Raw genomic sequence first — 49,153 nt, 5'->3', positions numbered from 1 at the left:
TTCGCCTTGATCAGAATTCCAAGTTAGATTGCCCTTGCGGAACGAGCCTGCGTCTTTCCGTTCTGATGAGCAAGCATATTCAAAACCGGTAAAGGGCAAGGATTATGGCCCCTCGTGGCAGTACCGAGACGATCAAGCGCAAAGAGCTTGTCGGGAAGCTCAACCCCCTTTGCCTGAAGGCGTTTTCAGCGGCGGCGCAGGCGGCCAAGGCGCGTGGCAACCCGTATGTCGAGCTGGTCCACTTCATCGAAGCGCTGCACCATTCGGCGCGGTCGGACTTCGAGATCCTGTGCGCTTCGGCCGGGGTCGACGCCTCGCGGATGGCCGTCGACATTACCCGCGCCGTCGACGCCCTGCCGCACGGGGCCGGGTCGGTCGAAGAGTTTTCCGACCACATCTTCCGGGCAATCCAGGATGGCTGGACCTTCGGCAGTCTCGAATTCGGCGACGATGTCGTGCGATCTGCCTACATCCTGCTGGGCGCGCTGAAGGTCCCGGTGCTGGAGGGGCTGCTCTTCAAGATCAGCCTTGAGTTCGACAAGATCGACCCCTCGGCGATGGCGACCCAACTGGGGGACCTTCTGGCCGAGTCGGTTGAAGGCGCAAAGGCCGAACCCGAAGCGGCGACCAAAGCCAAGCAGGCGCCGGGAGGCAAGACTGCGCTTGACCAATACGCGACAAACCTGACGGAACGGGCCCGCGCGGGGAAGATAGACCCCGTGATCGGTCGCGACCCGGAAATCCGCCAGATCATCGACATCCTGATGCGGCGGCGGCAGAACAACCCGATCCTGACGGGTGAGGCCGGGGTCGGAAAGACCGCGGTGGTCGAAGGCTTTGCCTTGCGTCTGGCGCGGGGCGATGTGCCGCCACAGTTGAAGGCGGTGGAGCTTCACATGCTGGACGTGGGCCTGATGCAGGCCGGGGCGTCGGTGAAGGGCGAATTCGAGAAACGCCTGAAGCAGGTTATCGACGAGGTCCAGTCGTCGGAAAAGCCGATCATCCTTTTCATTGACGAGGCCCATACCTTGATCGGCGCCGGGGGTGCTGCGGGGACCGGGGATGCCGCGAACCTGCTGAAGCCGGCGCTTGCCCGGGGCGAGCTTCGCACTGTCGCGGCGACCACGTGGTCCGAATACAAGGAACACATCGAGAAGGACCCCGCTCTGACCCGCCGCTTCCAGGTGGTGAAGGTCGAGGAGCCGTCGGAAGAAGCCGCCGTGCGGATGCTGCGCGGTGTGGCGGGGGTTCTGGAAAAGCACCACAAGGTCGAGATTCTGGACGAGGCGATCGAAGCGGCGGTGGCGCTGTCGCACCGCTATATCCCCTCGCGCCAGTTGCCGGACAAGGCGATCAGCCTTCTTGATACCGCCTGCGCCCGCGTGGCCGTGTCGCAGCACGCCACCCCGGCCGAGGTCGAGGATATCGAACGCCGCCTTTCGTCATTGGAGGTCGAACAGGGGATCATCGACCGCGAGGAGGCAATCGGCATCGAGGTGACCGAGCGCAAGGCCGAGGTGGAGACCGCCCTGACGAAGGCCTCCGAGGAGCTTGAGGCCGCAACCGCCCGCTGGGACGCCGAGAAAGCCCTGGTCGAGGAGGTGCTTTCCCTGCGCGCCACCCTGCGCGGGGCGGGCTCGCCAGTCGACGATACCGGCGCTACGGGCGACACACCGCCCGAGGGGTCGGAAGAAACCGCCGAGCCCGAGGCCCTGACGCCCGAGGCGCGGGCAGAGATGCTGACCACGCTGCGCGCCCGGATGGCCAGCCTGGCCGAGGCGCAGGGCGAACGGCCGCTGATCCTTCCGGCCGTGGACCGGCTGGCCGTGGGTGCCATCGTCCAGGACTGGACCGGCATCCCGATGGGCCGGATGCTCGCCAGCCAGACCGAACGCGCCTTGCAGCTGGCGGGTACGCTGTCCGGGCGGGTCGTGGGCCAGGACCACGCGATGGGCATGATCGCCAACCGCATCCAGACCTCTTACGCCGGCCTTGGCGCGCCGGAAAAGCCCATCGGCGTCTTCATGCTGTGCGGGCCCTCCGGCGTCGGCAAGACCGAAACCGCGCTGGCCCTGGCCGAGACGCTTTATGGTGGCGAGCAGAACCTCATCTCGATCAACATGAGCGAGTTCCAGGAGGCGCATACGGTCTCGACCCTGAAAGGCGCGCCGCCCGGCTATGTCGGCTACGGCAAGGGCGGCATCCTGACCGAAGCGGTGCGACGGCGGCCCTATTCGGTGATCCTGCTGGACGAGGTGGAAAAGGCCCATCCGGACGTGCACGAGATCTTCTTCCAGGTCTTCGACAAGGGGATGATGGACGACAGCGAGGGGCGGAGGATCGACTTCAAGAACACGCTGATCCTTCTGACCTCGAACGTGGGTTCGGAAGAGATCATGGCGATGACCGAGGACGGCAAGTCGGGTGCCGATCTGGAGGAGCTGACCGCATCCTTGCGCGCGCCGCTGCTGAAGGTCTTCCCGGCAGCGCTTCTGGGCCGGGTGGTCACGATCCCGTACTACCCGCTGTCCGACGCGATGATCGAAGCGATCGCTGGCCACAAGCTCCGCGGCATCGCCCGGCGGCTGGAGGCGGGGCATGGTGCAGAGCTTGTCGTGGGCGAGGGTGTGATGGAGACGATCAAGGCGCGCTGCATCGAGATCGAATCCGGTGGCCGGATGATCGACGCGATCCTGACGAACACGCTGCTGCCCGAGCTTTCCCGTCAGGTCCTGAACCGCAAGCTTGAGGGCGCCGGGCTGACCCGGGTGACGGTCACCGGCTCGGACACCGGGTTCGAGTATGCCTTTGAATAGGAGGATGCGCGATGCATGACGGAACCTTGCTGACCGGCCTGACTGGCGTCCAGAAGGTCCGGATCACCGAGATCGGCCCCGACGGCCGCGCGCGGGTGATGCTTCCGATGACCCACGGCGCCGACAGCCTCTTTGCCCGGTCGCTGGTGCCCGTCGGTCCCTCCTCCATTGGCCGGGACGCGGCGGTGGTCATGATGGAGGGCGAGCCGCTGATCCTGGGGCTGATCCAGCCCTTGGCTCCGGAGGTCGAGGCGGACGGCGAGAAGCTGGTCCTGGAGGCCCGCCGCGAGGTGACCCTGCGCTGCGGGAAGGCCTCGATCACGATGACGGCGGACGGAAGGGTGACGATCCGGGGGACCCAGGTCCTCAGCCGGTCGGACGGTCCGAACCGGGTGCAGGGGGCGTCGGTTCAGTTGAATTGAGAATGGGCACGGTGCCCAGATTTGCAAGTTATTGATAAGTGGTTGTTTGTCTGTCTTCTGTTAGCCTTATGTTAACTTCTGGACCGACCGCAAGCACACGCGTTTCCCACCTCGGAAGGTGGACAAGCAAGGGTTCGAAGGGTCGATCAGCCGTGTGGAACGGCAAGTATACATCTGACGGCGGACGGATGGGTGGCGATCCGCAGATGGGATCGTCATTGGGTCTGACGGGCCAATCGGCGTATGGGGCGGGTGCGGGAATGGCAAGCAAACTGGCTCAACCCATCTCGGTTTCGTCCAGCACAAACGGATTGCCGTCGCGGCGTTCCCTTTCGACGAAGCGTTCCAGTTGCCGTAGCGCTTGGGCCGGGTCGTACACTACGTCCTGCATCAGAGCTTCCGGGGACACTGAGTCGCCTTGCGGAAATCGGTCTGCGAAGATGTCGACGACCGGCGGCCCTTCGACTGTCCAACTGTGTGTTTGCTCTAGTCGGGCCACCATAGCCTCCCACCAAGCAGTATAAGGTACAGATGGCTTGACGACATGCATCGCAAGGTTATGCATCCACACCGCTCGGTCCGCCTGCTCCGGGTTGTCGCCGCGTCCCGACATAGCATCGTTCAGGATCGTCATTGCCGCGACCATCGGACCGCGTACTGGACCACGCCAGTCGTCGTCAGGAGGAAAAAAATACGCGCAGCGCCAGCCTGGTGCCATGTCTGCCCAGGCCGCCGCCAGATAGTCGCGCATCTGGCGGTCCGCATCAAACGGCGCGAATCGGGCGCGAATCCACTCGGCCGAACCTATCGCGAGCGCGAAGTTCGCATTCTTTGTCAGGCTCAGCAGGCGGTCATGTGTGTCAGCTGGAAGAAAATAGAAGTGGCTCAGGTAGTTTGGCTCGTCCCAGGCAAAGTCGATCGCATGCGGCGGACCAAGTGCGCCATCTGGAACGATTGGCATGGCTCACTGTCCAACCTGATAGGGCAGACCAGAGTACGGTTCGGCAAGCCCCTGTGCGACCAGTGCCTCGGGTGGCTGAAGCAGTGGATTGTCTGCTGGTACGACCTTGCGCATATCCTCAGCCGCAAGTGTAGCAAGGTCTGCTCCGGCAAGACTCTGTCGGAGGTCAAGAACACCCAGTGGCAGGGGAGTACCATGATTACGCAACGCTTCGCGCTCCCAATCGGCGCGGGTCGGAAACTCTTGCAGGACCGGTGCCGTCGGGTTCGGGTTCGGAGCGATCTCGCCGAGCCGGTCGATGAAGCCTTTGATCCAGCCGTCCACCGTTATGGCGTTCTCCTTCCCACAGACGTGCCGAGTCAAGTTGACCACAAAGGCAATGTCAGCGACTGGAGAAGTAGACAAGAAGAAGCCGTTGCTGCGCCGAATTGCTTCGAAGAAGAAGAAAGGAACTGTCCGCCGCAGCGCAAGGACCCTGTCTGGGTTCTCTTCGATATCAGCAAGGGTTATGCCGAAGGGCTTGGGGTAACGCCAATCAAATTGGTAACAGAAGATTTGCTCGCTCAGAGCGTTGTTCAGATTAATGTTCATCACCTGCACCATGCGCCGCGACATCAATCCGGTGCAGCCGATGTAAAGAAGGTAGAGCCCGCACGATGTCGTGTAGCTCAGCTCCTTCTGCAACGGCGTGAAGTCCGCGACGGGCCCGATGTGTTCAGTGGGTCCCCGCCACACCATCTTTTCGGCATCCGTTAGCGGAATGAGCTCGGGTAGAAAGCGGATTGAGTCCAGGGTCATACGGGTGAGGCCTCCGGTTTCGGCGGACAGGCACTGCGGGTTCCAGTGCCATTGCCGTTGCACAATTCGATGTCCATGCACTTGCAGGCATGGGCCAGAACCTTCTGGCAGTTCGTGCAGGCATCGTCACGCGGCTTGGGATTGCCGGCTTGATGCCATTCGATAGCCATGATCATCTTTGCCCGGGGCGTTATCGGGCCGATCGAGTCAAGGATGCAAGGCTCTGAATGAGCGTGAAAGCCGCCACGCGGATGTTCGTAGGGTTCCTCTCCGGCACAGATCGCTGACGGAATTTTTTTCTTGCCATCATCGCCGTCGATCAGGTCATCGTCTGTCGAATCAGCCGGCCCGGCCAATCCATCGCTAAAACGCCGTACAAGGCCGCTCGAAGTGCCGCCGACAACGCTTGCTGGACCAGCTCCGGTGACTAATGCATGTGAGATAGTACCGCTGCCGTTGAACCGTTTCAGCGCCGCACGTTGTTTGTCGGTAATGTCGGTCTTCGGGTCATTTGCAAAGGCCTCGACTGCCTTGAAGTCTGCGTTGTTGGCCGCCTTCAGCGCTTCACAGGGATCGTCCACGTTGATCAACGCGACGTCCAGGGCTGCCACACTGATGCTTAGCCCCCCGTTGGTCGGGTTCGAATGGTTCGTTGTTGTAAGGTCGGTAAACCGCTCCGCACCGCCGCCCTCCAAGATGACATCGAAGGAATAGGCCGCAAATTCAAGGTGACCAGTTATCTTGTGACTGACCACTCCGGCGCCGAAACTGTTCGTTGCTGGCTCGTCTCCGGTGATCTTGGAATACTTGGAGCCATTCTTCTTCCCCGCCTCCTTGCCCTTGACGAAGACGCTGGTGCAGCCATCGGTGGTGTCCGATGCCATCCCGAAGTTCGGATACGGAATCGGCAGCGGCCCAGCCGGGGGCGGGGGCGGCGACAAGCACACATCAGGCATTGCGGCGATTGTCTTGTTGGGGGTCGCCTTGCCCGAGACCTCCAGTCCGTTGGCGAAGACGCTCATCCTGTCCCCCGCATCTCGGCGGTCACGCAGACGCGGCGGCCGTCGTCTTCGCCTGCAAAACACAAGGCGCGGTTCTGGGGGAGGAGCCCGGCGCGGCCCATCTCGAAGGCCCAGGCAAGCTGGGTGGGCATCAGGGCGGCGCCGATCTCGCCTGCATACTCGATCAGGTTCCAGTGCTCGGTATAGCCGCGCGGACGGCGGGAGCGGCCTTCGGGGGGTACTCGGTCCAGGCGCATCAATGCCATCATCTGCTCCTTGAACTTGAAATGCTCGCCGTTCAGATCACCAATCAATGCGGGGAAATCATAGAACGGAATCCCCGTCACGGCCAGTGCGGAACGGATGGCGCGGGTCAGGCCTTCGCCAGTCACCGCCTGTTCGCGTGAGCCGCCGTCGCGGCCGGGCTCGACGCCGGTGCCCATGCCGGTGAGGGCAAGCTCGGGCCCGTCGATCGTGCCGGTGCGGGCGACGAGGATCGCGGCTCCGGCCTCGCCCACCGTGAAGCCCGAGGTATTGGCGCCGCAGAGGAGGCGGCTTTTGGCGATGTAGTGCTCGACGATGACCTGGCGGAGGAGGCTTTCGGCGCCTACCAGGATCTGCAGCGGATAGCGGTCGGACTGGCGGGCGGCGGTGGCCAGAAGGTGCGGCAGGCCGGAGCGGCCGCCTCCGACGACGCCCGAGCCTTCGGGGAGGGGGCGGCCGAGCTTGCGGGTGAGGTCGCGCATCACGATGGCCTCGAGGTCGGGGGGGCGGCCGGGGCGGTCGTTCGGGGCCACGGTGACGAGGATCGGGATCTCGGTCGCCGGGCGGCGCAGGTCTTTCGGCATCAGGGTGCCGATCTGGGCCAGGCATTCCTCGATGGGCGGGGTGGCAAGTTCGGCGACGAAGCCGGGGCCTTCCCACCACTGATGAGCGGCCACCCGGAAGCAGGAGAGGTTAGCGCCGATCGTCGGGTCCCAGAGGTTGCCGATTTCCGAGCCGATGATCTGGCCGCGGATACCCGCGATCGTCGAGGGGCCGTCCGGCCCCAGTGCCGACCAGATGCCGTAGCCGACAACCGAAAGCCCGGGGGCGATGCCGCGTTCCTTTTCAGCCATCGGGACCTCGCTGGATGCCGCCCGGCCAGTGGTTTGCGCCGTCGAGGAGGCGTTCGCTGATCACGGCGCGGGCGAATTCGAAGAGGTCGCGCTCGGCGGTGATCCGGGTGCGCCAGGTGAGGCACATCCGCCGCTCTTCGGGCAGGAAGAGCACGGTGTCGAGATTGGCGATGCGCTGGGTGATGCGGCCGGACTTGCGTTCGAAGACGACGATGATCTGGAGCCGGGGAATTTCGCCGCTGAGGCGGCCTTCGGGGGAGAGGTTCACAAGCTCGATGGGCTCGCCGCCCAGAGGATAGGGGATCTGCTGGTCGGGGGCGGTGGACTGGAAGTAGCGGTCGTCGAAGTCCATCGGCAGGAGGGGCACGCGGTTGTCGATCCATTCGTCGTCATAGGTGCCGCCGAAGCTGCGGCGAGGCAGCCAGCTGCGGCCGATCGGGCCGAAGGCCATGGGCTGGAAGCCGCCATTCGGCGAGACGGCGTCCATCCCGAATTCCGAGGTCTGGGCGAGGGGCAGGCCTTCGCGGTCCAGGGAGTTCGGGTAGTAGCCAAGGCCTACCGGATTCTCGCCGTAGGTCTTGGCCATGGCGGGATCGTCCGCCTCGGGATCGACTCCGCCATAGGCGTGGTCATAGCCGATGTCCTGGATGACGACGGGGCGCTTTTCCGAGGGCATGTGACCCGCGGCGCCCTTGAGCCAGATGCGGCTGCCGTGGGCGGTGAACTTCTTCGCCCATTGCCCGAGCCGGATGCCGACATCGATGGTGGTGGCCGGTTCGCCCCGGGGCGCGTGGGCGCGGGCGTGGCAGAGGACATCGCAGCGCGGTTTGAAATGGGCGAAGTCGGTCTCGAAGACGGTCGCGTCCCAGGCCGGGTCGGCGCCGAAAACGTCGGCCTCGAACAGCGGCAACTGGATCGGGGCGATCAGTGTCGGTGCGCCGCGGACGTCCGAGAGGGCAAAAGTCCCCTTTGTGACAAGCACGATCTGCTCGTGCCCCTGTTTGTCGAGGGCAAGGGTAAAGTTGGCGGCGAATGGGGTGGTGTTTTCCAACCTCATGCCGTTCCCGTCCCATACTGGAGCCTTGTCGTCACCACTCGCGCGTGAACCCCCTTGGCAACGGGATGATCCTGCCGCGCCAGTTCGGCAGCGGCGCGTCGGGGCTGCGGGTCGCAAGTTCCAGGGCGACGGCCCGCTGGTCAAGCTGGTAGATCGCGGTCGCCTCGATCGGCGGTTGGATGGTCCAGGCCGCCACGCCAAGCAGGAAGCGGGTCTGGGGTGCGAAACGGGCAGGGTTCGCGGCCAGCCAGCGGGCAAGCTTTTCAGGGTCGGGCCAGTAGAGCTTGGCCTCGATGAAGCTTTCCTGCGGGCAGGCGGCGACGACCGGGTCGTCGGGGTCATCGGGGAAGGTGTCCAGTTCCAGCGATTCCGCGCTCAGCTTGGCGCCCGTCATCAGGCAGAAGGCAGCACCTGCCACCCGGGAACGCGTGGGCTCGGCCATCTGGCGCAAAAGCCAGTCCAGCGTGTCGGCCGAGCCGAGGGCACCCGTCGCGACAATGCCCCAACGTTCGGTCTCGCGCTGCGACATGAGCCGGGCAATGGCTGCGCGGGCGGATCGGTCATCAAGAACCAGAGGCAGAAGCTCTGCGGTCATCCGGGCGATGGCGGGTGGAGTTTGCGGCGTGACGAGCTTGGACAGGACCCCTGGCGCCGCCCGCCGGTCGCCAAGCAAGGCCGCCGACCATGATGCCCAGAACCGCAGGGTTTCATCCCCGGCAGACTCGGCCAATCTTGCCAGCTCTGGCGCAAGGTCTGCACGACCGAGTTCGGCTGCAAGCCGCATTGCCCGGGCGGCGACTTTGGGGTCCCGGTGGGACAAAAGCGGCTGCAGATGACCCTTCGGGTCGACGCGGCGCGAACCGCAGACGTCAAGCGCAATCCATGTGGCCATGGGGTCGTTGCCGCCGATCCAGTCGCGCATGCGTTCGGCCAGGGTTTCGGGTGTACACCACGCAGCCGCAAACCCCAGCGCGGCGACCTGATCCCAGAGCAGCACATCCGGCGGGGCGAGCTTTGCAAGCTTGATATCGGGTCGGGCATGGAGGCACAGATGGAAGGCCGTGAAGACCTCGCCGAACTCGGCTGCGATGGCCAGGTTTTCGAGCGCGAGCTCAAGCCCCACGTCCCGCCCGATCACCAGGGCATCGAGATGGCCCCCTAAGCGGCATTCGAGGTCGAAGAGTTCGATCAGGCGGAAGTTCGGGCCATCCTGTCCAAGCCTGAGCTGCGACGCGACAAAGGCCGCGTTCTCTGCGTGAAGCCGCAGGATTCGCCGGTTGATCAAAGGCGCATTGCAATTCATGAAGAAATGTTCCCGCAAGGCCAGCGCTCTGGCAGCTTAGACCATGATGCCCCATTTCCAAGCATCGGTTTCGGTACTTGCCGCCAATGTCGAGTCATGGGGTCCCGCATGCGGACGTCTCGGCGGCGGAAAGGAGGCTAAACCCGGCGGAAAGGGCGCACGGCGTCGAAGGATCGTCACCTCGACCATGGCCTTGGTCCCTAAGTGTAGCCAAGGTCGGCTGCCAAAGGCGCGGTGATTGCACGAACGGGGTCTTCCCACGGCTGGACCCGGATCGCGGCAGCGTCCGGCCCGATGAACCCGTCCGCCCCCCGCAGAACTGGAGTGTGCCAAAGCCCGATCAGCCTTGGCCTGAGTGCGCCAGCCCCCTTTGCCAGATCTTCCGACCGCACCTCGGCATAGGCTGCGTTGCGATCGGCGGCCCATTGCCTGGCCAGGGCAATGTCGCGGGTCCAGGCAGTGGCACGGCTCCGTTCAATGCTGCGCTGGACGCCGTGGCCGTGGAGCCTTGCAGGATGCGTCACGACGTTCAGCACCGGGCGCATGCGGGTCATCTGAACGAGCGATCCGGCGCCGACCCTGCCGATACGAAGCCCCGGCAGGGCGGCAAGGATTTTCGCCTCGGCATCGGGCGCGGTTTCGGCGCCCAGAAGATAAAGGTCGGCGCTTTCCGGAAGCGGGGCCGCATCGGTTGAACGGCGGGGCGCGAAGAACGGCAGGTTTCGGACCTCGATGCCGGCGGCACCGGTGAAAAGCGACGGATCGGGTTCGACGATGTCAAACAACCGCGCTGCCATGCGATTGCTGTGCCAAAGCCGGGCGCAGTTGTCCGGCAGGAAGACGCGGGCGTAGTACTGCGACCGCAGATGGTCCAACGACAGGCCGGGATAGTGCCGCAGCATCAGGGTCTTGTCGGCGATCTTGCGGGGCTCGCGTGTCACGGTGTGGCCGGCTGTTCGCCACCACAGGCCAAGGTCGGCGTCGCTGCGAAACAGGCGTTGCTTGCGATTGTGTTCCCGCATACGGACGCGGGCGGTCATTGTCTTGGTAAACGTATCGGGGTCGTGCTGTTCGTCTTCGAAAAGCGGCACGAAAAGATCTTCGGCGCAATCGAAGGCGATCCGGCCGTCCGCATCGGCTGCAGCCAGGCATTCCGCCAGACTTTGATCTTCGGGCGGGTCGATGAATTCGTCGGCATCCGCGTGAAGTACCCAACCGGGCGGCAGGGAGGCGACGACTTCCTGCTTGAGTGCAAGCTGCCGTTGCAGGTCAAAGAAGCCGGTCCACCGTTCGTCGATGATCTTCGCCACGCAGCCAGCGCGGCGCGCTTCGGCGATGGCCCGGCTGTTGTCTGTGGAACCGTGATCGATGGCGATTATGGCGCAACCTAGGGATTCGAGATGGTCAAGGGCTGCGGCCAAAGTCGCGCCGGCATTGCGGAATGCGAGGATGGCTGTCACTTGTGCCTGAGCCTTGACCACCCGAACCGGCGCTGCGGGAATTGCGCCTGCCGTGATCGGCTTCAGCCGCGCGGCGAGATCGGCCTGCAGCTTCGGGCTGTTCGCAATGGTCAGGCCGAGCTTCTTGTAGACCCAACGTCGACGGCGCCATTTGTCGGGATCGGCCACCGCGACGACTTCTTCATGTTTGTGCAGGTTCAACCTGAGCAGCGCCGGAAGCGCCCGTATCGGAATGCGCCGGTCACGGATCAGTTGCAGGCTCATGTCGAGGATGGGAAACCCTCGCCGAATGCCGGGTCTGGTCTCGGCTGCAAAGGAATGGGCATAGCGCCACCAGGGGGTTTCTTCGCGGAAAAGCAGTGTCTGCGGCAAGGACAGCTGCGGGCCTTCCGCCAGAAGAGCCACCATCAGATACCAGTCATACGCGTGGAACGGGCGCGTTGGGCACGCCGTTTTCAGCGTGGTCGTCCGCATGAGGCCGTACATCCGCGTGCCTCCGGGCCTTACCAGATAGCGGCGGACCCGCCCGGCCGCATCGCCCTTGAGGAACCCAAGGTCGGGGACGGCCCGTTCCGGAGGTCCGACAAAGGCGGCCTGTGGCAATGCCGACAAGGCTGCCGGAGCGGCGTTCAGGGCGCGCGACGTCTCGGCCAGGAAGTCCGGATGCCAGTAGTCATCGCCGGCGAGCCAGGCGAAGTAAGGCGTTTCGGCCTGGTCGAGCGGTACGCGGAAGTTCATGAAACCCAGTTGCTTTTTCTGCCGGACAAGGCCGATCCGGTCATCCTTGGCGGCGGCGGCTTCTGCGATCCTGGCTGTACCGTCAGACGAGCAGTCGTCGCTGATGATCAGCCGCCAGCCGCCAAAGGACTGGGCGCGGACCGAGTCGATGGCCCGTTGCAGGGTGCGTTCGTTGTTGAAGACTGGCATCCCCACGGTCACTTGCGCGTCGGCAGTCGCGGTGATGGTGGAACGGGTTTCGATCATCCGGTGGCCTCGGTCGGAAGCGGTCGGAAAGGCAGGGTGCTCGCTTTGCGGGTCAGAGCCAGGCCTTCAAGGAACCAGGCCGTCGCTTCGGCGCCATTCTGCGGACGGGCTGCAGTACACGCCGCAGCCAGCCTTGCACGGGTCGACCATAGCAAAAGAGCGTCCAGCTCGCGGCGAATCGCGTGCACGTCGCTTGCACGGGCGGAAAGTGCGAGCCCCCGCAGTGCTGCGTATTCGGCCCGCAGCCACTGTTCGTCCTGTTCCGGATGATCGTTGGCGACGAAGAGCGTGGGAAGGGCCGCGGCGATGTTTTCGTGAAACGTGTTGTAGCCGGCAGCGGCAACCGCAAAGTCGAATGCGGCCAGATGGCGGGCGATGGGAAAGGTATCCAGCACCCGGACGTAAGCGGGCAGCTTCTGGTGGGCCTCGGAAATCCGCCAGCGGGCAAAGATCACTTGCAGGTCGGGGCGCGGTCCCGACGGAGCGGCCAGATCAAAGACCATCTGCGAGGCGGCGTCCAAATCGAAGTTGTTCCCGGAGCCAAGCTGCAAAAGGACCGCCGGCCGATCGGGGTCAAGGCCAAGCAAGGTACGGGCGGTTTGCCGGGACAAGGCTTCGTCATGGTCGAGGAACCGGATGGGTGGCACCAGGACGGCCGACGCACTTAGCGGGACCGTCAATCCCCGGTCGACCGGTGCGGCAAGCTCACCCGGTTCGATGACCACGTCGAATGCGTCGGTTCTGGTGAGATTGTCCGCGCCCACGTCGGGTCGCCACAGCGGGCGACGCTGCCAGACCCGCCATATCTGCGGCTTGGCGCGCAAAGCGGACAGCATGCCGTCGTAAGGGACATTGCCGTCGAAAACGAACACGTCCGGGCAATGATAGTTCAGAATTTCCGTCAGCTCGGCTTCAAGCTTGGCAGCCCAGACGCCCGGCTTGATGTCCAAGGCCCGGTGGTAGGGAAGGTAGTCCACGGCGATGCCCTCGTCACGGACGACAGCAAAGGCTTTGCTCATTGTCACAACCACGGGCACGACACTGCTGGACAGCCGTCGCGCAGACGCAAGGCAGCGGGCAAGATGCCCCATGCCGATGCCGTTCGAGGTGAGATAAAGTATGCGGGCCCCGGCGCCGCCGTCGTTGACCGTCGCCGAAGCCGGTCGGCTTGACGGGGCGCCGATCATCGCTGCGACCCGTGCAACGGCCTTTGCCGGGCCATAGCGCTGCGACACCATCTTTATCGCGCGGGACGACAGCTCTGCCCGGCCCTTGGGGTCTTTTTCCAGCCGTCGGACATGGCCGAGAACCTCGGTCGGCGCACAGTAGATGGCAGCATCCCCGAACAGGTCCTGGAAATCGGGCGGCAGCAGACAGACAAGACCCGTGGCCATCGCCTCGAGAACGGAACGCCCGAAAGCTTCGGTCCAGGCCGTTCCATGGAAATACGAGAAGTAGTCCAGCGAGCGGAGAAAGTCGCGGACCGGCATGGAGCCAAAGGGGTAAACCTCCCAATTCTCGGGCCGTGGCCCGACGACCTGGTCAAGCGCGTTGGAATAGCCAAGCAGCCTGACAGAAACGTCTGGCGCGGCGGGGTAGGCGGCAAGAAACGTCTCGCGGTCATCGGGCCACTTGTCGGGCTCGGGCCTGCTGTGACGACCTATTACCGGACGGGCGCGCGGCAGGCGACCCTGACGGGGCTCTGTCCATTCCTTGGCGTCGATGACGTTGACCCAGTCATCGGCAGTGAGCGGGGGAGGGGAGGGCAATCGTTCGAGAGTACGCCGGACCTTGGGCCCGACCGGCGCCCAGATCGTCGGGCCGAACAGGGCCGTCACAAGCGCATGTACCGTGTCGGTGTCATATTGCACTGTGCCAGCGGCATCGACCACCGGGTGATGCGCAATCAGCAATGTGATGCGGCCGGTGACTTTTGGCGGAACGACCGGGAGCACGGCAAATGCTGCCGGATGATGCAAAAGCACCAGCTCGGCGGCGACATGTTCGCCCTGCGGCACAAAGCGGGCCGTTCCGCTGTCGGCAAGGGCGCGGATTTCAGGGTGGATCGACCGCCACTTCGAAAGCGGCCCGGTTGCAAGCGACAAGAGGCCCAAGCGGTACCCCGCCGCTGCCAATGCGCGCGCCTCGGACGCGATCGACGTGGAAGTTCCCCCAGGGAAGCGGAAATCGCCGGCAATCAGGATGTCTACATGCATTCTTGCAGCATCTCATGTTAGGGGTATCATCATCAGGGCACAAAATACGTTTCGATTCCATAGGATAGAAGGCTACCCGACGGATGTTGCAACGGATATCGGCAGCAATTGCGGCAGGTCGGCGCAGTGTCGCCCTCGCCAGCGACAAAACGCGTCAAGACCCGCACCGGGCGAGTTCCGTTCACCCAAGCTGGGCGCTGATCTGCTTTGGCGAACCAGAGCGGGTTACCGCCCGTCTTGTCGCGCATCTGGCCAGATGCCGGGCGCGCCAGCTTCGCTGTCTTTTCCTGTCGGACGACATTCCCCAGATGTGCGTCGTTTCGCGGGATATCGTGTTCGAGTTTCTGCCCTGGCCGGCCAGCACTGCACTTTCCACTCCGGGTGGGTTTGCCGGGGCGGTAGACCACAGCTTTCGCCGCCTGTCCCTGACCATGACCTTCTGGCAGGTCATCGGTGCCGATTGGGAGGGCGACCGGGCCCGGGAGCTTCTTGATCTGGCGCCGGGCTGGGCGCATCCGGTGGTTCGGGCTGCACGCGCAGTAACGGCGACTCCTTCTCAAATCCTCTAATGCGTGTTACCAATTGGTGGACAGTTGGTTATCTCTTGGCAAAATGTTGAGGAACCATGGCGACTATTTCAAAGCTTGCATTGTTCTGGAGAGCATTTTTCGCAGTCCTTCTTGGCGGGTCCATGGTGGCGGCGGCAAGTCGGTCCGAGGTCGAGGCCTGGCAGTCAGCGGTAAGCTCGAACACGGCCGACGGCTATTATCAGTACCTTAGCCTCTTTCCGGCAGGAGATTACGTGGACGAGGCGATTGCTGCGCTGGCGCGGCTTGGTGCCTTGGGTGCCCCCCGGAACATCGGTCCCTCGAACCCCACGGGGTCGGGCGGCCCCAGCGGAGGAGCCACGTATTGATGCGCACCGATCTTTTTCAGACCCGCGGTCCGGCCGGTCTTCTTGCCTTTGTCCTGGTGCTGGTCGGCTGCGTGGAAGGGTCCGGCCGACCTGACGGCCTATACTACAGTCCGCCACAGTCGACCGGGCAGGAAACCGTCTCGACTGCGCTTAGCCCGGCCGAGGTGGCAAAGGCCCTTCAGGCGGCGGGGTTGGGGGATGTCAGACTGATCGGCGAAAGCACGGTCCGGCTGGGATCGAAAGACCCTCGTCTGGTCGACTGCGGGATGATAACGCAGGTTGCGTTGGGCAACGTAGCGGACGTCCCGGGCAATGCGCCGAAGGCCGTGTTCATCGAAGGCTTCGTCAGTCCCGAAGGGCTTATCGAGCGCGATGTCAGTTCGGTGTCGGAAGTGCGGCTTACGCGCCTTGCGGACGGGAGCGGCTATGCGATCGACGAGAGACACAAGGTAACGCGGCGCTATGATGCTGTTGCGTCGCCGGCGCGGTCGACTAGTTCGGTGTCGTTCGACGAGATGTCAGAGGCGGCATTTCCGAACAAGACGTCCTGCCGCTCGTCCGGCTACGTCGCAAACCTGCTTCGCTAGGTTTCGTCAGGGGCATATCCCCAGACCGAGTTTGCAGTTTCATGCAGCACTTCCGCGCGTGCCTTGGAGATCGGACCAAGCCCAGCAAAGGCCTGTGCTGCGGCATGCCAAAGCGAACGGGACGGGATCGGGGACAGCATGCGCTTCAGGGCCCGGCTTTCGTCGGCCGACCAGACTTGTATTGCGGTGCCTGTCTGCTGCGAAAGGGCCTCTGACGCCGCCGCAAGTTCCTTTTCCAGTGCCGCGCCGGTCTGCCCAGCCAGCCGCCGAAGACGCGCCGGGGACATATCTTCGCCTGTCCGGGCCAGAAGGGCGCCGATGATCCAGTGTTCGCCAAAGTTGGCGTCGCGGCCCAGGGTCGCCAGGAGCAGCGGGATGCCGTGGCCAGCATCCGCATAGCCCTCACGCAACGCCTCGGCAGCGCTGGACGGCGGTGGAAGCTGGCCAAGAACGATCGGCAGGATGGCTGCAGGCGCGGCGCCCGGATCGGTCATCAGCTGCTGCGGCGTTGTCACGCGGACGCCTCGCGGTCGGGGAAGGCCGGTGACGGCACAGGTCGACATGTAGCCCAGAACCTTGCATTCTGCGACAAGGGCCGGGTCGGGAACATGCCTTGCTGCGTTCGGGCCAAGGGATACGCCACGATCTAGCACCAGGCAAAGCGGACCACCGATTTCGCTGCCCATCTTCTTTGCCGCTGCAGTTTGCACCTGCGGAAGATCGACGGCAAGCACAGCCTCGGCCACCTGAGACAGATCGGGCGAGTGGGCCGGATCCTTGGCAAGATCGACAAGGTTATCCTTGGCCGAGGCGTTCCCAAGCGCCGCTCCGACACGGAAATGCCAGATCGCGGGTCGCACGCTGGCCCATGCATCTGCATTGCGCAAATTCAGCACGCCCAGGTTCCTGTGCGCCGCCGGATGATCCAGAGCGGCGGCCTGTTCCAGTACCCCTCGCGCAACCGCATCGTCGTCTGCCGATGTGGATGATTTCAGTAGCTGATAGCCCAGCCCGTCGATCTTGTTCGCAGAGCGAGTAGACGACAGCAGGTTTCCAGCGGAAAGCAGGTGGGACTTCTCGGCATCGAATTCGATCAGCAACGGGCCGCCTTTGTCGGCAATACCTGCGGCGAGCGTCCGCAGGGCTTCCTCCAGAAGCTGCCAGTTCCAGCTCGGCTCGCCACCAGTTCGGATTGGCCCCCGATGAAACTGCGGAACGATCCTTTCCGACCATAGGCGAGCGACTGCGTCGTAATCGTTCACCAGACGCGGGTCCCAGTCAGGCCATATGTCGGGGATCGATACGCCAAGCCTTGATCCGTAGAGCATCCAGCGCCCATTCGGCGCATGCCGCCCGATCGTACACCAGCTTTCCACCAGCCTGCCGATGTCGGCATCCCACGGCGACGGGGACTGAAGGTGCTTGCGTGCGGCCATTTCCGCCAGGCTGCGCATATATACCATCTCGCGAAGTCCGGCCCGGAAAGCATGAAAGGCGGTTGCTGCCGGATTCGTGACTGCAAGGCGTTCGGGCATCGTGATCAGGGCGGACTTCCCGGGCCGGACGCTGCCGATGTCGTGGTCCAGCGACAACGTACCGTCCGGAGCGGCCTCATGGGTCCGCATCTCATGAATCAGCGCCTTCGGCCAAAGCTTCACGCTGCCGTTGCCGGTCCATAGCCCGTTCACCGGATTCAGCGACGACCAGTCCAGCCGAAAATCCCCGGTCAGAAGGTACTGTGGCACCGGTACCTGGGTCAGAGCTTCACTGACCCGCGTATCCGCGTCGACCGTCACCACCCAGTCGCCCGGAACCGCCGCGGCCGCGGCCTTGTGGCAGGCATCGAGGCCCTTGACCCCGTGAACCCGCGAAACGCAACTGAACTTGTCCTTCAGATCAAGCCAGTTCCGGTCTGCCCAAGGCTCATCATAAGACAGAAACACTACCGGGAAGTCACCCAGCCGAGGCGGTTCTACCGCCAAGTCATTCGCTGACAAGGTTGAAGTCCAGCAGTCCGTACTGGTCGATCCAGTCGGCAGCGATCTTCTCGCCGCTGGCCTTCTCTTCTGCGGACATCTGGCCCGTGATCTCGGCGATCCGGGCTTCGGCGTCCGCCAGCTCTTTCTTGGCGTCCTGGGTGTCGCGCAGGATGGCCGCCTCGCGCGCAATGATGTAGTTGGCGTAGGCCTCGGCCAGGTTGCCGCCGCCCTGGAAATCTTCATCGCGCAGAACGTCGCCAATCAGAATGTAGGCCCCCAGGAAGTTGCGTTGGGCCGACAGCCGGAAGTAGGCAAGCGCAGTCTTGAGGTCTTGCTTCACGCCCCAACCATCCTGGAAGGCCCGACCCAGCTGAAAGGCCGCGTACGGGTTGCCCGCATCGCTTGCCTGAACCAGCCATTTGATGCCGACGTCGGTATCCTTCTCGGCGCCGTTGCCGCGCATATGTGCCATGCCGATCATGTTCACGGCATCCGAGCTGCCGAGGACAGCCGCCTTCCGGTAGTATTCGACCGCGAGTGCATAATCCACTTCCACACCCAGGCCCTTGCGGAAGAAATCGCCATAGGCCACCAAGGCATCCCGATCGCCGTTCTGCAGCGACAGCCACATCCAGCGCATCGCTTCGGGATACGACTGCTGAACGCCCCAGCCCTCGCGGAAGAAAACACCGGTTACCAGCTGTGCTTTGGGCGAGCCTTTCAGCGCCCCGGTTCGCGCGGCTTCGAACGCACGCTTGTAGTCGGGTTCGACGCCAATGCCCTGCCGGTAAAAGGCCGAGATGGCCATGTAGGCCGAAGGGTTGCCCAGCTCGGCCGCGCGCTCATGGTAATGCAGCGCCTCTTCAAAGCGGTTGGCAAGGCGCAGCACACGCGCGAGGTGGTTCACCAGACGGCCATTCTCGGGATCAGCCGTCACCGCCTCGACACAGGCCCGCAATGCGGCGCGGGTGTTTACCAGATCATGCGGCACCGGCTCGGTCACGGCCATGACGTCGCCGAACCCGGTCGCCAGGATGTCACAGGCGGTTACGTCAGCCATCAGCCCGTCAGGAACTTCGCGGCCCGGGCCTTCCACCTCGATCTCCATCAACGGAAAATCGGGGTCCGCTTCGGTCTCGATCTGGACGAGTTGCCGCTTTGCGACCTCGGCAAGCTCGTCCTGGGGGAAAAGCTCGAGGAAAAGCTCGAAATCGCGAGGATCGGCACTTTCGGCAATCGTCAGCCAGGCAGTCGTTGTGAGATCGATCTCCCGGCCTTCAACCATTTCGGTCAGCACTTCGGGTGCAGCGTCATTGCGCGGGCTGATCGGAATGGGGGTCTTGCTGTTGTCGATGTACCAGGGGGTCTGTTCCCCGCCGGTTGCCAGGCGCACCCTTGCGCGGACCAGACGCAGAACGTCTCGGATATCCTCCTCCGCGCCGTCGATCGCTGTGGCAAGCGCTGCCGTATAGGGGCTGTTCGTGCCTGCCCCGTCGAAGGCCAAAGCCCCCGGCGCGGTCGAATAGGCGATGATGGTGTTGGGGGGCGCATCGACCAGGGCCAGACCCGTGCCGCTGGCGCTTTCACCCGGCAAGGGCGAGTTGCGGCAGGCGTCCAGAATGACGACCAGACTGCCGGTGCCGATCGCATTCGCACGCGCGACGACTTCGTTGATCGAAATCGCCTGATCGCGCAGCGACCGGTCGCTGGCCGGGTTCAGGTCTGACGGGAGGATGAAGTTCTCTCCGCCCAGCTGGACCGCGTGGCCCGCGAAATAGACCAACCCGATGTCGGCGCCGGGCTGTTCGGCCTCGATCAGCTCGATCGCGCTTTCGATTTCGCCACGCGCGGCATTTTCCAGATAGTAGACCTTGAACCCCTTGTCGTTCAGCGACGCCGCGATGGTCCGCGAATCGTTCAGCGTGTTCTTCAGCGGAACGATCTGGTCGCTGTAGTAGGTGGACACACCCAGAACCAGAGCCCACCGTTCCTGGGCCGATATGGCACTGGCTGTGGTTGTGAAAGCCGCGCACAGCACGAGAAACCGGAGGGCGGCACAAAAGCGATGGTGTGTTTTCATTGGCTGACCCGAAAGCAGGCGTACGGTTGCGTCTTGGCAAAGATGGAACGTATCAATCGAACGCAAGCTAGCATATTCTTCGATCATCGCGTGTCAAAAGATCAGCTTGGTTCCTTATGGTTTGATTTTCATGGATCGCCCTGCGCCCAGAACCCTTGACCTGGTCGACCATACGAACGCCGACCATGCACCCGCAGATCATCCGCCTGCTGGAAGCGGCTTCGGCCAAGGGTTTTTCGGTCAGCCTGATCTCGAACGGGTCAAGGACCCTGCGGTTCTGGCAGAAGATCGCCCCGAATCTGAACAGCGCAATCCTGACCTATCACAATGAATTTGCCGAGCTTGACCATTTCAAGACTGTCGGCCGGATCCTGGCGGACCGCATGCCGATCCATGTGAACGTCACGATGCGGCCAGAGCATTTCGATCGGACGCTGGAAGAGGCGCAGAGCTTGCGTGAGGCGCTGCCAGGTGCCTCGTTCACGCTGAAACCGCTTCGCGTCGATTTCAAAGCGGCGCTTTTGGACTACACGGCAGATCAGATGCGGATCATGACCGACGGGATCGCTCCAACTGCCGCCCAGCATGGCTTGATGCCGCGGGAGACCATGACGGTCGAGCTGCCGGGCGGTGTGCGGCAGATGATGCGGACCACCGATTTCGTGCTGCGGGACGAAAACCGCTGGCGGGGCTATCGCTGCAACGCCGGGCTCGAATCGCTGCGGGTGACGGGCGATGGCACGATCACACGGGCTGTGTGTTCGGTCGGCAATGCGATCGGTCACCTTGAGGGCACGATCTCGTTGCCGACAGCGCCCATCGTCTGCACCGCCGAAATCTGTCCGTGCACCGCTGACATCTTCATCACCAAGGCACGCGGACGAAAGGGGCCTTAGGGCCAGCCAGCCGGTCAGGCGCGAACAAACGCCGCACCCCGGTGCAATTGTCCGGATGGCACCTATTTGCGAGATAGATCAAAGAGGTGATCATGGAAACGCTTCTTCTGTCACGCATCCAGTTTGCGGCGAACATCTCGTTCCACATCCTCTTTCCCACCATCACCATTGCGCTGGGGTGGGTACTCCTGTTCTTCCGGCTTCGGTTCGCCTGGACCCGCGATCCTAAGTGGATGGCGCTTTACATGTTCTGGGTGAAGGTCTTCGCGCTTTCCTTCGCGCTTGGCGTCGTATCCGGCATCACCATGAGCTTTCAGTTCGGCACCAACTGGCCGGGGTTCATGGAACGCGTCGGCAATGTCGCGGGGCCGCTGCTGGCATATGAGGTGCTGACGGCGTTTTTCCTGGAGGCGGTGTTCCTTGGCATCATGCTTTTCGGTGCCCGGCGAGTGCCGACGTGGCTGCACATCACGGCAACCGGGCTTGTCGCTTTCGGGACCACGATGTCGGCCTTCTGGATCATCGTGCTGAACTCGTGGATGCACACGCCACAGGGGTACGAGCTGCGCGACGGCATCGTCCATGCGACCGACTGGCTGGCTATCGTCTTCAACCCGTCGATGCCCTACCGGCTGACGCATATGCTGCTGGCCTCGGGCCTGACTGTGGCTTTCCTAATCGCGGGCATCTCGGCCTTCCGGCGGCTGATCGGCGACCGTGACCCTGCCGTTGATACAGGCCTGCGCTTCGGGCTGATCCTTGGGGCGGGGCTGATCCCGATCCAGATCTACGCGGGCGACATGCACGGGCTGAACACGCTGGAGCATCAGCCGCAGAAGGTGGCGGCGATGGAGGCGAACTGGGAGACGGGGCCGAACGTGCCGCTGGTCCTCTTCGCGCTGCCGGATGAGGAGGCCCGGACCAACCATTTCGAGATCGCCATACCGAACGGCGCCTCGCTGATCCTTCAGCACTCCCCTGACGGCGTCGTTCCCGGCCTGAACGATTTCGTGGCCGAAGACGGCACCGTGATGCACCCCCCCGTGGCGCCGGTGTTCTGGAGCTTCCGCGTCATGGTCGGCACCGGCATGCTGATGCTGGCGGTCAGCTGGCTTGGCGCGCTTCTCCTCTGGCGGCGCGGGGCGGGTGCCTTGCCCCGGCCCTTCCTTTTCGTGACCACCGGCATGGCGTTCTCCGGCTGGCTCGCCACGCTTGCGGGCTGGTACACCACGGAAATCGGCCGCCAGCCCTGGCTTGTGCAAGGCGTGCTGACGACCGAGGCCGCCGTGGCCGACGTGCCCGCGCCGATGGTTCTGGGGACGCTGCTGGCTTACCTCGCGGTCTATGCGGTGCTGCTGACGACCTATATCCTGGTGATCTTCTATCTGGCGCGGAAGGCCGCGAAGGGCGATGCCACGCCGGACGATCCGCGGATACCGCAGGTCGGCATCACGACATCGGGGGCGACGTCATGACCGAACTCTTCGCCGATCCTGCCGTCTGGCTACCCTTCACCTTCGCCGCCCTCATGGGCCTCTCGATCCTGATCTACGTCGTTCTCGACGGCTTCGACCTTGGCGTGGGGCTTCTTTTTCCCTTCGCCTCACCAGCCGAGAAGGACCGGATGATCGCCTCGATCGGCCCGTTCTGGGACGCGAACGAGACCTGGCTGGTGCTGGCCATCGGCCTTCTTCTGGTGGCCTTTCCGGCCGCGCATGGTGCCATCCTGACCGCGCTCTACCTGCCGGTCGCCGTGATGCTGGTCGGCCTGATCCTGCGCGGCGTGGCGTTCGAGTTCCGCGCCAAGGCGCCGCTTCGGTGGAAGCCGCTTTGGGACAACGCGTTCTTCACCGGCAGCCTGATGACGGCCCTGTCGCAGGGGTTCATGCTTGGCATGTATGTCATGGGGCTGGACTGGACGCTCTTCCACTTCGGCTTCGCGCTGGTCACGGCGGTGTTCCTGACGGTGGCCTACAGCTTTATCGGGGCCTGCTGGACGATCCTGAAGACCGACCACGATCTGCAGGTGAAGGCCGTGGATTGGGCGCGGGGCGGCATCTGGGGGGTGCTTCTGGGGATGGGGGCGATATCGCTGGCCACACCGCTCGTTTCGCCCCGGATCTTCGAGAAATGGTTCAGCTGGCCCGAAATCCTGCTGCTGGCGCCGCTTCCGGTGCTGTCGGCGGTCACTCTGGCGGCGCTCTGGTGGTCGCTGCGCCGCCTGCCGCATGACCTCGACCACTGGGCGTGGTTCCCGTTCGTCGCGGCAACGCTGCTGTTCATCCTCGGCTTCGGCGGGATGGCCTATAGCTTCTACCCCTTCGTCGTGCCCGACAAAATGACGATCTACCAGGCCGCCTCCGCGCCGGAATCGCTCTGGATCATCCTGATCGGCACGCTGGTCGTGCTGCCGATGATCCTTGGCTACACGATCCTGAGCTACACGATCTTCCGCGGCAAGGCGACGGGCCTCAGCTACGACTGAGCGCGCCCGGCAGCAGAAAATGCTGCATCTGCATTGCAACCTTGCCAGCGATTAGGGCGAACGCGCTGCGGATCGTCGGAAAACCCCGCAATCGGCAGCTTCCCGCCGTCCGTTACCGCCGGGCAGGCGGTCTTCCGTTCGCCGCATCGCAGCGCACTGGCGCTGTTGCAAAGCACGGATAACAATCACTGGTCGCAGATACCCCGATTAGAAACAATCAGGAGGCGCAATTGCGAGCCAGGATCACCACCGCCATCTTCCCGATCGCCGGACTTGGCACCCGGTTTCTGCCCGCGACCAAATGCATCCCGAAAGAGATCCTGACTGTCGTCGACAGGCCGCTGATCCAGTATGCGATGGACGAAGCCCGCGCCGCCGGGATTCGGGACTTCATCTTCGTCACAGCGCGGGGAAAGTCTGCGCTTGAAGACTATTTCGACACCAACCCGAACCTTGAGCATCAGCTGCGCAAGACCGGCAAGACCGACCTCCTGGCGGACCTGAAAGAGACCAACGTCGACAGCGGCCATCTGGTCTACGTCCGGCAGCATCAGGCGCTTGGGCTTGGTCATGCCATCTGGTGCGCCCGCCGAATCGTTGGCGACAAGCCCTTCGCGGTGATCCTGCCGGACGACCTTGTCGTCGCCGAAACGCCGTGCCTTGCGCAGATGATGGAGGTCTACGAGGAGTTCGGCGGTAACGTGATTGCAACAATGGAGGTCGCGCCCGAAAAGACCTCGTCCTACGGCGTTCTTGATGTGGTCGAGACGATCGGCCGGGTCCTTCGACCGACGGGCATCGTGGAAAAGCCAGCGCCCGGCACTGCGCCCTCGAACCAGGCGGTGATCGGGCGCTATCTTCTTACCCCCGCGATCATGCGCCACCTGAACGCCAAGTCCGTTGGCGCCGGGGGCGAGATCCAACTGACCGACGCCATCGCGCTGGAGCTGGCCCGGAAGCCGGGCTCGGTCATCGGTTGCCGCTTCGATGGCGTCCGGTACGACTGCGGGTCGAAGGCGGGGATGCTGAAGGCGATTGTCGCCATCGCGCTTTCCCGGCCCGATCTTCGTGACGAGTTCCGCGAGTTTCTGGCCACCGACCCGGCCACCGCGCCGCAGCATGCCGCCCTTGCGGCGGGCGAGTAGCGGGCGGGACCGGTCAGATGCGGGTGCTCTATCTGGCGCATGATCTTGACGACAGCGCGATCTGGCGTCGCCATGAGATGCTGCGTCTGGGTGGCGCGGACGTCACCCTGGCCGGTTTCCGCCGGGGCGAGGGGGCGCTGTCCGGGCCTGCCGTGGTGCTGGGCCGGACGCGCAATGGCCGGATGGTCAGCCGGGTATTGTCGGTGCTTCGCACGATGGCCGCGCCACCTGAGCGGCTGCTGCAGGGCCCGGCACCGGATGTGGTCCTGGCGCGCAATCTGGAAATGCTGGTGCTGGCGGTGTCGCTTCGCCGCCAGTTTCCCCAGGCGCGCGTGGTTTATGAGCTTCTGGACGTCCATCGCCTTCTTCTGGGCGACGGGGCGGTGTCAAAAGCGCTGCGGGCGGTTGAGGCCCGGCTTCTGCGCCGGACCTCGCTGGTCATCATATCCTCGCCCGGGTTCCAGCGCGGCTATCTTGAGCCCTTCCGGCGGCCGGTTCCGGAGGTCATGCTGGTCGAGAACAAACCCCTCGCCACGGCGCCGGTCCCGCCAGCGCCGGTCATGGCGGATGGCCCGATCCGCATCGGCTGGTTCGGCATCCTCCGCTGCGCCTGGTCGCTTGCGGCGCTGGATCGGCTGACACGGGCAGCACCGGGCCGCTACCGGGTGACCTTGCGCGGCAGGCCAGCGCTGGATGTGCTGCCGGACTTTCATGAGGTCGTCAGCTCGAACGCCGATTTCAGCTATCTCGGCCCCTACCGCTGGCCGGACGATCTGGCCCAAATCTACGCCGGGGTCGATCTCGCCTGGCTGATCGACCGGTATGAGGCGGGCGGCAATTCCGATTGGCTGCTGCCGAACCGGCTGTACGAGGGGGGCCTTCACGGCGCCATACCGCTTGCGCTTGCAGGGACCGAAACGGCCGACCGGCTGAGGACGCTTGGCATCGGCGTCATCGTCGAAAGGCCCTTGGCCGAAGCGGTCGATACCGCGCTTGCCACGCTTGACAGACCCAGCCTCGCGCCGTTCCAAGAGGCGGTCCGCGCGCTGCCCCGCGCAACGTGGGAGGCCGTGCCGGACGACTGCCGCGCTCTGGTTGCCCGGCTCGCGGGAACAAGTGAAACCGCCGCCGTCGTGAGCGAAAGCCCGTCAGCGAAAGTCCTGATCGCCATTCCCGCGCTGAACGAAGCCGCCCATATCGGTGAGGTGCTGAATGGCTTGATCCCCTTCGCCCGGCGTACCGGCTCGCTTATCGTCGTAGCCGATGGCGGCTCGACCGACGGCACGCAAGAGATCGTCCGGCAGATGGCCGAGGCCGAGCCGTCAATCCGGCTGATCGACAACCCCGCCCGCCTGCAAAGCGCCGCGATCAACCTGGCCGTCCACGATTTCGGCGATGAAGCCGACTGGCTGCTGCGCATCGACGCCCACAGCGCTTATCCGGCTGATTATTGCGACCGCCTGCTCGCCGACGCCCAACGCACCGGGGCCGACAGTGTCGTCGTCAGCATGAAGGCCGTGGGAAAAGGCCCGCTGCAGCGGCTGATCGCGCTGGCGCAGAACTCGCGCCTTGGCAACGGCGGGGCGGCACACCGCAACAGCGCCCGGGGCAGGTGGGTCGACCACGGCCACCACGCCCTGATGCGGATCGCCGCATTCCGCGCCGTCGGCGGCTACGATGAGAGCTTCAGCCATAACGAAGATGCGGAACTGGATCACCGGCTCCGGGCCGCGGGCCACCGCATCTGGCTGACCGCCGAGACCGGCCTGGACTACTTTCCCCGCCGCACCCTGGGCAGCCTGATGCTGCAGTATTTCCGCTTTGGCCGCGGACGGGCGCGGAACGTCCTGAAGCATCGCGCGGGTCTTGGGCCACGGCAGGCGGCAGTGGCGGCGCTGGCACCTTTGCTGCTGCTGGCCCCCCTCGCCCCGCTGCAGCCGGTTCTCGCCCTGCCGCTGGTGGTCTGGGTCCTGGCCTGCCTTGCCGGAGGCATCTCCATCGCCGTTGCGGGGCGCGAACCGCGCGGTGTGCTGTCGGGGTTCCTGGCCGGAGCGATGCATCTTGCATGGTCTGCCGGGTTCTGGGCTCAGACGGTCGCGGCGGCCCTGCGCCAGAGGTCGGCCGCATGATGATGCAACCGCCCCAGGATGCGATCGTCATCGGCATCTGCACGTTCCGCCGGGCATCCGTCGCCGATACGCTTGCCTCGCTTGCGGGGTTGGCAGAGACGGCGCACCCCCTTAGCATCATCGTCGCCGACAACGACGACAGCCCGACGGCGGCTGCAGCGATTGCCCGGATCGCCGTCACACATCCCGTTCCGCTGCGCTACATCCATGCGCCTGCCCGCAACATCTCGGTCGCGCGCAACGCGATCCTTGAAGCCAGCCTCCAGGCGGGTGCGCGTTATCTTGCTTTCCTCGATGACGATGAAACCGCCTCGCCGGGCTGGCTTGCAGCGCTTCTCCAACGCCACGCCGCGACCGAAGCCGCAGCAGTGGTCGGCCCCGTCCGCGCCCTTTACGCCCCCGATGCGCCGGGCTGGATGCAGCGGGGCGCGGTGCACGACACAACGCCCGAACTTGACCGCGCGGGCCTGGTCCGTGAGGCCTATACCTCGAACGTCCTTCTTGACCTTGCGGTGCCCGCCCTGCGGCAGCTTCGCTTCGACCCTGCGCGGGGGAAGACAGGGGGCGAGGATACGGCGTTCTTCCGCGCCCTCAAGTCCGCAGGCGGGCGCATAGCCTTTGCCCCCGATGCGGTCGTTCAGGAAACCGTCCCCGCCGAACGGGCGGTTCTGCGCTGGCTTCTGCGGCGGCGGTACCGGATGGGCCAGACCCATGGTAGTCTGATCATCGAGGGTCGTGGACTGGCGGCGCGGACAGCGGCCATTGCCCTTGCCGCCCTGAAAGCCGGGGCGTGCCTTGGACTGACCGGGCTTCGGATCTTCGATCCGCTGGGCCGGAACCTCGCGCTGATGCGCGGCGCCTTGCATGTCGGGGCAGTGGCCGAGCTGATCGGCCTTGACCGGGTCGAGATCTATGGAAACGCCCCCCCGTGGCAGGTTGGCCGCGAACCGGTGGAGACCGGGAAATGACAGAATTCGGCCTGCGCATCGCTGACAGTCCGAACACGCTGACGCCCGCACCCGTGGCGCAGCCGGACGACACGATCAACCTGTCGCGCCTGCTGGCCGCGGCGCGTCGGCGTCGTCGGGCTATTCTTCTGCCCATCGTCATCTGGCTTCTCATGGGTGTTGCGTACCTGGTCACGACGCCCAAAACCTATGTCGCCTCGTCCACGCTTCTGCTTGATGCCGGGACCAATGCGGCGGTCGAAGAACTGGCGGCGATGGACGATCAGGTGCTGTCGGAAAGCGCCATCGAGAATGCGCGTCTGGTGATCCAGTCCGATACGCTGGCCACCGCGGTCGTCGGTCAGCTGGCGCTGGACCAGAACGAAAGCTTCCTCGATCCGCCGCGGTCCCTGCTGTCGCAGCTTATGGGCGCAGCGATGGCAGTGGTCCGGGCACCGATCAACATGCTGCGGCAAACTGCGGCGCCAGCCGCGCAAGCCCCCACCGCGCCCGCAGACGCCGAGGCTGCGCTGCGTGGCCGGGTCGCGCGGGACCTAGGCGGCAGGATCGGGGTCGAGCGTATCGGCCGCAGCGGGGCGATCTCGGTCTACTTCTCGTCGCACGATCCGGTCATCGCGGCGGATGTCGTCAACGCCTATGCCGAGGCCTACATCGCCGACGTCCTGAACGCGAACTTCGAATCGACCGAGCGGACGACCGAATGGCTGCAGGCCCGGCTGTCCGACCTGGAAGCCGCTGCCGCCGACGCTGCCGCCGAGGCCGAAACCTTCCGCACCGAAAACGGCCTTGTGTCCTCGGACGGGCGGTTCATGTCGGAGGAATCGGTCAGCGAGCTTAACGCGGACCTGGCCGAGGCGATTGCCGAAGCGGCCAGCAGCCGCGCCCTGGTCGAAGGCTACGAGGCCGTTGTAACGCGGGGCATGGACGGGCTGCGGTCGGGCGCCTCGGTCGGCACCGACACCACGGCCGATCCCGCATTGGAAGAGCTGCAGTCGAGCCTGGCCGATGCCGTCGCCAACCTGAACCGCATCACCGCCAACTTCGGCAGCGACCACCCGCAGGCCGTGCTTCTGTCGGCCGAGATCGACAACGCCGCCGAGCGGCTGTTCGTCGGCGTCCAGCAGCGGCTTGAGCGGGCGCGGGGCGAATTGTCGGTCGCCGAGGCGCGCGTGGCGGCTTTGCGCGAAAGCCTTGGGGTGGCGGTGGGCGACAACGCTGCCGCCGGGGCCGCGCAGGTTCAGCTTCGTGCGCTTGAACAGCGGGCCGAAACGCTTTCGATCCTCTACCAGACCTTCCTCACCCGGTTTCAGGAGATCGATCAGCAGAAGGACTTCCCGATCTCGGACGTGCGCATCCTGTCTGCGGCCGAGGTCCCGACCTCAGCCGACGGCCCGCGCGCAAGCCGGGTCATTGCGGTGGCTCTGGTGCTTGGCATCTTCTTCGGCATAGCGCTGGCCGCGATCCGGGAATGGGCCGACCGGTTCCTGCGCACCGGCGAAGATGTCACCCAGTCCACCGGCTTGCCGTTTCTGGGCTACCTGCCCGAGACGAGCGGTACCGCCCCCAAGGTGGGCAGGCTGGCGCGGCTCGCCAATGGCATCCGCTGGCTGGCCCGACTGGTGCGACCCGGCGCGGGCAGGGCGCCGCCGTCCCTGTCGCAGAACGATTCGATCTACTTGGAAACGTTGCAGAATATCCGCCTGGGGATGGAGACCTTGCCCAGCGGCGACCGAAGGCAGGTCTTGATACTTCACCGCAATCTGGAAGACCCCGATGCCGCCGCCTATCAGCGCGGCATCCTTGGCATCACGTCGGTGCGGCCCGGTGAGGGCAAATCGACCGTGTCGCTCAACCTTGCCACCACGCTTGCCGCGGGCGGCGCTTCGGTGCTTCTGATCGATGGCGACATGCGCAGGCCCGGTCTCAGCCGCCATCTGGGCATCACCGAAGGGCCTTCGCTTGTCGAAGTGGCACAGGGGCAGGTCAACTGGACCGACGCCATCTGCAGGGGCGATCCGCCCAACCTTGACCTTCTGCCGTGCATCCGGCCCGTCGGCCACAGCCATGTTGCCGATCTTCTGGCCGCCAAGCCGATCCGCGCCATGTTCAAGGAGGCACGGCAGCGCTACGACCATGTGCTGGTCGATCTGGCACCACTTGGGCCGGTTGTCGATGCGCGCGTGCTGATGCGGTCGCTTGGCCATGTTCTGATGGTCGCCGAATGGGGCGTCACGCCCAAGGCGATGCTTCGCAAGGCCGTCGAGGACGATCCGATCCTTGCCGAACGGCTTATCGGGGTCGTGCTCAACCGGGTCGATATGGCGGCCTTCGGCGACTATGTCGACCGCGCCAGCGCTGACGCCTACCTTGGCGAATATGGCGAGTACCTGCGGTCATGAACTTTTCGTCACGTCCGTCAGAATACCAGCGGGCCGAAAGGCTTGCACCAAGCGGAATCTTGCCTGACAATCAGGGAACCGGAGGAGGATTTGCCGGACCCGATTGGGAGGCGGTCGGTTGCACGTCATCAGCTTCTTTTTTGGCGCCGTTGGCGCCTCTGTCATTGTTGGTCTGGTTGCCCACGGCGCCGGGTTTTCCGGCTGGCCCGCGATCGGGATGGGCGCTGCATGTTTCGTTCTGGCCCAGGTTCTTTATCTTGTCTGGCTGGCGGGCATGGCACGGGCCGAGGCGCGACGCCGCAAGTCCGAGGCAGACGGGTCCGACGCGGCCGCCACCAAGCCGAACCGCAGCGTGGTCCAGAAAGGCTGAACCCTCGGCGATCCGTGGCCCTGCATGATGGGCCTCGTCGCCGTCATCATCACGGCCCGCAACGCCGAAGCGACAATCGGCGATGCGGTGGCGTCGGCGCTTGATCAGCCCGAGGTGGCCGAAGTCGTGGTGGTCGACGACGCCTCGACCGACGCAACCAGCGATGCCGCACGCGCCGCCGCCGGGGACGACGCGCGCCTCATCCTGCTGCGGCAGTCTACGAACATCGGTCCGGCCGCTGCGCGAAACCTCGCCATTGCCAGTTCCAGCGCGCCCTACATCGCGATCCTTGATGCAGACGACTACTTTTTGCCGGGCCGCTTCTGGCCGCTTTTCGTCGAAACCGACTGGGACCTGATCGCCGACAACATCGTCTTCGTTCCTGCCGAAACCCCCGGCCGCGTCGACGCCAAAAACCTGCCCCGCGACAAGGGTGTCAGCGAGCCGCTGGATCTTGCGGCCTTCGTTCGCGGCAACATCGCCGAGAAGAACGTCAAGCGGGGCGAGCTTGGGTTCCTCAAACCCGTGATCCGCCGCAGCATCCTGCCAACGGAAGGCCCGGTCTACGACCCAGGGCTCTGGCTGGGTGAGGATTACGACCTCTACGTCCGGCTGCTTCTGGCAGGCGCCCGCTTCCGGCTTAGCCGCCGGATCGGCTACGCCGCCCGGGTGCGCCCGAATTCGCTTAGTGGACGGCACCGGACGGGCGACCTTCATGCCCTTATGCTGGCCTCGGCGCGCCACGCTTCAGCCGCCGCGCATGACCCCGCCGCCGCCGCTGCGATGCGGGACCATCACCGGCAGCTCCGCGCCCGCTACCTGCTTCGCGCCTTCCTCGACCGCAAGGCCGAGCGTGGCCCAGGCCCGGCCCTGGCCTTCGCGCTTTTTCCCCCGACGAACCTTCTTCCGATTGCCTTGGGTATCCTGGCTGACAAGATGGGCGCAGCACGGCAGCCGAAGGAAACGGCCCCGGTCGGGCTCCGCACGCTTCTGCAGGTTCATGAACCGACGGGGACCGAAACCGAGGTCTTGGAGACGTCGGCGGCGTCACGCGCGGTCTGGTCCGACGGCAGCAGCCCGGCCGCCCATGCCCCCGCACTATCCTCGGCGATGCAGGACAAGCGATAGCGGGCGGAAAGCCGCGACAGTATCGCTGCCAGCCGCGCCGGGGAGGTGGGCCAGGCATCGCCCGGTGCAGGCACGGCAATACAGGGAACCGACAGCCTTCCAACCTCGTGATGCGGAAGCCCTATCCCCAGCCGCAGTTCCGCCGAGGGTTTCTCGACGGAAGGTGCCGCATCGCGGGCAAGGCGTTCCCGAAGGCTGCGGCTCAACTGCAGGATCAGGCCCGGATGGCGCAGCAATTGCCGGATCGCATCGCCCGCTCGCCGTCCCCGGATCGCGCTGACCAGGCGCTCGTAGCGCAACAGCGCCAGCAGCCCGCGCCGCCGCTGCGCCAGCAAAGGGCGCCCCGCTCCGCCCGCCTTTGCAGCGACCCGGTCATGGGCCGCAAGCATGGCGGTCACGGCATCTTCGGTCAGGCGGTGGGAAATCGATGCCGAGTGGCGGCGATACAGATACATCGGGTCTGGAAGCACACGGAAGCGCGCGCCTGCCAGCAGAAGCCGCAGCATGAAGTCATAGTCCTCGCCGATCCGCAGGCTTTCGTCGTAGCGGTGCGCCCCGATCAGACTGCGGCGGATCAGCGGCTTGAGGTAGCCAAGCGGGGGTACACGTTTGCCCTCGCCGCTGGCCTCGAGGAAAAGGCCGGTCGTCACGGTCAGGGGCGCGCAAAGGTCAAGACCCTGCAGCAGCGTCTGGCCACTGGCCGCGACCGTGTTTCCGAAGAACATCTGATCGTCGGCGATGATATCCGCGTTCAGCCGCCGGGCCGCCGCCAAAAGCCGCGCGAACCTTTCCGGGTGCAGAAGATCGTCGCTGTCGACAATCGCAACCCAATCGCCCGAGGCGATATCAAGCGCACGGTTGCGGGCCGCCGAAGGACCCGCGTTCACGGCAGAATCGATCAGCCGCACCCGCCGGTCACCGGCCATCGCCTCGCGCACGATTGCCGTGCTCTGGTCGGGCGAGGCGTCGTCGGACACGATCAGCTCGATATCGGCGTGACTCTGCCGCAAGACCGACGACATGGCAGCAAAGAGATGCCCGGCTCCCCGGTAATTCGCCATGATCACAGAGACTTTCATGACACTGGCCTCTCTTCCCGGTATCCTTGCCGCACTGCAGCAGAACTGCGCAAGGAGTGCTACAGATGATGCCCGAAGACCATCCCTGCAACTCAACTGGCGGTCGATACACAAAACATTTCGGTGGTTTCCCGCGCAGCGCCCAGGCGGAATGCGCAGAAACCGGCACTTGGCAAAACGACGGCAGCGGCACGGTCTTGCAATGATCGTCATGACCCCCCGCGCACTTGCGCTTTGCTATGCCGTGGCCGTCTACTCCGGCGTCGGCCCTGTCCACGCCGAAGAGGCGGCCGCGAAGGGCACCGCCTTCCGCGAAGACTTCGACAGCTTCGACCGCGACTTCTGGTACATCTCGGACGGCTGGACCAACGGCGACCACCAGAACTGCGAATGGTCCGAACGCGCGATCGATGTCGTCGATGGCATCCTCAAGCTCAGCTTTCTGCCGGGCGGCGAGGGCATGTCGAAGAAGCACTTCTGCGGCGAGATCCAAAGCAACGCCATCTATCACCACGGTACCTACGAGGCCCGCATCCGCACGGCAAAAGGCTCGGGCCTGAACGCCGCATTCTTCACCTACATCGGCCCGGTCCATAAACAGCCGCATGACGAGATCGACTTCGAGGTCCTGACCCGCGACACCGGCAGCGTATCGCTGAACACCTTTGTCGACGGCAAGCCGCAGAACGGGACCACCGTCCCGGTCGATCCGCCGACGGATCAGGACTTCCACATCTTCTCGTTCACCTGGGGGCCCAACGACATCCGCTGGTTCATCGACGGCAAGGAAGTGCATCGGGCCACCAGCAACCTTCCGGTCACGCCGCAGAAGATTTTCGCCAGCCACTGGGGCACCGATACGCTGGTCGACTGGATGGGTCCCTTCACCACCCCCGACGCGCCCGTGGTGATGGAGGTTGACTGGATCGCGTTCACCCCGCTTGGTGAGCCCTGCCAGTTCCCCGAGTCGGTCGTGTGCCAAACCCCATGACCGCAGGCGCCGTCCCTACCCGGCAGGGGATGGTCGTCCTGCGGCTTTGCCCGAATGCAGCGCTTGGCTTTGTGGCGCTTCTGTCCCTGCAGTTCGTACCGATGTTCGGCACGATGGCAGCACTTCTGTTCCTCATGTCCGCGCTCGCCCTGATCGCCCGCCGCCCAAAGGCCGTGTCGGCCGAGCTGCTGGGCCAGATCGGGCTTTGCCTTCTGGTCGGCTGGTGTATTTTGTCGGTCCTCTGGTCGGACTACCCCGCGCTTAGCCTGCGGCACAGCCTGCAGCTGGCGGTGACCGTGCTTTTCGCCATCGTACTGGCCCACCGGCTGTCGCCCATCGTCCTCTTGAAAATCCTCGCGGTCTGCTTCCTGATCGCCTGCGCCGTCAGCCTTGCCTCCGGGCGGGCCCGCGCGGACGGCATGGGTTTTCTTGGGATCTACAACAGCAAGAACGCGATGGCCGCGGCCAGCTCGCTTCTGCTGCTGATCGGTCTGTGCCTGATCGTCGACCGGCGACTGTCAGGCCGCTGGCGCTGGCTGGGGGTGGCAGGGTCGGCCCTTGGGTTGGTGCTTCTCATCAAGGCCAATTCGGTTGGCGCGGCGGTGGCGACCGCGGCGGTCTGCGCGGCGCTGCCGACGATCGCGATCCTCCGCCGCCTGTCGGGAACCCAGCGGCTGGTGGCGGGCGTCCTTGCCGGTCTGGCTTTCACCGGCATCCTTCTGGCGCTTCTTGCCAACATCGACCAGATCGCCGGAGCCTTTCTGCAAGCGACGGGCAAGGATTTCTCGCTGACCGGGCGGACCGATCTCTGGCAGGTCGCCTTTGACGAGATCGCCGGGCGGCCGTTCCTTGGCGCGGGCTATCAGGCCGTCTGGGTGCCGGGCAATCCCATCGCCGAAGAGCTGTGGGAAGAGTTCGGCGTCGAAAACCGCTCGGGCTTTCACTTCCACAACGCCTACCTCTCGAACGCCGTCGAGATCGGCGTCATCGGTGCAGCGCTGCAGGCGATCCTTGTCCTCGGTGGGCTGATCGGCACCCTGGCCTGGGTCATGCGCGATTTCCGGGCCGAGACGCTGTTCCTGGCACTGTTCATGGTCCGGCAGGTCGCCCTTTCGATCATCGAGGTGCCGTTCTTCTTCCAGTTCGACGCTGCCACGATCCTGACGGTTGCAGCCCTCGTCTACGTCCGCCGCGCCGCGGCCGAGCGGCGTGTCCAAGGCCTTAGCCGCCCTGCGGTTCGGGGGCGGGCGCCAGCGTGACCTCGACCAGATCGCCGGGCCGAAGAACGGTGTCGAGCCCCCCGCTCGCCGCCTCGGCCCCGCCGCGGTAGACGGTCACCGACAGAAGCGCCGCCTCATCCGCCTCTCCGCCCAGGTTCGAGGCGAGTAGCGCCGAAAGCGACCGCTGCAGGACAAGCCTTTCGCGAATCTCGGCCAGTTCCACCTCTGCCGTCTGCAGTTCCGTCATGACTTCGGTCGCCCGGTCCTTGGGCAGCTGCACTGCTTCGGCCTTGGCTTCCTCCAGCTCCTGCCGCGCCTCCAACAGCGCTGTCGAGACGTCAAGAACCTGCGTTTCGATGGTCACCAGGCTTCTCTCGGCATCAAGCAGCCGCGCATTCGCCGCCAGCCCCCGCTCGGCCAGGTCTTCGGTCACCGATTTCTGTTCCGCGGCCAGCTGCTTCTGCCGGTCCAGCGCCTTTTCCTTGGCCGTCAGGGCGGTGATCTCCTGGTCAAGCAGCACGATCCTGCTGTCGATCAGCTGACGCTCGCTTTCAAAGCTTTCGCGGCGCAGGGTCAGAAGCCGCTCGGCGTCGGCTTTCAGGGCAAGCACCGTCGGCCCACCGTCCGCAGGCAGGGCATCCGGCGCGATTTCCGCGGCACCTTCAAGCTCGGCACGAAGCCGGGCAACGCGAATCACGCCCGCCGCTTCCTGATCGGTCAGGATGCGCACCTGCGCCTCGGCCGTAAGGCTTTGCACCAGGACCGACGATTCGTCCCCGGCAGGTGACAGAACACCGCCCGCCAAGGCAATCGCGTGCCGCGCCGTCATGTCGGCCACATAGGGCACCTCGCCCGGACGCTCGACAGCCCCGCCCACCAGAACCGGGCGGCGCTCGTCTATCGAGACGCTGGCATAAGGCCGGTCAGCCAGGGCAAACCGCTGCTTCAGGGCCTCGCCGATCTTGGCGCCCAGATCGCCGGGCGACTGGCCCGCAACCTCGATCTCGCCGATATAGGGAAAGGTCGCCGTGCCGTCCGCGCTGACCACATAAGCCCCGGTGATCGCGGTCCATTCGCGCAGCTCGCCATCCACGGGCAGCCAGTCGGTGACGCGCAGGCCCAGGATATCCGAAGGTGCGATCAGCCCATCGTCAGCCGCAGCCGACCCGGCGAAAAGTGCTGCCAGAAGTGCGACGCAGACCTGCGACCGCCGCACGCGTCTACCGCGCCCCACGAGAGCTAAGCACCGCAGGAACTGTTTTCAGCATGATCGACAGATCCAGCAGCATCGACCACCGCCGGACGTAGACCCGGTCCAGCGCCACCCGCTTGCGGTAGCACGCGTCATTGCGGCCGCTGACCTGCCAAAGACCCGTCAGACCCGGCCGCGTCCGCAGATAGTGGCCGGCCGATTGCTGGTAGTTCCCCAGCTCGTCAGCCACCACCGGGCGCGGCCCGACCAGGCTCATCTGGCCCATGAGGATGTTGAAAAGCTGCGGCAGCTCATCGACGCTAAGCTTGCGAAGCACCGCGCCAAGGGGTGTGATCCGCGGATCGTTGCAAAGCTTGCGTTCGGCCAGCCAGACGGCCCGCTCGCTCGGGAATCTGCGGAAATGCTCTTCCAGCACCCGGTCGCCATCGACGACCATCGTGCGGAACTTCCAGCACCGGAACCGACGCCCGGCAAAGCCGATCCGCTCATGTCCGAAAAACACCGGGCCGCGGCTGGTCAGCTTCACCATCAGGGCGACGCCAAGCATCAGCGGCATCAGAAGCACAAGCGCCGTCAGCGCAAGGCCGAAGTCCAGCGCGCGTTTGCCCACACCACCGACCGAGTCGGCAGGGTAGCTGCCAGCAGCGGAATTTGGTGCAGAATGCCTGGCGTCGTCGACAAATCCGTCAGCAGTTCCGGCAAAAGGGTTCGCCTGTAATACAGGTGGCATGCGGAGTCCCATCGAATACCCTCTCTCTGTCGACCAGTTGTCTTGTGGAGGACTTGATCGTCTCTGGTTACTCGTCCTTTTTCACGTATTAGCAGCTTTGGATGATCTTTCACTCAATCGAAGGTTAGATCAGCGTTCCGATCGTCCGGCAACCGGGGCAGTGCTTATGTTACAGGCGGAAAGCGTGCTTATGCCTACCGATCCGGCGCAACAGGCAGAGAATCGCCGCTGCACCGCAGCATCGTTCACAACGGCTTGTGACAACGCCTTTGTCGTATGGTTTTTAGATAGTACGACGAAGGCCTGCCGTTCCGCCGCGCTTGGACGTTGTGTTGATTCCCCGCCCGGCTGGCACCAAACAGCGTTGTAAAGAAGGGCCGCCCGGCGGTCAGCGTGTTTCCAGAACCGCCCGCAAGCACCGTCAGCAGAAGGCCGCCCGATGATACTCTATCAAAAGCAGTTCTCCGACGAGCTCGACCAGCCGCCCGTGTTGTGGCCCCAGACGACGGTCCTGATCGCATCTACGCCGCGCTGCGGCAGCCATATGCTGGGCCACGCCATGGCCGGCACCGGCCTTCTTGGGGTGGCGATCTCTTACGCCGTCGCCCGGCAGACCGGCGTCCGGATCGCCGGGCAAGAGGCCAAGCAGGACGGCGCCGTCGGAGAGGAAGAGCTGGCCAACGTGACCACTCCGACCAAGCGCCGGGCACGGTCCGCCCTGACCGAGGACTGGATCAACCGCTACACCGCCGAACGGCGCCCTTCCGGACCGCAAGGCTTCGGCTTCGGCCGCCTTGCAGGGCTTGTCAGATCGTGACCGCCACGCGCGCCCTGAATGTCGTCTTCGCAGGCGGCAACGGCTATCCGCCCCAGGCGACCGGCGGGGTGCAAAGCAGCACACACCACCTTGCGACCGCCTTGTCGGCGCGAGGGCACACGCCCTCCGTTCTCGCGCCGCTTTACGGCGAGGGCTGGTTCGGTCTGCGCGCGCGGATGCAGCTGAAGCTGTCGGGCCAGGGCTTTGTCACCGACACCGGGCTTGGCTACCCCGTCCACCGCGCCTGGTTCCCCGAACGGCAGGTCGGCGCATTGCTGCGGACCGCCCGGCCAGACGTCGCGGTCGTCCAGTGCCACCGGACCGTCCCCATCGGCCAGGCCTTCGCCGCCGCCGGCGTGCCGCTGGTCATCTACCTCCGCAACGTCGAATTCGACGAGCTTGGTGGCGATCCGCGTGACCTTCCCAACGCCCGCTTCATCGCCAACTCATCCTTCACCGCCCGCCGCTACGCCGAGGCCTTCGGGATCGACACAACCGTCATCCCCCCCATCATCGACCGCAGCCTTTATGAGACCAAGCCCGAGGGCAACTTCGTCACCTTCATAGGCCCGGTTCCCGCCAAGGGCCTTGACCGCGCCATCGAAATCGCCACCGCCTGCCCCGAGATCCCGTTCCTCTTCGTCGAAAGCTGGCTCCTTTCGCCTGAACAGCGTGACGACCTTCACCGGCGGATCGCCGACCTGCCGAACATCCGCTTTGAACACCGCACCCCAGACATGAAGGCGCTCTTCCGACGCACCCGCCTCCTCCTGGCCCCCAGCCGCTGGGAGGAAGCCTGGGGCAGGGTCGCCTCCGAGGCGCATTGCAGCGGCATTCCCGTCGTCGGCTCATCCCGCGGCGGTCTGGCCGAGGCGATCGGCACTGGCGGCACGGTGCTCGACTACGAAGCGCCGCTCGCCGATTGGGTCGCGGCGGTCCGCACGCTGTGGTCAGAGCCCGCCGCCTATGCCAAGGCTTCAGCCGCCGCCCGGGCCTATTCGCTAAGGCCCGAGCTTGATAGTGAACGACAGTTCACAACCTTCCTTTCGATCCTCGAAACCGCCGTCCAGCACCGGTCCGCGGCCTGAAATGATGCCCCCCGAAACGGACCCGACCAGGGTCGCCATCGTCATTCCCTACTTCCAGCGCGAGCCCGGCATTCTTCGCCGCGCCGTCGAAAGCATCCTGGCCCAGCAGGTCCCCCCCTCAGCCACCCTCCGCGTCCTTGTCATCGACGACGCCTCGCCCCTGCCCGCCGAAACCGAACTCGCCGGCCTGAAGACGACCCCCGGCATAACCCTTGAAATCGTCCGTCAAACCAACGCCGGCCCCGGCGGCGCGCGGAACCGCGGGCTTGAGATGGCCGAGGGCAACGTCGACTTCATCGCCTTCCTCGATTCCGACGACATCTGGCTGCCGACCCATCTCGCCGACGCACTGGAGGCCCTCGACAAGGGCTACGACTTCTACTGCTGCGACAACAGCCGCGACGGCTCCTTCGCCCGTTTCTCGGAAGACGTCGCTCTGCTGAACGACCAGGGCCGCGCGCTCGCGGGGCGGGCAACCACGCTTGACCCCGAAGGCCCGGTTCTGGGCTTCCCGCCCCATGCGCTGGATGATGAGTTCGTGACCGACTACCTCAGCCACACCTCGACCGTGGTCCTCCGCGCCAGCCGGATCAAGGGCCTGCGCTTCGACACCGACCTCCGCAACGCCAGCGAAGACCGGATGTTCTGGCTGACCGTGGCACTTTCAGGCGCCCCCGTCGCGATCTCGTGGCGCTGCAATGTAAGCTGCGGAAAGGGTGTCAACGTCTTCTTCTCGGCCTACGACTGGAACGAACCCGCCACGCTGGAGCGCATCGGCTGCCAGCTTCTTTTCGCGAAAAAGCTGATGCGGATGCCCGTCATGACCCCGCGCCGCGCCGCCTTTGCCAGGGACCGCGCCCGCACGACGCGCCGGGCCTACAGCTTCATTTTCCTCCGCACCCTGATGCGGGGCCGCAAACCCCCGCTTGCAAGCTTCTGGCGGCTTCTACGCCAAGACCCCTCGCTTCCCGTAAGGATGCCGTTCCTCTTCATCGCCGTTCTTGCCGACCGAAGGCCTGAGGCGAGGAAGTTCTAGTCCGCACGAACGCGTCCAGCGCCTCCAGGCTTCTCTCCGTCGCCCGCGCAATCGCCGCGTCCGGGCTAAGCTGCGGCTCGACCCTCTCTGTCAGACGCCGCAACCGGGCCGCCGCTCGATGCACCAGCGCCGCATTGACCGGAGCCGCAGGCCACGCCTTGAACAAAGCCCGCGACCGCCGCCCCTTGCCGGGCTGGCCGGTGACTAGCGTGTAGGCCTCCAGCAGGTTCGACGGCGGAAGGACTGCGGGCCGAAGGCCGAAACCAAGCGACCCCGCCCAGTCCTCCCACTTCGCGCGGTGCTGGGGGAAGAACGGCACGATCCCGATCCACGGCACCCGCAGCGCGTCGGCCACGATGGCGCCATGCATCGCCTCGGTGATCATCAGCTTCGCGCCGCGGATCCGGGCCAGAAGGTCCAAGACATCATCCCGCGGATCAAGATAGCCGATCCCCGCCAGCGCGCAGGCCCTCTCCCAGTCGCCGCGTGTGGCACTTTCAAAATGCGGCATGAACACCGTCCCGGCCCCGGCAACAGGCGGGGGCAAGGCCATGGCGCGGAGCAGAATGGCCGAATCGCAGATCGCAAGCCCAGGGTCGACACCAAGCCGCTCGGCCGTCACCGGGCCGCGCAGCCACACCACGTTCCACGACCCGTCATGCACATCGGGCGGCGCGGTATACCCGCCAAAGCCCGACCCCATCACATGCTTCATCGGTGCGCGCGGCAGATGGTCCCAAAGGATCGACCCGATACCCAGGAACAACTCGCCCTCATCCTCATCCAGAAACCCCTCGGGCAGAAGCTCGTGCCACATGATGGCGTTCAGCTCGTCGCCGAAGTTTGACGGGGTGTGCCTGAAGTAGGTCAATTTCATTGGGCCCTGCCTTTCGGACGGCGGATCATGCCAGCGATTTCGCGCAGGCGACCGAACGAGGTGAGGGCAAGGACCAACCCATAGAGCACCGCGCCGGAGCCGACCTGCGTCAGAAGCAGCGCGCCTTGCGAAAGATCGGGCCAGAGCTTTGGCAGGACCAGGACCCAAGCCACCATCGCAAGGCTGCCAAGCGTCGGTCCGCGCAGGCTTTGGACATAGTCCCAAAGCGGCATGTCAAGCATCCGCTGTGCCATCCGCACCGACGTGGGCCACATCACGATGGTCCGCACGGCAAGGGCCGCCATCACGGCATCAAGCCCGAAGCGGTAGAAGATCAGGATGATCGGGATGGCCGAAAGCTGCACCACCGCCTGATACCAGAACCACCAGTCCGACCGGCCAAGATTGCGGATCAGCGCGGCTTGCATAAGCCCAAGCCCGGCCATGACACCGATGACACAGAAGCACTGGACAGCGAAGACCGCATCCGTCCATTGCGCACCGAACGCCAAAGGCACTGCCGTCGGAGCAATCGCCATCAGCCCCGCGAAGACTGGGAAAGCCAGGCCCGCCGACGTATAGCTCGCGGCAAGATAGGCCTTCCGACGCTTGTCGCCCTCATGCTGAAGGCTTGCCAGAAGCACGCTCGACACCGGCGCGAAGCACCCGACCGTCAGGTCTTTCAGCATCTGGAAGAGCCGCCGGCCGAAATAGAAAAGGCCAAGGACCGCCGGACCCAGCAGCGCGCCCAGGAGGAACTGATCCATCCGCAGTTCGTAAAGGACCTTGCCGCCCATCGCGTAGCCGCCAAACCCCAGAAGCTCGCGGAAGGATTGCCAGCGGATCTGCCAGCCCGGCCGCCAACCCGCGGCGGCAAAGGCCACGATCATGCCGGTCAGCGAGGTGATCACCTGCGACATGACCAGCGCCCAAAGCGCATAGCCCGTCAGCACCATGGCCAGACACACGACCGCACCGATGCCGTTTGCGACGGCAGTCCTGATGGCCACCGACCGGAACTGCATCCGCCGCACGATCAGCGATGCAGGCACTGTCAGAAGAGCATCGAAGATCAGCCGCAGCCCGAGGATCGGGAGAATCGTCTCGAGGAGGGGAAAGTCGCTCCACCCCGCGATCCAGGACGACAAGGCAAGCAGCAGGCCGTAGCCCGCCAAAGCAAAGCCAAGGACGATCCAGAACAGCGTGTCGAGGTGGTCCTGACGCAGCTCTGCCCGCTGGACCAGCGCCTCGCCGAAGGCCCCCGGGATCAGGACGGCGACAAACGTGATGACCGAGGCCGCGAAAGCGACCGCTCCGAAATCCTCGGGGCCAAGGATGCGCGAGGTGACCAGAAACACGATCGCCGCCAGAAGCGTCGAGACGGCGATGTTCACAAAGCTCCACGCCACGCCCCAAAGCGCCGCCCGCGCCCGGCCGGTCGACAGATGCGCCAACCCCGCGCCTTGGCTGTCTCGAGGTGCTGCCGTGTCAGCCATGACCTGGTCCATGATACCCGACGCATGCTGACGCCGTTGGGAGAAAGACTTTCTCTTTCAAGTTGTAGCGTATGCCCGGCGGGCTTGAAGCACGGATGACGGTGGCAAGACCCACCCGGCAAGGCTTCGCCGAAAGAAGCGGGCGATTGGTGAATGTCCGCTCATTTCGCCCGTTCGGAAGGCAGCCCGGGAACGATCTGTTGCAGAACCTCGTCGGCAAACGCAACAACGGCTTTGCCGGGCTGGTGCTGACCGATCCGGGATATGGCCGCGAGGACAGCTATCTCGACGAGTTTCTGTCGGGCCTGGGCCAGGGGCTGGGGCGGGAAGGCATCAATCTGTTCCTGGCCGCGATGTCCGAAGGCCAGTCGGAACTGCCGGTCATCCGCAACATCGTCGCTTCGCGACGTGCCGACGGGCTAAACCCTGCAGGGACCTACGAGGTAGGCCCGCGGGTCGATTTCCTGATCAGGGTGGGGTTTACGTTTGTCACCCACGGGCGGGTGGCGACCGGAACGGCGCCGCATGACTGGGTTGATACGGATTCCGTTAACGCCTTTTGCGAGGCGTTCGGCATGCTTACGCGCCGGGTCACCGGCGCTTTGCCCTCCTGACCATCGAAGAGCTGATGACGTTCCGGCTGCACCGGACGGAAGGCCTGCTGCGCGCCATCGAACGGCGGGACGACCCGGCGGTGACGCTGAGCGTCGTCACCTCACCCCGGTACGACAGCACGCGGTGTACGAAGGTGATCCACGACCTTCAGGCCGGCTCGCCGCGCCCGACTGCCGTGCTGGCGATGTTCGACTGGCTGGCCCTTGCCGTGCTGCAAGAGGCGGAGCGGCTTTCGCGTTCGATGACGGGGCAGCTGAGCGTGATCGGGTTCGACTGTTTGCGATGTGGGGCATCGCGAACCGTTTGGGGGACATGTGGCTGTTATCGACATCAAAGGGGTCGGCAAAGGCTTCGGGGCGTTCACGGCGCTGCATTCGGTGGACCTGGCCATCGCGGATCAGGAATTCATGGTGCTCCTCGGCGCATCCGGCTGCTGCAAGACTACGCTTCTGCGCATCATCGCTCGGCTGGAAACCCCCAGCGCGGGCGAGGTCTGGATCGGCGGACGCCGGGTGGAGCAGTTGCCCGCGCGGGAACGGGGCATCGCCATGGTGGTCCAGAACTACGCCGTCTTCCCGCATCTGACGGTGTTCGAGAACATCGCCTTCGGCCTGCGGATGAAGAAACTCCCGCAGGCCGAGGTGGAGCGCCGGGTGAACCGTACCGCCGAACTCATGCACATCGAGCAGCTTCTGAAGCGCTACTCGGGCCAGCTTTCCGGCGGCCAGCGCCAGCGCGTCGCCGTGGCCCGCGCGACGGCTCCATCGACTGGGAAACCCCGTTCGAGAGTGTGCCGACAGAAGGCGTCACCCCCTACACTCGCCGCGATACCCAGCATGCCGACCCCTCCCATCGCCCGACAAAAGCTCAGTACGACCGCTATCTCTGGCTGGTGGAGCACTTCCGGAGCCTGAACCGGGACCCGACTAGACTGCACGACGCCTCGCCGTTTCAGGTGGTGGACCCCGGCTTCAACGCCATCCTTCTGCGCGCCTGCACCGATCTGGCCGATCTGGCCGAAGCCTTGGGAGAGGACGCTTTGGCCGCCGAAAACCGGGGCTTTGCCGCCAAGGGTCAGGCGGCGATGGAAAGCCTGTGGTCGGACCGCTACCGCCAGTATCTCTGCCGCGACCGGATCACGGGCGGGCTGATCGACAGCGCCTCGGTCGGCGGGCTGCTGGCGGCCTTTTCCGCCATTCCGGCATCCCGGGCGGCGGCCATCGCTGCCAGCATCGACCGCCACGGCACCCGGTATCGCGTTGGCAGCCACAGCCCGGAAGACCCCCGCTATGACGGCAAGCGCTACTGGCGCGGGCCGGTCAGGCAGATGCGGCCGCCCGCATCACCGCCTCAAGCCTCGATCTGATCCGCGAAAGCGGCTTCGCTGAGCATTGCGATCCACAGACAGACGAACCCCTGGGCGGCGGGCGTTTCACATGGACGGCGGCCATGGTGCTGGAGTTTCTGGGGCAGGAGGGGTAGGCCTGCGCTTCCTCGCCATCGGCGCCTATCCTGATGACCTGGAGATTTTCGCCTTCGGTACCCTGTCCGCCTGGGCCGCGATGGGGGCCGCGCTGACGCTGCTGTGGCTCGCCTTTCTGGTGGTGTTGATCGATGCGGTGCCATGGGTGGCGCATTTGACCTTCTGACCCTGCGATCTTGGCCATGAAGCTTGGCGTGGCTTTGGTGCTCACGACCGGGGCGCTTGGCTGGACGCTTGTCGCCGCGATTGTCCAGACCAACAAGTCGACGACCGCCATGACCTCGACGATCGTCGTGATCCTTCTGCGACCGCCACCGTTGCGCTGGCATTCGCGCGGATGGACGGGGGAGAGCTCGTGTGGTGCCTTCCGACGGACATCTCTGGCGGGCACCCAGGCGCCACGATCGTGGGGATCTGTAGCTTTGCCGACCCCCCGACCCATGTCTGCGGGGCGGACGAACTCCCCCCACGGTTGACCGCTCGCCCTGCTTTCGGTAGTCCGTTGCCTGCCCTTCAAAGCCGATCCGGCTAGATGTCATGCCATGCGGCATCAAGAATGCGTCGCGCCAAATCGCGCATGCCTCCAGGGAAACTCACTGCTCATCGCTGAGGGGCGCGGTGCAAGGTTACTTGATGATGGCGAACTCAATGTCGGCCAGATCAGGTTCCGAAGGGCTTCTGGCGCTTCTACTCGGTGCGAGCGGGCCGGTCTTGGAGCATCTATCCAGATGGGGCTGTTCATTTGTGACGGTCTCATTGCCATGAGTTCGCAAGAGCTGTTGAGAAGAATTGCGTGTTCAGAGAAACGGTCAAGGAATCTCATAAGGCGATTGGCGTGCATTTCGCACAATCTAAGATTGTGCTTGGGTCGTAATGCGCCCGAAATGCTCGATCTTTCAAAATCTTGAAAAACCTATAGTTTGTCATTCTGAACAGCTCTGATCATCGCAGGCAATCCGCCGCAAAACCGCCTTGAATTGGTCATCAGTTCACTTCTTTACGATGACAGATTGTGCATGGAGTCGCAAAGATTGACGGGTATGATTGGCGTAGTGGCCATCGCTTTGCTGGTCTGTCGCGACATCGGGTCTCGTGGTGTCGCTAACCTGTTGATGGAGTGAAAAATGGTCGGTGCAGATACCGCCTGGTTGATGATTTCGACAGTTCTGGTGCTGTTCATGACCCTGCCGGGGCTCGCCCTTTTTTACGGCGGGCTGGTCAGGGCTTCGAATGTCGTTTCGATCTTTCTGCAGTGCTTTGCGATCACCATAACGGTGTCGCTGGTCTGGTTTGCAGTCGGATACTCGATAGCGTTCGGTGACGGCAATGCGATCTGGGGTGGGCTCGGCAAGGTCTTCCTGAACGGGATCGGGCAGGACACCCTGCGAGGCACGATCCCCGAGAACCTGTTCTTCCTGTTCCAGATGTCCTTCGCGATCATCACGCCCGCTCTGATCATCGGCGCTTTCGTCGAGCGGGTGCGCTTTGCCTTCGTCCTGATCTTTTCGGCAATCTGGGTACTGGTTGTATTCTGCCCGGTCGCCTATTGGGTCTGGGGCGGCGGGTTCCTGGGTGACGGAGGCATCTTCGGCGCGACGGGCGTCCGCGACTTCGCCGGCGGGATCGTGGTGCACGGAACAGCGGGGTCGGCGGCCCTTGTCCTGGCCGTCATGATCGGTCCGCGCGAGGATCGCACACAACTGCCGCACAACCCGGGCTATGTGGCGATTGGTGCCGCGATGCTGTGGATCGGCTGGTTCGGGTTCAACGGCGGATCAGCACTTGCGTCGAACGGTTCTGCAGCCTCGGCGATGGTAGTGACCCATATTGCCGCCACCGCTGGCGCTGCGACCTGGTGCATGTGGGAAAGCCTCAAGACGGGCAAGTTCACGCTGGTGGGCCTGATGACCGGCGCGGTCGCGGGCCTTGCCACGGCTACGCCGACGGCGGGTTACACCCATCCGGTCTTTGCGCTGATCAGCGGCGGTCTGGCGGGTATACTGTGCCAGGAAGCGATGCGGCTGATCCGGATGCGGCTGGATATCGACGACTCGCTTGACGTCTTCGCGGTCCATTGCGTGGGCGGCAGCCTGGGTATCCTGCTTTTGGCAGCGTTCGGTGCAGCGCCGGTCTTTGCGCAGGTGGGGTCACTGGTCATCTGCCTCTGCTGGACGATTGTGGTCACCTATATGATCGTCAGGCTGCTGAGCGGCGTGATGGCGATGCGCGTCAACCCGGCAGACGAAGCGCGGGGCCTGGACGTCTCAACTCACGGCGAACTGGGCTATATCATCGACAACTGAGCCACTTGCTGGCCAAGCCCGAACCAAGGGGCCGCTTCGGCGGCCCTTGCGCTTTTGTTCCAGGCCTGTTGGAGGCCGATCGGCCTCTTCCGGCCCTGTTCTTCTTGCGATCAGAAATTAAGCAAAGCGCCAATTGAATAGGCGTGCACCAAGCCTTCGATGCGGCAACGCCGATGCACGCCGTATCGCGTGTTGAACCGTATGGGCCGGTCGCCGCAGCCTTCGCGTGAAGGCCTGGAAGCATGTACGCAGCAGCGATCCCTGAACCGATGCAACGCAGCCGGGGCGAAGCCTCGGTCGCTCTGGCACAGGGCGCGACCGGGCTGCGGATCGTAGGGCTGCGCCAGCAAGGGTCTGCCAAATGCATCCTGCCGTATGGCGCACATGGTCGCGGCGGCTCACCTGAGATCGTGTTCCTGAACACATCGGGCGGGCTGACGGGAGGGGATCAGCTGGCCTACTCGGTTGATCTGGGCCCAGGGGTCGAGGCCACCGCCACGACGCAGACGGCCGAGCGGGTCTACAGATCATCCGCCGGCGCTGCGCGGGTGAAGGTCACGGCAGAGGTCGGGGCAGGGGGCTGGCTCGACTGGCTGCCGCAGGAGACGATCCTCTTCGATGACAGCCGCCTGGATCGCCGGACGGTGATTGATCTGGCGCCGGGGGCAGGGTGCCTGATGCTGGAAAGCCTGGTCCTTGGACGCGCGGCGATGGGGGAACGCGTCAGCCGGATCGCGATGCGCGATATCCGCGAGATCCGTCAGGCGGGCCGCCCCCTGATGCTGGAGCCGCTGCAGTTGACCGCTGCCGCATTGCAGGCCGGTGCGGCGGGCCTTGGTGGCGCGCGGGCAATCGCCTCGATCGCCATGGTCGGGCGGGGGGCGGCTGATCTTTTGGAGCCGGTCCGCCGCGCGCTGGACGAACCCGGTGTCATGGCTGCCGCCTCGGCGCCGGAGGGCCGCCTGATGCTGCGGATGCTGGCGGTCGACGGCTGGCCGATGCGCCGACAGATCGCGCGATGCCTTGCGGTCTTGCGCCGGGGCGCGCCGTTGCCGCGTGTCTGGCAGATGTGAAGGAGAGAGGATGAACCTGACCCCCCGCGAGAAGGACAAGCTTCTGGTCAGCCTCGCCGCGATGGTGGCCCGCGGCCGTCTGGCCCGTGGTGTCAAGCTGAACCACCCCGAGGCGATTGCGCTTATCACCGACTATGTCGTGGAAGGCGCCCGGGATGGCCGCCGTGTCGCCGACTTGATGGAGGCGGGTGCCCAGGTGATCACCGCCGACCAATGCATGCCCGGCGTGCCCGAGATGATCCATTCGGTGCAGGTCGAGGCGACGTTCCCCGACGGCACCAAGCTTGTCACCGTTCATCACCCGATCAGAGAGGGCTGACCCATGACCCGCATCCTGTTTCCCGCCCTGCTGCTTGCCGCCCCCGCATCGGCTCATGAGGGGCTGCATCTTCACCCGCATGGGATCGAATATGGCTGGCTCGCCGTGGCAGCGCTTGGGGCACTGATTGCTGTGGGTGTGTTCGGCCGCAGGGTGCTCGCGGCCATCAGGGCGCGCAAATGATCCCCGGCGAGATTTTTCCAGCACCCGGCGACATCGTGCTGAACGAAGGCGCGGAGGTCACGGTGCTTATGGTGGCCAACACCGGCGACAGGCCGGTGCAGGTCGGCAGCCACTACCACTTCGCCGAGACCAATCCGGGGCTGTCCTTTGACCGTGACGCGGCGCGCGGCAAAAGGCTCGACATCGCGGCGGGCACGGCGATACGCTTCGAGCCGGGCCAGACCCGCGAGGTGCGGCTCGTGCCCTATGCCGGGGACCGCAAGGTATTCGGATTCAATCAGAAAATCATGGGGCCGCTCTGACGGTCCGCAAACAGGGAGACTGCCATGTGCCACGCCTGTGTGATTGAAAACGTGAAGCAGGGAATGCTGAGCCGCCGCGACTTGTTCCGGTCCGCGGGCGCCGTCGGGCTTGTCGCGGGCGCCGCGGGGCTGATGTCCGCGAGGCCCGCGATGGCCCAGGCGTCGAAAGTGGTGGACCTGACCCACACTTATGACGGGGTGTTCCCGACCTTTGACGGCAATCCGGGGATCATTTTTGAACCGGCGGTGAAGTTTGCGGATGCGGGCTATCAGCTTTGGAAGCTGACGATCTTCGAACACACCGGCACGCATGTCGACGCGCCGCTGCACTTCACCGAGGACGGTACTTCTGTGGCTGAACTCCCGCCCGAAAGCCTCGTCTGCCCGCTGTGCGTCGTCGACATTAAGGCGAAGGCGGCAGAGGACGCGAATGCGATGGTGGAACCGGCGGATATCGAGGCTTGGGTTTCCGCCAATGGCGAGATTCCGGCCGGGGCTTGTGTGGCGATGAATTCGGGCTGGGCGGCGAAGGTGGGTGATCCTTTGTACCGCAACACGCCGGACGGAAAGTTCGCCTTCCCCGGCTTTTCCAAGGCCGCGACGGACATGCTAGCCGGGCTGAACGTGGCTTGCATCGGGGTGGATACCCTGTCGCTCGACCCCGGCAATTCCGCCGACTTCGCGGTGCATTTCAGCTGGCTGCCGGGCGGGCGGTACGGGATCGAGAACCTGAACAACCTCGACGGCCTGCCTGCCGCCGGGGGCACTGTGATGGTCGGCGCTCCGAAGCACAAGGATGGGACGGGCGGCCCCGCGCGCGTGCTGGCGCTGGTCTGATGGCGACGGTTCCACTTTTGTCGGATGAGGCGGCGGGGGCGGAGGCCCTTGCCGTTTTCGACCATATCCGGGCCAAGCGGCAGACGGATTACGTCAACAACTTCTGGCGGGCCTTGGCTGCCGATCCGACACTACTGAAGGCCACATGGGAGCGGTTGCAGGTGGTGATGGCGCCGGGCGCGCTCGACCCCTTGGTGAAGGAGATGGTCTATCTCGCCGTCTCCACCGCCAACGGCTGCGCCTATTGCGTCCATTCCCATACGGCCGCGGCCA

At 64.7% G+C, this 49,153-nt stretch carries 44 protein-coding genes and 3 pseudogenes; 32 read left to right on the top strand and 15 right to left on the bottom strand.

From position 1 onward, the window contains the following. Positions 1–104: 104 nt before the first annotated feature. Together tssH and ACRCSW_RS14195 are read left to right on the top strand one after the other, a co-directional pair. On the top strand, positions 105–2,816 hold the full coding sequence (gene tssH / locus ACRCSW_RS14200; RefSeq protein ID WP_438706075.1) for a type VI secretion system ATPase TssH: 2,712 nt from the start codon (positions 105–107) through the stop codon (positions 2,814–2,816). A gap of 11 nt (positions 2,817–2,827) precedes the next feature. Beyond that, positions 2,828–3,238 carry a DUF6484 domain-containing protein gene (locus ACRCSW_RS14195; RefSeq protein WP_438706073.1) on the top strand — a complete coding sequence of 137 codons (411 nt, stop codon included), beginning with the start codon at positions 2,828–2,830 and terminating at the stop codon, positions 3,236–3,238. A 277-nt stretch (positions 3,239–3,515) separates the two neighbouring features. On the opposite strand, the gene ACRCSW_RS14190 is transcribed toward ACRCSW_RS14195, so the two are convergent. From ACRCSW_RS14190 to ACRCSW_RS14155, 8 genes are all read right to left on the bottom strand, one after another. After that, positions 3,516–4,199: a hypothetical protein gene (locus tag ACRCSW_RS14190; RefSeq protein ID WP_438706072.1), complete on the bottom strand. Its 684-nt coding sequence runs from the start codon at positions 4,197–4,199 to the stop codon at positions 3,516–3,518. Positions 4,200–4,202: 3 nt separating this feature from the next. After that, a complete protein-coding gene (locus ACRCSW_RS14185) occupies positions 4,203–4,997 on the bottom strand; it encodes a hypothetical protein (RefSeq protein WP_438706071.1) in 795 nt (264 codons plus the stop codon). Beyond that, positions 4,994–6,019, bottom strand: a complete 1,026-nt coding sequence (locus ACRCSW_RS14180; protein ID WP_438706069.1) for a DUF4150 domain-containing protein — start codon at positions 6,017–6,019, stop codon at positions 4,994–4,996. The genes ACRCSW_RS14185 and ACRCSW_RS14180 overlap by 4 nt, the downstream gene beginning before the upstream one ends. Then, positions 6,016–7,116, bottom strand: a complete 1,101-nt coding sequence (locus tag ACRCSW_RS14175) for a 3-oxoacyl-ACP synthase (protein ID WP_438706067.1) — start codon at positions 7,114–7,116, stop codon at positions 6,016–6,018. The genes ACRCSW_RS14180 and ACRCSW_RS14175 overlap by 4 nt, the downstream gene beginning before the upstream one ends. Then, on the bottom strand, positions 7,109–8,173 hold the full coding sequence (locus ACRCSW_RS14170) for a DUF2169 family type VI secretion system accessory protein (RefSeq protein ID WP_438706065.1): 1,065 nt from the start codon (positions 8,171–8,173) through the stop codon (positions 7,109–7,111). The genes ACRCSW_RS14175 and ACRCSW_RS14170 overlap by 8 nt, the downstream gene beginning before the upstream one ends. A 31-nt stretch (positions 8,174–8,204) precedes the next feature. Beyond that, a complete protein-coding gene (locus ACRCSW_RS14165) occupies positions 8,205–9,476 on the bottom strand; it encodes a hypothetical protein (RefSeq protein ID WP_438706063.1) in 1,272 nt (423 codons plus the stop codon). A gap of 200 nt (positions 9,477–9,676) precedes the next feature. Next, positions 9,677–11,920 (bottom strand): glycosyltransferase, encoded by a 2,244-nt coding sequence (locus ACRCSW_RS14160; protein WP_438706061.1) that lies wholly within the window; start codon positions 11,918–11,920, stop codon positions 9,677–9,679. Continuing rightward, positions 11,917–14,136 carry a hypothetical protein gene (locus tag ACRCSW_RS14155; RefSeq protein ID WP_438706059.1) on the bottom strand — a complete coding sequence of 740 codons (2,220 nt, stop codon included), beginning with the start codon at positions 14,134–14,136 and terminating at the stop codon, positions 11,917–11,919. Before ACRCSW_RS14155 ends, ACRCSW_RS14160 begins: the two co-directional genes overlap by 4 nt. 83 nt (positions 14,137–14,219) lie before the next feature. Here ACRCSW_RS14155 and ACRCSW_RS14150 point away from each other — a divergent pair, with 83 nt between their 5' ends. From ACRCSW_RS14150 to ACRCSW_RS14140, 3 genes are read left to right on the top strand one after another with little or no spacing between them, the layout of a single operon-like run. Further along, the gene (locus ACRCSW_RS14150; RefSeq protein ID WP_438706057.1) at positions 14,220–14,705 is read left to right on the top strand and encodes a hypothetical protein; all 486 of its coding nucleotides are present in this window, start codon (positions 14,220–14,222) and stop codon (positions 14,703–14,705) included. A 56-nt stretch (positions 14,706–14,761) separates the two neighbouring features. Then, complete coding sequence (locus ACRCSW_RS14145; protein WP_438706055.1) at positions 14,762–15,052, top strand: hypothetical protein; 291 nt, start codon at positions 14,762–14,764, stop codon at positions 15,050–15,052. After that, entirely contained in the window at positions 15,052–15,639 is a 588-nt protein-coding gene (locus ACRCSW_RS14140) for a hypothetical protein (RefSeq protein WP_438706053.1), read from the top strand. Before ACRCSW_RS14145 ends, ACRCSW_RS14140 begins: the two co-directional genes overlap by 1 nt. On the opposite strand, the gene ACRCSW_RS14135 is transcribed toward ACRCSW_RS14140, so the two are convergent. Continuing rightward, on the bottom strand, positions 15,636–17,621 hold the full coding sequence (locus ACRCSW_RS14135; RefSeq protein WP_438706052.1) for a hypothetical protein: 1,986 nt from the start codon (positions 17,619–17,621) through the stop codon (positions 15,636–15,638). The genes ACRCSW_RS14140 and ACRCSW_RS14135 overlap by 4 nt on opposite strands. Before the next feature lies 1 nt (position 17,622). Then, on the bottom strand, positions 17,623–19,698 hold the full coding sequence (locus tag ACRCSW_RS14130) for a caspase family protein (protein ID WP_438706050.1): 2,076 nt from the start codon (positions 19,696–19,698) through the stop codon (positions 17,623–17,625). A 185-nt stretch (positions 19,699–19,883) separates the two neighbouring features. On the opposite strand from ACRCSW_RS14130, the gene ACRCSW_RS14125 reads away from it, so the two are divergent. The 9 genes from ACRCSW_RS14125 (at position 19,884) to ACRCSW_RS14085 (ending at position 31,218) form a co-directional block, all read left to right on the top strand. Continuing rightward, positions 19,884–20,594 (top strand): hypothetical protein, encoded by a 711-nt coding sequence (locus ACRCSW_RS14125; RefSeq protein WP_438706049.1) that lies wholly within the window; start codon positions 19,884–19,886, stop codon positions 20,592–20,594. Positions 20,595–20,686: 92 nt separating this feature from the next. Further along, positions 20,687–22,069 (top strand): cytochrome ubiquinol oxidase subunit I, encoded by a 1,383-nt coding sequence (locus ACRCSW_RS14120; protein WP_438706047.1) that lies wholly within the window; start codon positions 20,687–20,689, stop codon positions 22,067–22,069. After that, positions 22,066–23,079 (top strand): cytochrome d ubiquinol oxidase subunit II, encoded by a 1,014-nt coding sequence (locus tag ACRCSW_RS14115; RefSeq protein ID WP_438706046.1) that lies wholly within the window; start codon positions 22,066–22,068, stop codon positions 23,077–23,079. The genes ACRCSW_RS14120 and ACRCSW_RS14115 overlap by 4 nt, the downstream gene beginning before the upstream one ends. A 230-nt stretch (positions 23,080–23,309) precedes the next feature. Next, positions 23,310–24,224, top strand: a complete 915-nt coding sequence (locus tag ACRCSW_RS14110) for a UTP--glucose-1-phosphate uridylyltransferase (protein ID WP_438706044.1) — start codon at positions 23,310–23,312, stop codon at positions 24,222–24,224. 17 nt (positions 24,225–24,241) lie between these two features. Continuing rightward, the gene (locus ACRCSW_RS14105) at positions 24,242–26,353 is read left to right on the top strand and encodes a glycosyltransferase family 2 protein (protein ID WP_438706042.1); all 2,112 of its coding nucleotides are present in this window, start codon (positions 24,242–24,244) and stop codon (positions 26,351–26,353) included. Beyond that, complete coding sequence (locus tag ACRCSW_RS14100) at positions 26,350–27,321, top strand: glycosyltransferase family 2 protein (RefSeq protein ID WP_438706040.1); 972 nt, start codon at positions 26,350–26,352, stop codon at positions 27,319–27,321. The genes ACRCSW_RS14105 and ACRCSW_RS14100 overlap by 4 nt, the downstream gene beginning before the upstream one ends. Further along, on the top strand, positions 27,318–29,720 hold the full coding sequence (locus ACRCSW_RS14095; protein ID WP_438706039.1) for a polysaccharide biosynthesis tyrosine autokinase: 2,403 nt from the start codon (positions 27,318–27,320) through the stop codon (positions 29,718–29,720). The genes ACRCSW_RS14100 and ACRCSW_RS14095 overlap by 4 nt, the downstream gene beginning before the upstream one ends. Before the next feature lie 118 nt (positions 29,721–29,838). Next, entirely contained in the window at positions 29,839–30,090 is a 252-nt protein-coding gene (locus ACRCSW_RS14090) for a hypothetical protein (RefSeq protein ID WP_438706037.1), read from the top strand. 24 nt (positions 30,091–30,114) lie between these two features. Continuing rightward, on the top strand, positions 30,115–31,218 hold the full coding sequence (locus ACRCSW_RS14085) for a glycosyltransferase family 2 protein (protein ID WP_438706035.1): 1,104 nt from the start codon (positions 30,115–30,117) through the stop codon (positions 31,216–31,218). A 431-nt stretch (positions 31,219–31,649) separates the two neighbouring features. Here ACRCSW_RS14085 and ACRCSW_RS14080 read toward each other — a convergent pair. Further along, positions 31,650–32,279, bottom strand: a pseudogene (locus tag ACRCSW_RS14080) (glycosyltransferase family 2 protein); the annotation flags it as partial. An 83-nt stretch (positions 32,280–32,362) separates the two neighbouring features. Here ACRCSW_RS14080 and ACRCSW_RS14075 point away from each other — a divergent pair. From ACRCSW_RS14075 to ACRCSW_RS14065, 3 genes are read left to right on the top strand one after another with little or no spacing between them, the layout of a single operon-like run. Then, positions 32,363–32,503: a hypothetical protein gene (locus tag ACRCSW_RS14075; protein WP_438706033.1), complete on the top strand. Its 141-nt coding sequence runs from the start codon at positions 32,363–32,365 to the stop codon at positions 32,501–32,503. Further along, positions 32,500–33,288, top strand: a complete 789-nt coding sequence (locus ACRCSW_RS14070; RefSeq protein WP_438706032.1) for a family 16 glycosylhydrolase — start codon at positions 32,500–32,502, stop codon at positions 33,286–33,288. Before ACRCSW_RS14075 ends, ACRCSW_RS14070 begins: the two co-directional genes overlap by 4 nt. Beyond that, positions 33,285–34,547: an O-antigen ligase family protein gene (locus ACRCSW_RS14065; protein WP_438706030.1), complete on the top strand. Its 1,263-nt coding sequence runs from the start codon at positions 33,285–33,287 to the stop codon at positions 34,545–34,547. Before ACRCSW_RS14070 ends, ACRCSW_RS14065 begins: the two co-directional genes overlap by 4 nt. On the opposite strand, the gene ACRCSW_RS14060 is transcribed toward ACRCSW_RS14065, so the two are convergent. Together ACRCSW_RS14060 and ACRCSW_RS14055 are read right to left on the bottom strand one after the other, a co-directional pair. Continuing rightward, entirely contained in the window at positions 34,510–35,724 is a 1,215-nt protein-coding gene (locus tag ACRCSW_RS14060) for a polysaccharide biosynthesis/export family protein (RefSeq protein ID WP_438706028.1), read from the bottom strand. The two genes, ACRCSW_RS14065 and ACRCSW_RS14060, sit on opposite strands and share 38 nt — an antisense overlap. 4 nt (positions 35,725–35,728) lie before the next feature. Next, a complete protein-coding gene (locus ACRCSW_RS14055; RefSeq protein WP_438706026.1) occupies positions 35,729–36,451 on the bottom strand; it encodes a sugar transferase in 723 nt (240 codons plus the stop codon). 439 nt (positions 36,452–36,890) lie between these two features. Here ACRCSW_RS14055 and ACRCSW_RS14050 point away from each other — a divergent pair, with 439 nt between their 5' ends. The 3 genes from ACRCSW_RS14050 to ACRCSW_RS14040 are packed head-to-tail and all read left to right on the top strand — an operon-like array spanning position 36,891 to position 39,392. Next, positions 36,891–37,268 carry a hypothetical protein gene (locus tag ACRCSW_RS14050; RefSeq protein ID WP_438706024.1) on the top strand — a complete coding sequence of 126 codons (378 nt, stop codon included), beginning with the start codon at positions 36,891–36,893 and terminating at the stop codon, positions 37,266–37,268. Beyond that, positions 37,265–38,356 carry a glycosyltransferase gene (locus ACRCSW_RS14045; protein ID WP_438706022.1) on the top strand — a complete coding sequence of 364 codons (1,092 nt, stop codon included), beginning with the start codon at positions 37,265–37,267 and terminating at the stop codon, positions 38,354–38,356. The genes ACRCSW_RS14050 and ACRCSW_RS14045 overlap by 4 nt, the downstream gene beginning before the upstream one ends. 1 nt (position 38,357) lies before the next feature. Continuing rightward, a complete protein-coding gene (locus tag ACRCSW_RS14040) occupies positions 38,358–39,392 on the top strand; it encodes a glycosyltransferase family A protein (RefSeq protein ID WP_438706021.1) in 1,035 nt (344 codons plus the stop codon). Here the strand turns inward: ACRCSW_RS14040 and ACRCSW_RS14035 are convergent. Beyond that, entirely contained in the window at positions 39,346–40,269 is a 924-nt protein-coding gene (locus tag ACRCSW_RS14035) for a polysaccharide pyruvyl transferase family protein (protein ID WP_438706020.1), read from the bottom strand. The two genes, ACRCSW_RS14040 and ACRCSW_RS14035, sit on opposite strands and share 47 nt — an antisense overlap. Further along, entirely contained in the window at positions 40,266–41,765 is a 1,500-nt protein-coding gene (locus ACRCSW_RS14030; protein WP_438706018.1) for a lipopolysaccharide biosynthesis protein, read from the bottom strand. Before ACRCSW_RS14030 ends, ACRCSW_RS14035 begins: the two co-directional genes overlap by 4 nt. Before the next feature lie 200 nt (positions 41,766–41,965). On the opposite strand from ACRCSW_RS14030, the gene ACRCSW_RS14025 reads away from it, so the two are divergent. The 12 genes and pseudogenes from ACRCSW_RS14025 to ACRCSW_RS13970 all read left to right on the top strand — a co-directional run. After that, on the top strand, positions 41,966–42,379 hold the full coding sequence (locus ACRCSW_RS14025) for a hypothetical protein (protein WP_438706016.1): 414 nt from the start codon (positions 41,966–41,968) through the stop codon (positions 42,377–42,379). Positions 42,380–42,393: 14 nt separating this feature from the next. Further along, positions 42,394–42,594 (top strand): annotated as a pseudogene (locus tag ACRCSW_RS14020) (hypothetical protein); the annotation flags it as partial. Between the two features lie 193 nt (positions 42,595–42,787). Further along, positions 42,788–43,294, top strand: coding sequence for an ATP-binding cassette domain-containing protein (locus ACRCSW_RS14015; protein WP_438706077.1), 507 nt, complete (start codon positions 42,788–42,790; stop codon positions 43,292–43,294). Next, positions 43,192–43,862, top strand: a pseudogene (locus ACRCSW_RS14010) (MGH1-like glycoside hydrolase domain-containing protein); the annotation flags it as partial. The gene ACRCSW_RS14015 and the pseudogene ACRCSW_RS14010, both read left to right, overlap by 103 nt. Then, positions 43,817–44,029, top strand: a complete 213-nt coding sequence (locus tag ACRCSW_RS14005; RefSeq protein WP_438706015.1) for a hypothetical protein — start codon at positions 43,817–43,819, stop codon at positions 44,027–44,029. The pseudogene ACRCSW_RS14010 and the gene ACRCSW_RS14005, both read left to right, overlap by 46 nt. A 958-nt stretch (positions 44,030–44,987) precedes the next feature. Beyond that, on the top strand, positions 44,988–46,166 hold the full coding sequence (locus tag ACRCSW_RS14000) for an ammonium transporter (RefSeq protein WP_438706013.1): 1,179 nt from the start codon (positions 44,988–44,990) through the stop codon (positions 46,164–46,166). Between the two features lie 242 nt (positions 46,167–46,408). Further along, complete coding sequence (locus tag ACRCSW_RS13995) at positions 46,409–47,239, top strand: urease accessory protein UreD (protein WP_438706011.1); 831 nt, start codon at positions 46,409–46,411, stop codon at positions 47,237–47,239. A 10-nt stretch (positions 47,240–47,249) separates the two neighbouring features. Continuing rightward, positions 47,250–47,558: an urease subunit gamma gene (locus ACRCSW_RS13990; protein WP_438706009.1), complete on the top strand. Its 309-nt coding sequence runs from the start codon at positions 47,250–47,252 to the stop codon at positions 47,556–47,558. Positions 47,559–47,561: 3 nt separating this feature from the next. Beyond that, the gene (locus ACRCSW_RS13985) at positions 47,562–47,741 is read left to right on the top strand and encodes a hypothetical protein (protein WP_438706007.1); all 180 of its coding nucleotides are present in this window, start codon (positions 47,562–47,564) and stop codon (positions 47,739–47,741) included. Continuing rightward, positions 47,738–48,043: an urease subunit beta gene (locus tag ACRCSW_RS13980; RefSeq protein WP_438706005.1), complete on the top strand. Its 306-nt coding sequence runs from the start codon at positions 47,738–47,740 to the stop codon at positions 48,041–48,043. Before ACRCSW_RS13985 ends, ACRCSW_RS13980 begins: the two co-directional genes overlap by 4 nt. A gap of 24 nt (positions 48,044–48,067) precedes the next feature. After that, positions 48,068–48,880 (top strand): cyclase family protein, encoded by an 813-nt coding sequence (locus ACRCSW_RS13975; RefSeq protein ID WP_438706004.1) that lies wholly within the window; start codon positions 48,068–48,070, stop codon positions 48,878–48,880. Next, positions 48,880–49,153 (top strand): carboxymuconolactone decarboxylase family protein (locus ACRCSW_RS13970; RefSeq protein WP_438706002.1); only part of this gene is annotated, 274 nt, incomplete at its 3' end. The genes ACRCSW_RS13975 and ACRCSW_RS13970, both read left to right, overlap by 1 nt.

It is taken from the genome of Tabrizicola sp. (assembly GCF_051645465.1).
GTDB lineage: Bacteria > Pseudomonadota > Alphaproteobacteria > Rhodobacterales > Rhodobacteraceae > Tabrizicola.
This window is presented reverse-complemented; position numbering and strand designations above follow the sequence as displayed.

Excerpts from the sequence above, each read along its gene's own strand:
- ACRCSW_RS14190 (WP_438706072.1), bottom strand. The coding sequence starts at position 4,199 with ATGCCAATCGTTCCAGATGGCGCACTTGGTCCGCCGCATGCGATCGAC.
- ACRCSW_RS14170 (WP_438706065.1), bottom strand. The coding sequence starts at position 8,173 with ATGAGGTTGGAAAACACCACCCCATTCGCCGCCAACTTTACCCTTGCC.
- ACRCSW_RS14100 (WP_438706040.1), top strand. The coding sequence starts at position 26,350 with ATGATGATGCAACCGCCCCAGGATGCGATCGTCATCGGCATCTGCACG.
- ACRCSW_RS14075 (WP_438706033.1), top strand. The coding sequence starts at position 32,363 with ATGATGCCCGAAGACCATCCCTGCAACTCAACTGGCGGTCGATACACA.
- ACRCSW_RS14095 (WP_438706039.1), top strand. The coding sequence starts at position 27,318 with ATGACAGAATTCGGCCTGCGCATCGCTGACAGTCCGAACACGCTGACG.
- ACRCSW_RS13975 (WP_438706004.1), top strand. The coding sequence starts at position 48,068 with ATGTGCCACGCCTGTGTGATTGAAAACGTGAAGCAGGGAATGCTGAGC.
- ACRCSW_RS14125 (WP_438706049.1), top strand. The coding sequence starts at position 19,884 with ATGCACCCGCAGATCATCCGCCTGCTGGAAGCGGCTTCGGCCAAGGGT.
- ACRCSW_RS13985 (WP_438706007.1), top strand. The coding sequence starts at position 47,562 with ATGACCCGCATCCTGTTTCCCGCCCTGCTGCTTGCCGCCCCCGCATCG.
- ACRCSW_RS14050 (WP_438706024.1), top strand. The coding sequence starts at position 36,891 with ATGATACTCTATCAAAAGCAGTTCTCCGACGAGCTCGACCAGCCGCCC.
- ACRCSW_RS14085 (WP_438706035.1), top strand. The coding sequence starts at position 30,115 with ATGATGGGCCTCGTCGCCGTCATCATCACGGCCCGCAACGCCGAAGCG.
- ACRCSW_RS14065 (WP_438706030.1), top strand. The coding sequence starts at position 33,285 with ATGACCGCAGGCGCCGTCCCTACCCGGCAGGGGATGGTCGTCCTGCGG.
- ACRCSW_RS14015 (WP_438706077.1), top strand. The coding sequence starts at position 42,788 with ATGGTGCTCCTCGGCGCATCCGGCTGCTGCAAGACTACGCTTCTGCGC.
- ACRCSW_RS14005 (WP_438706015.1), top strand. The coding sequence starts at position 43,817 with ATGGACGGCGGCCATGGTGCTGGAGTTTCTGGGGCAGGAGGGGTAGGC.
- ACRCSW_RS14195 (WP_438706073.1), top strand. The coding sequence starts at position 2,828 with ATGCATGACGGAACCTTGCTGACCGGCCTGACTGGCGTCCAGAAGGTC.
- ACRCSW_RS13995 (WP_438706011.1), top strand. The coding sequence starts at position 46,409 with ATGTACGCAGCAGCGATCCCTGAACCGATGCAACGCAGCCGGGGCGAA.
- ACRCSW_RS14175 (WP_438706067.1), bottom strand. The coding sequence starts at position 7,116 with ATGGCTGAAAAGGAACGCGGCATCGCCCCCGGGCTTTCGGTTGTCGGC.
- tssH (WP_438706075.1), top strand. The coding sequence starts at position 105 with ATGGCCCCTCGTGGCAGTACCGAGACGATCAAGCGCAAAGAGCTTGTC.
- ACRCSW_RS14155 (WP_438706059.1), bottom strand. The coding sequence starts at position 14,136 with ATGCATGTAGACATCCTGATTGCCGGCGATTTCCGCTTCCCTGGGGGA.
- ACRCSW_RS14165 (WP_438706063.1), bottom strand. The coding sequence starts at position 9,476 with ATGAATTGCAATGCGCCTTTGATCAACCGGCGAATCCTGCGGCTTCAC.
- ACRCSW_RS14000 (WP_438706013.1), top strand. The coding sequence starts at position 44,988 with ATGGTCGGTGCAGATACCGCCTGGTTGATGATTTCGACAGTTCTGGTG.
- ACRCSW_RS14035 (WP_438706020.1), bottom strand. The coding sequence starts at position 40,269 with ATGAAATTGACCTACTTCAGGCACACCCCGTCAAACTTCGGCGACGAG.
- ACRCSW_RS13990 (WP_438706009.1), top strand. The coding sequence starts at position 47,250 with ATGAACCTGACCCCCCGCGAGAAGGACAAGCTTCTGGTCAGCCTCGCC.
- ACRCSW_RS14120 (WP_438706047.1), top strand. The coding sequence starts at position 20,687 with ATGGAAACGCTTCTTCTGTCACGCATCCAGTTTGCGGCGAACATCTCG.
- ACRCSW_RS14130 (WP_438706050.1), bottom strand. The coding sequence starts at position 19,698 with ATGAAAACACACCATCGCTTTTGTGCCGCCCTCCGGTTTCTCGTGCTG.
- ACRCSW_RS14180 (WP_438706069.1), bottom strand. The coding sequence starts at position 6,019 with ATGAGCGTCTTCGCCAACGGACTGGAGGTCTCGGGCAAGGCGACCCCC.
- ACRCSW_RS14185 (WP_438706071.1), bottom strand. The coding sequence starts at position 4,997 with ATGACCCTGGACTCAATCCGCTTTCTACCCGAGCTCATTCCGCTAACG.
- ACRCSW_RS14105 (WP_438706042.1), top strand. The coding sequence starts at position 24,242 with ATGCGGGTGCTCTATCTGGCGCATGATCTTGACGACAGCGCGATCTGG.
- ACRCSW_RS14115 (WP_438706046.1), top strand. The coding sequence starts at position 22,066 with ATGACCGAACTCTTCGCCGATCCTGCCGTCTGGCTACCCTTCACCTTC.
- ACRCSW_RS14040 (WP_438706021.1), top strand. The coding sequence starts at position 38,358 with ATGATGCCCCCCGAAACGGACCCGACCAGGGTCGCCATCGTCATTCCC.
- ACRCSW_RS14160 (WP_438706061.1), bottom strand. The coding sequence starts at position 11,920 with ATGATCGAAACCCGTTCCACCATCACCGCGACTGCCGACGCGCAAGTG.
- ACRCSW_RS14150 (WP_438706057.1), top strand. The coding sequence starts at position 14,220 with ATGTTGCAACGGATATCGGCAGCAATTGCGGCAGGTCGGCGCAGTGTC.
- ACRCSW_RS14030 (WP_438706018.1), bottom strand. The coding sequence starts at position 41,765 with ATGGCTGACACGGCAGCACCTCGAGACAGCCAAGGCGCGGGGTTGGCG.
- ACRCSW_RS13980 (WP_438706005.1), top strand. The coding sequence starts at position 47,738 with ATGATCCCCGGCGAGATTTTTCCAGCACCCGGCGACATCGTGCTGAAC.
- ACRCSW_RS14145 (WP_438706055.1), top strand. The coding sequence starts at position 14,762 with ATGGCGACTATTTCAAAGCTTGCATTGTTCTGGAGAGCATTTTTCGCA.
- ACRCSW_RS14140 (WP_438706053.1), top strand. The coding sequence starts at position 15,052 with ATGCGCACCGATCTTTTTCAGACCCGCGGTCCGGCCGGTCTTCTTGCC.
- ACRCSW_RS14055 (WP_438706026.1), bottom strand. The coding sequence starts at position 36,451 with ATGCCACCTGTATTACAGGCGAACCCTTTTGCCGGAACTGCTGACGGA.
- ACRCSW_RS14070 (WP_438706032.1), top strand. The coding sequence starts at position 32,500 with ATGATCGTCATGACCCCCCGCGCACTTGCGCTTTGCTATGCCGTGGCC.